This window comes from Adlercreutzia shanghongiae (assembly GCF_035830635.1).
In the GTDB taxonomy this organism is placed as follows: domain Bacteria; phylum Actinomycetota; class Coriobacteriia; order Coriobacteriales; family Eggerthellaceae; genus Adlercreutzia; species Adlercreutzia shanghongiae.
In genome coordinates this window covers 173,015-230,685 of record NZ_JAYMFI010000003.1, presented here as the reverse complement: position 1 = coordinate 230,685, position 57,671 = coordinate 173,015, and the positions used below count along the sequence as shown (strand labels likewise).

Here is a 57,671-nt window from a genome sequence, read left to right as displayed (position 1 = left end):
CGGCCACATCATCGTGGGCGGTCGCGACATCACGGGCATGTCCCGCCGGCAGCTGGCGAAGTTCCGCCGCGACGACTTGGGCTTCATCTTCCAAGACTCCAACCTGCTGGACACCCTCACCGGCTTCGAGAACATCTCGCTCGCGCTCACCATCAAGGGCGAGCCGGCCCGCTCCATCCCCGGCAAGGTGAACGCCATGGCCGCGCGCCTCGGCGTCGATCAAGTGCTGCAAAAGTACCCCTACCAGATGTCCGGCGGCCAGAAGCAGCGCGTGGCCGCAGCCCGCGCCATGGTCACCGGCCCGAAGCTCATCCTAGCCGACGAGCCCACCGGCGCTTTGGACTCGCGCGCCGCCACCGTGATGCTGGAGATCATGGAGATGATGAACACCCAGATGGGCGCCACCATCATGATGGTCACCCACGACGCCTTCGCCGCCAGCTACACCAACCGCGTGCTGTTCATCAAGGACGGCGCCGTGTTCAACGAGCTGCGCCGGGGCGACGAGAGCCGCGACGCCTTCTTCGCCCGCATCATGGAAGTGGTGTCCTTCCTGGGTGGGGAGGCCGGCCATGTATCTTAAGCTCGCCCTGCGCAACATCCGCCGGTCGATACGCGACTACGCCATCTACTTCATCACACTGCTGTTCGGCGTGGCGGTGTTCTACGCCTTCAACTCCATCGGCAGCCAGCAGATTCTCTTCGATATGGAATCGGCGGCCTCGTCCAGCATCTTCAATACCACCACCCAGATGCTGAAGATGTTCTCGGGCGTGGTGGCCTGCGTGCTGGGCTTCCTCATTCTGTACGCGAACCAGTTCCTCATCCGCCGCCGCAAGCGCGAGTTCGGCACCTACCTGGTGCTCGGCATGACGCCGGGCCATGTATCGCGCATCGTGCTGTACGAGACCGTGATGGTGGGTCTTCTGTCGCTGGCCGTAGGCCTGGTGTGCGGCGTGCTGCTGTCCCAGGCGCTGTCGTTCTTCACGGCGGCCCTGTTCGGCACTACCATGACCAACTACCAGTTCGTGTTCTCCTCCGACGCCTTCGTGGTCACCTTGGGCTGCTTTGCCGCCATTTACGTGGTGGTAGCGCTGTTCAACACCCTCACCGTGAGCCGCTGCAAGCTCATCGACCTCATTCGCGCCGGCGAGAAAAACGAGCGCGCCGGCGTGCGCAACCCCTGGGTGTGCCTGGTGGCGTTCCTCGTGTCGCTGGCGGTACTGGCCTACGCCTACGAGCAGCTGATCGAGAACGGCCTGGTGATGATGGACCAGCCCGAGTTCATGCGCGCCACGGTGGGCATGCTTGTGGGGTCGCTTTTGTTCTTCTGGTCGCTCGCCGGATTCGCCATCGCGGTGCTCACGCGCCTGCGCGGCGTGTATCTGCGCAAGCTGAACCTGTTCACCGTGCGCCAGATTGCCAGCAAGGTGAACACGGCGTTTTTGTCGCTGTGGGCCGTGTGCGTACTGCTGTTCTTCTCCATCACCGTGTTCTCCACCGGCATGGGGCTTGTGGAGGTGTTCGTGGGCGGCGCCGAGAAGGCGAACCCCTATTCCGCCAGCCTAGATGCCGGCGTGTGGTACGGCCCCGACGGCACGCCCGCCTCATCGGCCGGCGAGCTTGAGCGCCGCGCCGAGATGGAGGCCGACGCCCCCGACCGCCTGGCTGCGGCCGAGTCCTACGATTGGGACATCGCCGCCGCCCTTGAGGCCGGCGCGCCCGAACTGTGGAGCGAAACCGTCGGCTCGTATGCCCAGGCGAACTTCTACTCTCTGCCTAACATGACCTACGCGCCCCTGGTGGAGGCCGCCGAGGCGGTGGCCAACGGCGCCGACCTGCGCCTGGACGACCTGGGCAGCAGCATGAAGTCGTCGGTGGGCGTGCTGTCGCTCAGCGACTTCAACGCCGCCCGCGCTCTGCAGGGCCAAGACCCGGTGGAGTTGGAGCCGGGCACCTGCGGCTTGGCAAACAACATGGAAATCGTGCAGGCTCTGGCCGAGGCTGTGGCGAAGGCCGCGCCCACGATTGACGCCGGCGGGCAGGAGCTGACCCTGACCGGGCCCGTGCACGCCACGCAGCTGGAGGACAACGCCATGACGGCCACGGCGATGGTGGTCATCGTGCCCGATGAGGTAATCGATGCCCTGCGCGATGAGGGCTGCATCCCCTCCACGCAGACGCTGAACGTGATGTACGCCGACAACGGCAAGTCGGCAGCCCAAAACGACGCGGCCCTCATGGACATCGTGGCCGCCTCGCAGCCGCTGGAGATGGGCGGTTTCGAGAAGGGAACCGCCGGCAGCGGCGAGCCCTACGCGAGCCTGCTGTGGCCGGTGACGCGCATCCTCACCGCCTACGAGATGACCACCCAGTCGGCCGGGTTGCGGCTCATGATCACCTACCTGGCGCTGTACATCGGCTTCATCTTCCTGGTGTCCACCGCCGCTATCTTGGCCATCCAACAGCTGAGCCAGGCCTCCGATTCCACCCCGCGCTACCGCACGCTATACAAGCTCGGCTGCGATGCGCGCATGATCAACCGCTCGCTTCTGGCCCAGGTGCTCGTGTACTTCCTCGTGCCTCTGGGGCTGGCCGCCTGCCATGCCACCTGCGCCATCGGGGTGCTGTCCGATTCCATGCTGAGCGCCATCGGCGTAAGCCCGTTCGGGCCGGTCATGATGGCCGCGGGCCTCACGCTCGTCATCTACGGCGGCTATATGCTGGTGACCTACCTGGCCGCCCGCGGCATCGTGAAGGGAGCGCTCGCCGAGGGGTAGACGCAGACCAGAAGGAGTATGATGGGGGCAGCACATTTCCGCAAGCGAAAGGACTGCCCCCATGGAATACCAGCAGCTGCAAGACGAGATCAAGGCAGCCATGAAGGCGCGCGACAACCACCGCCGCGACATCCTACGCCAGGTGCACACCGAGCTCAAGGCCATCGAGGTGAACGAGCGCCGCGACGTGACCGAGGCCGACGTGGACGCCATGTTGAAGCGCGTGATCAAGCAGACGAAGGAGACGCTGGACGGCTCCATCAAGGCCGGCAACAACCAGGAGCGCACCGACACCCTCACCGAGCAGGTGGCCATTCTGGAGGGCTACCTGCCGAAGCAGGTGGAAGGCGACGAGCTGGCCGCGCTCATCAGCGAGGTGCTGGCCGATACCGGTGCCACCTCGAAGAAGGAGATGGGCCGCGTGATGGGCGAGCTCACGAAGCGCACCGGCGGCAACTTCGACAAAGCGGCGGCCGCCAAGGAACTCGGCGGGAAGCTGAGCTAGATCACCGCGGCCAGGGCCCAGCAGCACGTTTTCGGCATTTTCGAGAGCTGTGCCCGGCGCAGGAATAGAGGAGTCTTTCGATGAGCGTCCCCGGGAATCTCTCCGTAGACAGTGCGCAGGCAAGGGCCGGCAGCCCGTCGCTGCTCTGGGGCCTCAGCGTGTCACCGCTCGTGGCCGCGAGTCTCTCCATCCTCGTCTACACGCTCTCGTCCAATCAGGACCCGCAAGGCCCGGGGCCCTACGCCGCGTTCTTCCTCTCCATGATCGTCGGCTTTAGCACTGCTCCGCCTCTTGTCCGACGACGCACCTTCCTCCAGCGAGGATGGTGCGTCGTCAATGCGCTCATCCTCGAGGGAGCCTTCGCCTGCTTCCTCGTGGCCCCTTCCGCATCCAACGGCGAGCCCCTCTCGTGGGCGGGACTGGTGCTCTCAGGCTACTCACTCGCCTCGCTGTTCGCGCTCTGGCTTTTCTGCCTGCCGGCAGGCCATCCAAACAGCGACCTATTTTCCTACGCCTGCGCCGTGCTCGCGGGGTTTGCCATCTGTCTGTTGCGCACCGCCCTGCCGCCTTTCGCCTTAGGGCCCGCCTTTCCCCTGCTCACGGCTATTCCCCTGTTCATAACCCTCGGCCAAAAACGTCCTCGGTCAGAAAACCCCGATCAGAGCCTGCCTCGGCTTGACGTGCCGCCGCGCGCCCTGCTTCTATTTCTCCTTGCTGGATTCGGCGTGGGGCTTATGGGGCACGATGCCCTTAACCCCGATTATGGAGCCGGATTTGGCGGCCTCATTGCCTTGGGCGCCTACGCATTCCGGCCGCGCATCGCGTTGCCCCTTATCGCCGAGATAGCCGTTCCCTGCATGATGACGGGGCTTTGTCTCTGGCTTCTCGCAGAGCCAGGCGCGCCCTTCTCCATTTTCCTAACTGGCTGCATTCTCCTCGTCATGCACGAGCTCGGAAGCACACGCCGCGACCTGAAGTCTCAGTGCATCATGCTCTGCGTCGCAGCAGCCCTCGGCACAGCGGGAGTAGCCCTCTCCCGACTCTTCGAGGGAATAGATACCGATATCCTCGTCATTGCCCTGGTCATCGCCCTCATTATCGAAGAAGCCCTCCATCGCATACGCCAACTCACAGCGGCCGGCGGCTCAGCAGAGCCGTCGAGCGAAGATGCCGCGCAGCACGCCGATGCCCCCGCAGTAACGCTCGCGCAATCCGCGCCGACCGCGCAACCCGAGCAAACCGGCGAGGACAGGACCTCGCCGACCCCCGCTTCTTCCCTGCGCCCCCGCGACACCTCCCCGATCCTCCCCTTTCCCGAGATCTCCGGCCAGCTCTCTTCCCAGGCGCAGCAGCAACTCGCCCCCTACCGGCTCTCAAGCCGCGAGGAGGAGGTCGCCTCCTTCTTGCTGGAGAATCGCAGCGTGGGCTTCATCTGCGCCTCCTTAAGTCTCTCCCAGAGCACAGTGAAGACGCACATTCGCCACATCTACGAGAAAACCGGCGTGCACAGCAGAGACGAGCTCCAGCTCCTCGTCCATCGCGCCGCAAGCGAGATATCCGCGCCCTGAAGACGGTCCCTCGAAAACGGGAGTTCTGCACGCCCATTCCCCCTACCGTGGAGGCCGAAAGCGCCGAGCTCACTCTTCATGGCCGATGGCAAGCGCCAAAATCATCCCGTCTGGCCGATAGCCCAGTCGATGTTTTTCTCGATTTCCTTCCTCATTATGGCCCCATCGGCATCGCAACAAGCCTGCCGACGGCGATCAAGCGCTCCTGGAAGCGACGGTCGCGCAATACTGAACAGGAGGGAAAATCCGATGAGCACACACGAAACGGTAAGTCGCCGCACCTTCATCACGGCCGTCGGGGCAACGGGAGTCGCCCTGGGCTTGAGTTCCCTGGCAACGGGATGCGCCCCGCAGGGGTCCGACGAATCCCAAGCCCTCAGCAACACGAGCGCTGACGACGTCGCCTGGACCGACGAGGCGGAGGTCGTCGTGGTGGGTCTGGGAGCCGCAGGGGCCGCGGCCGCCGTGGCGGCCCTCGAGGAGGGAGCCACGGTTATTGCCCTGGAAGCCGCCGATCAGGCAGGAGGCACCACTGCGCTTTCGGGAGGCCTCATCTATATGGGAGGCGGCACATCCGTGCAGCAGCGCCTCGGCATTGAGGACACGCCCGAGAACTTCAAGGCCTACCTCACCAAGGCAGTCGGACCGAGCGCCGATACCGAGCTGCTGGATATCTTCTGCACCTCGTCGCCTGATCTCTGCGCGTGGTGCATCGATCACGGCATGACCTTCGATGGCGATGCCGACGAGACCAGCCACATCGTGGAAACACCCGAGGGCATCAGCCTCATGTACTCGGGCAACGAGCGGGCAGCAGATTACGCCAGCATCGCGACACCGGCTCCGCGCGGTCATGCGCCGTCGGGAGGAGCCGCTTCCATCATTGACTCCTTGCTGCAATCTGCCGGTGCCGGCCTCGACATCCGCTTCGGCACTGCGCTAAGCGAACTGGTCACCGACGACAGCGGCGCAGTGGTCGGCGTGAAAGCCGAGGGGCCGAACGGACCGGTAGCCGTGCGGGCCGGCAAGGGCGTCATACTCGCCACCGGAGCCTTTACCAACAACGACGAGATCGTCGAGAACTGCCGCCCGGAGGCCTTGAGCTGTCGCGGGCGCACCGCCGGACCGCTCGATAGGGGCGATGGCATGATCGCCGCCCAGAAAGTCGGCGCTGCCGTGCGCAGCACTTCTCGTATGACCGTGGGAGCCCACGTGTATATGTACGAGGGACTTCCCAAGGGGGCGCTTCTCAATCATCGCGGGCAGCGCATGCTGGCCGAAGACTGGTACGGAAGCTTCATCGGTCGTACTATTTTGGAGAATACGCTGAGCGGCTGCTTCGTCATCATCGACCAGACCATGTACGACGAGGCCATGGGCTGCCCCTATGCTGCGGGCCTCACCAACATCACCTCTGCCGACAGCATCGAGGCACTCGCGGAAAAGAGCGGGCTCAATGCTGACCGCACCGCGGAATCCATCGCCCGCTACAACGAATTCTGCCGCACCGGCGTCGACGAGGACTTCGGCAAGTCTCCCGAGTACCTTATCCCCATCGAGCAGGGACCGTTCTATGCCGTATCGGTGCTTCCCCAGGACTTCTCGGCATTCTTCACTCTCGGCGGCCTGAAGATCGACGGGTCGGCCCGCGTCATAAATCTGGACGGCGAGCCCATCAACGGGCTGTACGCCGCCGGACGCTGCTCGTGCGGCATCTTCGGAGAATATGCCGGCTCGGGCTCGTCCATCGCCGACGGTCTGACCTTCGGCCGTATCGCCGGACAGACAGCCGCCACGCGCTAGTGCACGAGCGGCAGCCTTAGCAAGATCGCGCCGGTGCCGCCCAAATCCTCAACGGGAAGCTGGACTGAGCAGCACGCCCGCCCAACATGAAGAAAGCCTCCCGCTATGGGAGGCTTTCTTTTGTTGAGGGATCCTAGAAGAACGGGTAGATGCTCACGCCGGTCATGTAGAACACGGTGCGCAGGGCAAGCGCGCTCACGAGCACGCAGGCCACGCAGATCGCGCCCCACATCTTGCCGTCGCCCTTTGCCTTGCCGGCGAAGGCCGCGGCCACGCCGCACGCCGCCGCCACGATGGCCGCGATAGAGAATCCGAGCGACGCACCAGTGAAGGGCTCGGTGGAGCCGTCGGGAGTCACGTCGAGCGTCGGGCTCGTCGGGTCGAACCAGAACTCCACCTGGGTGTAGGCACCAGCCGTGGCCTGCATGGCGATGAGGTAGGCCACCACCAGCACCACGTTCACCACCTGGCCGATAAGGTTCACCTTGGCGGCGTAGTCGGCCGACTCGTCCTTCAGGGCCGTCAGAATGGCCATGGTGGCCGGGCCGAAGCCGCAGGCCGCACCCAGAAGCGAGCCTATCTGCATGACGGAATCCCACGCAGGCAGCGAGGCCATCATGTAGGAGTGACCCATGACGCACACGAGCACTACGACCAGCACCAGGCCCACCACGGCGAGCCACGTCGGCACCTTCGCCTCATCGCCGCCGCGGCGCAGGTACACGAAGTACACCACCATCACCACGGCCAGCACCACGATGGCGATGAGCTCCTGGGTGATGCCCGAGCTCAAGTGGCCGAAGCCGTTGAAGATGCGCTCCCAGTGCTCCAGATGGAAGAACACTGCGATGCCGCCCACGACCAAAAGCACGGCCGAGGTGATGAGCGCCGGCATCTGGGCCTTTTTGCCCTCGCCGCGCAGCGCGTAGAGGCACTGGGCACCGAACACGCCTGCCGACCACGCTAGAAGCGTCGTAAACAGAATAAGGGGCCATTGAAGTTCCATAGCGCTACTCCTCTCCCTGCCACTTGCGATTACGCAGGATGTAGCAGTGCTTCGGGCCGTTGCCCGTGTCGGTCAGATGGTACACATCCGCCTCGGTGTAAGGCTCAACCCAATCCTTCAGAGTGGTGCGGTTCTGCATCATCTCCTCGTAGGGCGTCGCCAAATCGTGGGTCGGCGCCAGCGCCTGGAAGGTGTCGATGCCGGCATCCAAATCACCGAAGAAGCGGGCGCGGGAGCCGCACTGGGCCACGCACTGGGGCAGCTCGCCTTGGGCGGTACGCTGCTGGCACAGCGTGCACTTCTCCACGACGCGCTCTTCCTCGTTGAGATAACGCACGCCGTAGGGGCAGGCCATGGCGCAGAACTGGCAGCCGATGCACTTCGACTTGTCGATCTGCACGGTGCCATCCTCGGTCACATGGGACGCCTGGGTCGGGCACACCTTCACGCACTCGGGGTCCTCGCAGTGCTGGCACTGGATGGGGAGGAAGTACATCTCCACGTCGGGCCAGTCGCCGCAGCCGCCCTCCTTGGGGGTGGGGCCGATGCGCAGGGTCTTGATCCAGAAGTCGCCGGGCATAACGCCGTTGACGGTCTTGCAAGCCGCGGAGCAGGCCTGGCAGCCCACGCAGCGGTTCAGGTCGGTAACGATAGCGTAGCGGGTCATGTTACATCACGCTCCCATCCCACTCGGGTTCGCCTTCGAAGCGGGCACGCAGGCCCTTGCCCGTAGGCACCCACTCGCGCAGACGCGGGTCGGAGGCGTCATGGATGCATTCCACGCCGTTCGGGTCGCACGGGACCGGGTTGCCGAACGGAGAGTTCTCGGCCGTGGCCTTATAGATGACAGTCGGGGTGGAGCGCATGGTGGCGCAGCCGCCGACGGCGTCCTGGCCGTAGGGGTCGTTCACCACGTTGATGCCGACGAGCTCGAAGCCATGGGAGGCCGTGTCGAACTCGGGGAACCACCAAGCATGGTTGGCGTTCACAACGCCCTGGGAAATGCCGTAGTACAAATCGAGCACCTCGCGGACCTTGCCCCAGGGAGTCTCGATCCACACCCAGTCGCCCTGCTTGAGGCCCAGACGCTCGGCATCCTTCGGGTTCATCTCGATGCGCGGCGACGGCCAAACCTCGCGGCACCAGGGCAGCTGGCGATGCTCGGAGTGGAAGTAGGTAGGCTGGCGGGAGCCCGTGGTCATCAGGAAGATGTTGTCGGGCATAGCCTTCAGGGTGTCCTTGTAGCCGTGGTTCATGAAGTACGTGTCATCGGCCTGGTCGATCAGGGCCGGATCGTACAGCTCGGGCTTGGCCACCGGCGAGTCGGTGGGCTCGCGGTAGATCGGGAAGCGATCGTCGTCGCCCTGGAAGTGCGGCAGGTCGGAATGGGCCCACTTGTCGGAATCCTCCGGCACCTCGCCCATGTTGCAGATGTAAGCCTCGCACACCAGCGACCAGATCTCGATCAGACCAGAGGCGGTCATGAAGCCAGGATGGAAGTCGACGAGCGGGAACAGGTTGAAGCCGCCCTGCTGACGACGCCAGCCCATCTCGTGACGACGGAAGGTGCCCCAGCGCTCGGGATGCCACTCGCGGCAGTCCATCCAGCCGTGCTCGGTGAACCACTGCTTAGCCTCGGCCCAAGTCGGGCCATCCGGGAACTCAGCAGTCTTCCAGGCGTCGACGTTGTCCTTCAGCACGCGGTCATGGTCGGGCCACAGGTAGCTCGGCGCGCCGGAAGCGTCGTATTCGTCGCCCAGCTGCTCGGTCCACTTGTCGATGAAGGCCTGGCACTGCGGCTTGAAGTTGAGGTTCTCGGCCGGAGCGGCGTCCGGGTCCTTCGTGTTCCACGGCACGCCCATGGCCTTGTACATACCCACGTTCCAGTCGGGGTCGTAGATGGTCTCGCCGGGCGCCTCGATGGCCTGGCAGCAGCAACCGAACATGCCGCCGGAACCCTGGGAAACGCGGGTGGAGTCGATCTCCATCCAGTGCTGGCAGGGGAAGATGATGTCGGCGTTGCCGTTGTTCGGGCAGAACCACAGGTTGATGTCGACGAAGAAGTCGAGCTGCGTGGTGGCGTCCCAAGCACGGGCGATGTTGCCCATGTTCATGATATCGCCGGACTGGCACACGCCGCCGTGAAGGGCGTACAGGGTCTCCTTGACGTTGTAGCCCACTTCCTTGTTCTCGTTCTCCATGGCCAGCGACCAATCCGGATCCTGCAGGCAGGCGTCCCAGATGGCGTTAGAGTCAGCCCAGCGGGCCCAGAAGCGGTTCAGCGGGAAGCGGTCGGCGTCGACCTGGCCGGCCTGGCGCATGAAGATGGTAGTCGGGTTCGGCCAGCCCTGAGAGGGAAGCATGGCGCCGCCCATGCGCTTGGCGATGACGATGGCCTCCTCGTCGCTGGGCACCTTGTTGCCGTAGCGCTCGGCCAGAGGCGAGTTCTCGTCGAGCAGGTACTGCACGAAGTCCTGCATGTGCTTGGCGACTTCCTCGAGGGAGTAGTCGCGGCCCGGCCAAGTGATGGCCTGATCCCCCCAGGGAGCGGCCTTTTGCATATTGGAGCGGCCGGGGTTGCCGTCGAACTGGCTCTTGCAGGAGCCGCGGTTGCCGGCGGGCTCGTCGGAGTTGCCGGTCACGCAGGACAGCATCTGCAGCACGCGGTTGTTCTGGATGGAATTGCCGTTCTGATCGCAGGCGAGCTGGAAGTGGATGCCGCCGTTGCCATGACGCGGGTCAACGCGGGTCGTCCACACCTTCACGGCCTCTTCGGCTTTGTCGCCGGGCACACCGGTGATCTCCTCGACCTTGTCCCAGGTGTACTGGCTGGTCAGATCATGGAAGCCGTCCCAGACGGTACGGCACTTGTAGGTCTTGCCGTCCTTCAGCTGAACCTCGACCTCGCCGGGGAACAGCGCGGGCTTCTTGGGCAGGCCGGCCGGATTGGTGGTCTTGCCCTTCTCGTTGCCCTCGTCCCAGTAGCTGTCGAACTTGGCGTCCGCCGGATCGCACCACACGGAGGGGTCGGGCAGCCAGCCGGGAGCCACGAGGCCCTCGAGCGGATGCTCGATGAACGAGCCCGTGGTCGGGATCTTGTGCATCTCGCCTTCCCACTTGCCCTCTTCGGCATCCCAGTAGGTAAGACGGTTGTTGTTCTCGTCCCACACCATGAAGCGCTGGTACTTGCCGCCTTCTTTGATGTCGGCCTCGGTGATGAGCTTCGTGCGCATATTGATGCCGCCGTTGCCCTCAACGAGCCAGCCCTCGGTCTTCCAAGGCTTCTCGTCGCAGAACAAGAACGGAGCATTGGACCAGCGACGCACCATGGTGTCGTCGTAGGCCTCGTTCTCGATGATCCAGTTGAACCAGCCGAGAGCCAGCGCGCCGTCGGAACCGGGACGCAGGGGCAGCCAGATGTCGGCTTCCTTGGACAACGGCGTCACGCGCGGGTCGACGCAGATGTGCGCCGTGGCGTGCGGGGCCACGTCCGAAATGGTGCGGTTCGTGGTGTCGTAGTTAGAATACTCAACAGCGGTACCCCACTGCACGTACACCTTCGGCTCGGCCTCGACTTCCATCCAAGGGGAGCCCATCTCGTCGGTCATGATGCCGGCCCAGTGACGCGGGCCCTTGCAGACCTGGTAGGCCAAGTGAGCGTTCGGGGTGCCGAACAGCTGCTTCATGCCCTGGTAGGGGCCAAGGGACCACACGCGGGACGTGCCGCACATAACGAAGATGGACTGTCCGCCGTACTTGTCGACGCACTCGCCCAGGCCCTGGCCGGCCAGCTCAAAGGCCTCGTCCAGGGTGATGCGCACCCAACCGGGATCGTCGGAACCCTTGGGGTTCGTGCGCTTCACAGGGTAGCGCAGACGATCGGGGTGATACGCCGCATGCATGGAAGACTGCGACTTCGCGCAGCAATGGCCGCGGCTCTGGGGAGCAGACTCGTCGCCCTCAACCTTGATGGCCTTGCCGTCCTGAACCGTCACCCAGACGCCGCACTCCACCTTACCGCAGGCGCGGCAGCACGTACGAACGTGCTTCAGCTCGCCAGCGGTGGCGTTGGCATCTTCGGCGAGAGCTCGCATGGGCGCGACCGCCGAGGAACTTACTGCTGCAGCTGCACCGGTAATGGCCATCGTCTTCATAAAGTTGCGACGCGACATGGTTAGCTGTGCCATAAAATCCCCACCTCTCTCTTTCCTTTTCCTTTGCCATTCTTCTTGCGCATCGAAGCTGCGGGCGACTTGTCCCACGAACCGAACAGGACGGTTCGTCTTCCCCGGGACGCGAGCAGAGTCGGTGCCTTACGGGCGAAATTGTAAGGAGGGTGCGGGAAGGCCCCTTCATAGGAGGCTTATGATTTCACGCTATTATTCTGGGAAAATGAGGTCATATGATGCGGGAATGACCAGCCCAAACGCCACCGTTGCGCGACTTATTCCACTTTCATGGACTCGACGAGGTCGATAAGCTCATGCTGGGAATGAACGTCGAGCTTGCGATAGATATGGCGCATATGGGTGTTGGCCGTGCCAGCGGAAATATAGAGGCTCTCCTGAATGGCGGCAGAGTTGCGCCCCTTGGCTAAAAGGAACAGCACCTCGGTCTCCTTGCGCGACAACAGGAAGGTGTCGGCCACCGCGGCGCACTTGCGCTTGAAGCGGCCGGCCCGCTGCTCTGGGGACTCCTGGGGCGCGGCGATAGCGGGCCCGGGCTCGGGTACCGAAAGGGCAAAGCCGGTCTGAGGCTTCGCTTCGGCCTGAGGTTTCACTGCGTCCGGTGCGGGGACGGCCGCCTCGACGGCGCCCTGATCCTTCGGAACCTCGGGGGTCTCTGCCTCGGCACCTTCCGCAGACGGCGCCTCGCTGGCCATCTCGTAGCGCGCCTCACCGCTCATGAGCTCTTCCAAATCGGTGCGATCGTCGAAAAGGGGGCAGAAACGACCACGGATGAGCGTGCTGCGCATCTCGGCAGCATTGGGCAGCGTCGCCACACCGAAGGTCAACGTGACGAAACCGACCATCGCAAGCGCCACGGGGTCGCTCAGCACAGCGGCCAGCGGACCGCCGGGCTGCAACAGAAGATAGCCTGCCAGCGAGCCGGCCGACAGCAGGCCGTGACCGAAGCCAAAGGTGGTGAACGCGCTTACGCGGTAGCTTTGGGCGATGTCGGAGTACATGGTCCACAAGCTCGCCTCCAGCATGAAATAACAGCTGGCCATGGCAAACCCGCGGAAGAAGCCATCTTCGCCGAAGGGCGCGCACAGCATCACCAGCAAGGCGGCCATCAGAGGCGCGAACACGCGGAAGGAGAAATTGCGCGATTTGCGCAGCGTGAGCATGGCCAAAATGAGCGCCAGACACACGAACAGGCTCGCCGTGAAGATAGCCAGGGAATAGTCCTTGGCCGCCGATTGGCTGACTTGGACAACCGCCGAAAGCGGCCCGGCCAGCGAGCAGGTTCTCAGAACGCCCACCATAACGCCGAATATTAGGGAAGGCACGCCAACGCGGGCCGCAAAGGAGGCCGTGCGCACGGGCATGGTCAGGTAGGCGAACTCCAGCTTATCCACCAGATCGGCGGAGCATTTGTTAAGGCAGAGCAGCTCCAAGAAAGGCAGCGCCAGACAGAAGAGCGCCGAGGCGGGAACGAAAAGCGTGCCCACCGTGATGGCCGCCGCGAACAGAAGGGCGCTCACGGGAATGGAAAGAGCCGTGGAAAGAGCGATGGTGGGCAAGTCGCACACGCTGAAGGAAACACCGAAGCTCATGAGGAACATGGCCGACCCGATACCGCTCAGCACCCCGGCACCGACGAAGATCGCCGAGGCAGCGGGGCCCGCACCCACCAGGTTGCCCGCGAAGCACAGTATCGTGGCGCAGGCCACCAGGCAAGCGGCCAACAGGCGATTCCTGCGTATCTGCTGAGGCGTACCGAAAAGCTCGCGCGCCTTCTTCAAAAAGACCGCGTAGCCCAGCAAAACGGCGGCATGAACGACGCCCGACGTTCCCGACAACAGCGTCTGCATGGAAGCAGCTTCAGGAAACAGCAGGTACTGGCCGTTGAACATGAAGAGGAATATCCAGGCCCAATGCAGACCGAACCCGGCAATGAGCGTCGGCGACAGCCGGCCGGGCGCCCCTGTCTCTTCCTCGCGGTACTCGAGCTCCACCTTGATATACGGAAGTTTCATGGCTCCCCTTCTCCAGCGCATCGCGCGGCATCGGCACGCCCCTCGGGCGCCTTCGCCTTTCGTCTATGCAGCTGCTCCCCCGTATGTCCGCAGCAGAATTTCGTTCCGTGATGATAACACAGCGTCAACCCCTCGCGGCAAAAGTGACCTTTACGCTCGTCATTAGCACGTGAGCGCTTGCGAAACCCCTTCGCCCGACCCCTCAAGGCGGCCTCAGCGCGATTACCGCTCGTATACCTGGTCGGTATTCATCATGGTCTGCGCCATATGCCAGATGGTGTGCGGCGTGTCGTGCTTGACGGCCCGGGGACGCATGGTGTAGCGCTCCGTGGCGCCGTTCATCAAGTCGACGGCGAAGACCTCTTCGGAGATTTCAAGGGCATGGGCCGGGCAAATGACCTCGCAGCTGCGGCACTTCACGCAATCGCTCGGACGGTGATCGACGCCGAAAGTGCCGCCCTCTTCAGAGAACTTCTCCAACGCTCCCGTAGGGCAGAAGGTGGCGCACATCTGGCAAGAGACGCAGATGTCCGTGTCGATAATCACATGGCCCCACAGACGCGTATCTATCATCACGTCCTCCGGCTCGCCGAGCTCGGCCAAGAAATCCAGCAGGCGCTCGCGACGGTCGGGCACGAAATGAGGCAAGGTGCCGTCGTCCATGACCTTGGTGTAGCGCGGCGAGATTTCAGGCTCTTCCTCCTCGCTGAGCACCTCGGCCACCGCCTGCTCGGCTACCACGGCGCCGGCGCGCGCCGCCACCGACGAGGCTTCCGAGAACAGGGCGCGGCGGGCCGTATCGTGATCGGCGGCCTTCTTGGCCGAAGCCGGCAGTTTGTGGGCGAAGCGCACCTCCATGGGAGACTTCCACACCTGCAGCAGCTTCTCGGCCGTATCGGCCACCATTTCAGCGCAGGCGCGCCCGCTGTTATAGGAGCAGTGCTCGCAGTCGCCGTGGATGAGCACTACCTCGGCAGCTCCCTCGCAAGCGCAGAAGGCCAGCAGCGATTCGTCTACGCGCCCAAGGCATTCAGCACGCGCGATCTTCTCCTCGTCGTAGCGTCCGCGGGCGCGCTCGAGCAGCTCGCCGCATCCCAGATACACCGTGCCCTCGTTGGCCGCAAGCGACGTGCGGCAGGCCGCTGCCAGGGCAGCGTCCCCCGGATGATGGGCCTCCAGAGCGCAGGTGGGGCAGACCGTGGCGCAGGTGCCGCAGCCGATGCACTTTTCCGGAGACACCGAAAGCACCTCGCCATCGTAGTGGATGCAGCCCGAGGCGCAGGACTTAGCACAGCGCAGGCAGTCGGCGTGGCAATTGCGCACCAGCACGCAGCGCTCCTGATGAACGGTGATATAAGGGCTTTCCAACTTGTCGATGAGCCCCAACATGGTATCGATACTCGCCATAATTCCCCCTTGCGTCCTTGGCGTTTTCGTCATCATAAAGGCCATTTCATAGGGGAAATCATAGGGGCCATATTATTCCGTCTATGAAAGCCCTCCTAAACTGACTCGCCGTATTGGGGAATCGAGAGCAAAGGAGGGAACATGGCACTGCTGAGACCATCGCTGACGCTGGTGCTCGATTTGGACGAGCGCAGCGCCGCCAAGCAGACCATCCTCGAAATCAACCGCAGCTACGCCCATATCGGCACGCCGGTCATTCGCACCCACGCGCCCGAGAGCGAAGATGCTCCCGTGCGCAACACGGCGCGAGCCATCGTGAACATGGGCACCTACTCCTATTTGAATTCTGCCGACGAAGGCGCCGACGAGCGCTGGGACACCATTGTGGGTCCGTGGATCGGCAACCTGCTGCACAAGGTCGGCAACAACATGAAGGTGTTCAACGACCGCCAGCGCAAGATCGGCAACCCGGAGGTTCACTTCGAGACGCTGAACATCGAGCTGGGGGCCGGCGCCTTTATCGTGGCCGTGCATCCTCAAGGAGCCGGCGCCATTGATCCGGCCGTGGCGGAACTGGTCACCGCCGCGCGCACGCTGCGCAACGACGGCACCTTCGCCGAGGCGGTGCGCGTGGAGATGCCCACGGCCACCGCATGGACCGAGCAGCGCGACGCGGCTTGGGACGCCTGGATCGTCGAGCACCCCGAGGCCCTGGAAGAGCCCGAGGAGGAGGACGTCGAGGAGGTTATTGAGGAGACGCCGAAGACGCGCGAGGAACTGCTGGCCGAGGACATTATCGCCAAGAGCTACGAGAACACCGCCGTGCCGCCCACGGACTCCCCCACCCTGCCCAAACCGGAGCGCGAGGTGGAAGACGAGGAGGATCCCTTCGATTTCGCCGTGGACTACACGCTGTGGACAGTCGTCGACGCCAACGGCGCCGAGCGCACCTACGATTCTGCCGCGGCGGCCTTCGTCGACTAGCCGGAGCCTTCCATGACGTCCGGAAACATCGAAACCGCCACGTGCACGACCGGCACCAGCCCGACCGGCACTTGCCTGACCGCCACTTGCCCGACTGGCACCGTGCGCACCTTGGTGAAGTGGGATTCTCCCCTCGCCGAGGCCCAGGGCATCGCCTGTGGAGCGGCGGCTTTGCTGCGCGATAAGCGCACCATGGCGCGCCATATCGGGTTTGCCGTGCCGAATCGCACCTGGGCTGGCCAGCTTGCCCAAGCCTGCAAGGTCATGGGCGTGGCCGCCGAGATTTGCGAGGGCCGTCTTGATGCCGAGGGCAACCGCGCGGCCATCTTCGACTTCCGCCTTGGCAACGGCGCCTTTGACTGGCTGTTCGTCGTCGGCTGCACCGAGGGACTCATGCCCACGGCGGCGGCCATCGGCGAGGATCCAGCGAGCCGCGAGGCCCTTGCGATCCAGCGCGAGGCCTTCGCGCAGCTGACCAGCGGCGAGCACCAAAACCTGGTGCTTTCCTACTTCTGCCAGGCCGACAAGGCGCTGGCCGACCACATTCGCCTGCCCTATCGGCGCACTGCGACCCGCGGCGGCGTCGTTTCCGCCCTGTGCGCCCCCAGCCGCTTCATCGGCGAGATGGGAGCCCAGCGGCCGAGCACCATCGGCGGCCAGCGCTTCCTGCGCGACGCCGACCTGAACTAGAGAGGAGTTTTCATGAGCACACCGGATTTGTCCGCGTTCAATTTCAGCTTCGACCCGACCTTGGACACTTGGGCCGTGGACTCAGGCCCCAAGGAGCTGGATTCGTCGGAGATCTTCCTGCCCAACACCGAGGGGCGCAGCGAGTTTCTGCCCCCCGACCCCGACCGCGTGCCGGTCATTGAGAAGTCCGTGCGCACCGACGACCCGGCCTATGCCGCCCGCCCCACCGACGAGCGCACCCGCGAGCTGCTCTCCCAGATGCGTCCGCACCGCGCCACGCTTCTCGGCGTGCTGGCCGCTTGCGAGCAGCCGATGAGCACCGAGGAACTCAAGGGAGCCGTCGAGCGCATCAGCGGCCGCAAGTTCTCTGTGTACACCCCTTCCAACTTCTGCACCATGCTGGAAGTGGCCGGCGGACTTGAGCGCGTGACCGCCGACGGCGCACCTTACACTGCTGAGGTGGCCGCCCCCGAGATCGTGGAGGTGGACGGCCGCGAGTTCTGGCGTCCCACCACGCCCCCGACGGTGTACTGGCGCACCACCGAGGCCGGCACCACCGTGCTTGGCGAGGATGACCCCGCCGCGCGCATCGAGCGCCTCTTCGCCAAGGAGCCGGAGTTCCTGCCCGTGTACAAGCGCATTCTCCTCATGGCCGATACCGACGAGGGCTCCACCATGGGCCTCATGTCCGTAGCCGTGGACACTGATCCGGCCGTAGCCGACAACCGCCGCTTCTACGTTCAGCATTTCGTGGAAAGCCTCGAGCGAGCCGGCGCCTTCGTGTGGAGCGAGGGAGCCTGGCGTGCCACCGAGGCCGGTCGCGCGGCCTTAACCGGCGTGCTGGCCGAGGTTGTCGACGATTACGAGATTCCGGCCGTCGAGGACGTGACCGTTACCGACGTGCCCACGCTCACCGATGGCGTGAACTGGTAAGGAGGAGCCATGACTGAGGAAATTCTGGAAGAGACGAATCTGACGTCCGCCGAGCTCATCGAGCTGTTCAAGCAGCGCGCGGCCACCTACGGGCTGCTCTCGCGCCTTTACGCCAAGGAAGTCGACGCCGAGCTGCTCGATGAGCTGCACGGCACCCTGTGGCCCGTATCCACCGGCACCGAGGCCGGCGACGAGGGCAATCGCCTCATCGCCACCTACCTCTCCGGCATCTGGGAGAACACCCTGACGGAGCTGGCCGCCGACTACATGCGCACCTTCTTCGGCCACGGCTATTCCGGCCACGCCGCCGCCTATCCCTTCGAAAGCGTGTATTCCAGCGAGAAGCGCCTGCTCATGCAGAGCGCTCGCGACGAGGTGCTGGCGCTCTACCGCGCCGCCGGGCTTTCTAAACAGGAAAGTTGGAAGGAGGGCGAAGACCACATCGCGCTGGAGCTGGAGTACCTGCAGATTCTCTCCGACCGCACCGTGGCGGCGCTGTGCCGCGGCGACCAGGAGGAGGCACTGTCATGGGTGCGCGCCCAGTACAACTTCTTCGACATGCATCTGGATAGCTGGGCGCCGCTTTTGACGGCCGAGGTGAAAAAGTTCGCCAAAACCGATTTCTACCGGGGACTCGCCTTCCTCACGGAGGGCTTTCTAGAGACCGACCGCGAAGTTATGGAAGACCTGCTCGCGGAGGATTAGCGCAGGGCCGCTTTCGTCGGCCGCATAAGTAGAGGAGAAGACATGGGAGACGAGAAGAAACGAGACGGCGCGGGCATGTCCCGCCGCACCTTCGCCCTCGGCGTGGGCGGGGGCTGCGCACTTCTGGCCATGGGGGCCTTGAAGGTCGTACCGGCCGAGGCCCAGGTGCGCCCGCCGGGCGGCCAGGACGAGGAGCGGCTCATCGCGGGGTGCATTCGCTGCGAACGCTGCGTGGAGGCCTGCCCGCGCGGAGCGCTGCGGCCGGCGCACCTCGAGGACGGCATCGTTACCGTGCGCACGCCCACCGCGAACTTCAACGACGGCTGGTGCGACTTCTGCGACGAGGAGAACGGCGGCACGCCGCTGTGCGTGGAGGCCTGCCCCACCGAGGCGCTGTCCCTTCCCGCCGATGCCGAGGCCAAGACGACCATCATCGGCAAGGCCGTGCTCATCCGCGATTGGTGCCTAGCGTGGTACCGCGACAACGGCTGCCGCTTCTGCTTCGATGCGTGCCCCTACGAGGCCATCGAGCTTGACCAGTACAACCGCCCGGTCGTGAAGGCCGAGAACTGCAACGGTTGCGGGGCCTGCCAGAGCGTCTGCGTATCCCAGCAGGAGGGCTCCTACGCCGTGGGCGCCACCTCGCGCGCCATCATCGTTGTTCCCGAGAGCGAGGCCTAAGGAGTCGTCATGAGTCAGAAACTTCGCATCATCGTTCCCCTGGCCGTTCTCGCCGTCGCGGGCGTGGCCTATGCTGCCCATGCGAGCGTGGGCACCCTTTCCGCCATCGGCTGGGAATCTATCGCGCTCATCTGCCCCATCGGTGCTCTGGGCACTATGCTCGCCAGCAAGATGCTCGTGCCGCGGGCCGTCATCTCCCTGGTGCTGGCCGTGGCCGCTATCTTGGTTTTGGGGCGCGCTTTCTGCGGATGGCTGTGCCCTGTTCCCGTGTGGAGCAAGCTGCGCGGCATCTTCAAGAAGAGCGACGAGAAGGCATCCGTGGAGACGTCCGAGACTTCTTCTGCAACCGAGACGGTTTCTGCGTCGGCGGCTTCAAAGGCTGCTGCGAAGGCCGCGCCGCTTTCTGCCGCTGAGAAGCGCGCGCTGAAGGCCTCTTGCGGCGGCGGATGCGCCTCCTGCGGCGATCGCAAGCCGGCGGACTCGCGCCACTTTATCCTCGGCGGCACCCTGCTTTCGGCGGCTATCTTCGGCTTCCCGGTCTTTTGCCTTGTGTGCCCCGTGGGCCTGTCTTTCGCCATGGTGTTTTTGCTTATCGCCCTGTTTGGCAATGGCGACGTCACCTGGTCGGTGCTGGTCATCCCCGTGCTGCTTGCCGTCGAGGTCGTCTTCTTCCGTAAGTGGTGCTCTCATCTGTGCCCCATCTCGTCGTTCATGAGCCTGGTGGGTCGCGCCAACCGTACCTTCCAGCCGGCCATTGACGATGAGAAGTGCCTGGAAACCGCCCATGGCGCCACCTGCGGCCGCTGCGCCGATGTGTGCGAGGTGGCCATCAACCCGCGCCACCCGGAGCTGGGAACCACCTTCAACGAGTGCACCCGCTGCCGCGCCTGCGCCGACGTGTGCCCCGGCCATGCCATCAGCTTCCCGCTGCTGGCCCGCAAGAAGGCCGGCGCTCCGGCGCTTGAGCCCGACGAGGCACTCGGCGCGAGAGGCGCCGCGGCAGCCGAGCCGGAGCTGGAGCTGGACGAGCCGGCCGAAGCGCTTTCCTAAGCCTCCTCTTCTCGGGATAAGCTGGGCGACGCGCGCGCCTGCCACCCGCGCGGTGTGCACGCAAGCTGCCGCCCAGCCTCCCCCTGATCGGCCTTTCCCTCCTCGGCCCATGGCAATCTGAAGCCCTCCCCTCCCTCCTGCTTCCACCATGGCCGCCTGGGCGCTTCCCCCCTTCCAGCGCCCCGCTGCGAAAGGCCGCTCAGGGGGAGCCCGGCGGTCTCGATTCCCCAATGTCCTCGAACCGCTGGGCTTTCCTAACCCAAATATGAGCATCGCGGTTGAAGGCTCCTCCGGAACCTCCCGCGTTCCGCCCGCCAGGCCCGCGCCTTGCCTCTGCGGGCACTCTGGAAACGAAGGAGAAGAAGGCCATGACGCAGCCCTTCGCGATCACCGAAGCCATCTGCATCGTCGGCGGGGCGCGCTCGGGAAAGACAGCGGCGCTCATCGAGCGCACGGCGGCCTGGGCCGGCAGCGAGCCGGCATCTCCCGGCGCTCCCGAGCCCTACCTCTTTCTGGCCGCCAGCCCCGTTACCGCCGCCGATGCGACGGAGCGCTTGGCGCGTCACGGCCTTGCGGACACGGCGGCCACCCCGCTCGACTACGCCTGCCGCATTCTGGCCGACCCGCGCGCCCGGGCCATCACAGGACGCAGCCCCCGCATCTTGAGCCGGGCCGAGGAGGCCGTGTTCTACGAGGATCTGAAGACCTGCGGCCTGAAATGCGGGCGCCTGCGCGAGCTGTGGGCCTTTCTCCAATGCGGTCTGGCCAACCTGGATGACGGCGACTCTACCTGGATCAAGACCACCGAAGAGCGCGCCGTGCTCGATCTGGCCGAGAGCATCCTCGCCTTCCAGGACGCCATGCTCGCCGGGGAGGCCGTGAACCGGGCCGTGCGCGTGCTGGAGGCCGATCCCGAGCTGCGGCGGCGCTACGGCTCGCCGGTGGTGCTCGCCGACGACTACCCGCTCATGAGCCGCGCCTCCCAGCGGCTGGCGAGCTTGCTCGCCCAGGATAAGGTCGCCGTGGCCGGCAGCGACGAAGCCGGGCTGCCGGCCTTCGAGCCCTACCCCAACGCTGCGGGCATGGCAGAGTTCGAGGCAGCCCACGAACTCGTGCAGCGCGTCGTGCTGGACGGGCCGTGCCATCTGGTGGAGCGCGCATGGCAGTCGGCCCCCGACCTGCCGGGCGAGATGGGCGTTATCGCGCGGGCCGTGGCCGACGAGCTTGCCGCGGGCACCGACCCCGCGCGCATCGCCGTGGTGGGCGCGAACCGCACCTGGCGCACCAACATGCAGCGCGCCCTCGCCTCAGTGGGCATTCCCGTTACCCCCCTGGGCCGCGTGACGCGACCTGTCCCGAGCCGCGGCATAACCGCTCCGGAAACCGAGGCCGACCGCGCCCGCGTGCTGGCCCAGCTGGCCGCCGACCAGGCCGATTCCGTGGCCTGGCGCCGGTGGCTCAGCTTCGGAGACGCCCTCGGCCGCAGCGCGTCGGTTAGCGAGCTGCGCCGCGCCGGTGTCCGCCGGAACCTGAACCTTGTCGAGGCCCTGACGGCGTTGAACGCCGACGACCTGCCCGGGCTGCCCGCCGCAAGCCCCTTCGCCCAAAGCCTGCTGGCCTCCTACCGCGAAGCCTTAGCGCTTTTGGAAGAGGGCACACCCGCCGACCCGGAGATGCGCGCAACGTGCACCGACGCCCCGCATGCCGCCCATGACGAGGACGCGCCTGACTCAGCCAGCGGCGGCCCCATGATGGCACCCTCCGCCGTGGTCATCGCCGCCCCCGAGGATCTGTTCGGCCGCACCTTCGACGTGGTCGTCTTCGGCGGCTTCGTGAACGGCTTCATCCCCTCGCGCGACATGTGCGACCCCGGCGTCATCGTCGGAAGCGCCCGCACCCGCCAAGAGGCAGCCGCCCGAGCCGCCATCGCGCTTGTCATGAGTCGCGCCAGCCGCCGCGTGCTTTTCACCGGCTTCGAGAGCTGCGACTTGGAAACCGCCGAGCGCCTGAAGCTGCATATCGCCCGCATCCGCCTGCGCTCCGGCGTCCGCACCTGCGACATCCACCCCAGCGACTACCTCGCCGAATTGGACCCCCGCTGGGCGGTACATTCGCGCAGGCTATCCTACCGGTAAACACCCCTTCGATGGCCGACCTCAAGGGCGAGAACAACGAGCTCGTCATCTTTGATGTCGCAGAGGATCCGGTAGTCCCCCACCCGGTACCGCCATATGCCCGTCTTGTCGCCGATCAGCCCCTTGCCGAAGGCACGGGGATCCTCGCACCCGTCAAGATGCTTCAAAAGCCACGAGACCAGCACACGCCGCACCCCGGGGTCGAGTTTTGAAAGCTGCTTGTCGGCCTTTTTGGAAAAGAGGAGCCGCCACATCAGAGGTACTTCTTCGCAATCTCGTCAGCCGTGAGCACCGTGGGGTCGGCATCGAACTCGGCCTTCGCTGCATACCAGTCGCGCAAATCGAGCTCGTCTTCGATGCGCTCAAGCACGGCGGTGCGCACGAACTCCGATGCCGTCATGCCAAAAGTCTTTGCATAGTCGTTGATGAGGGACTTCTCATCGGCTCCCATGCGGATGGTCATGGTGGAAGTTGCGGCCATGGCTTGCTCCTTTCAAAGTGTGTTACATTGTGTCACATTCGATTGCCGCACGTCAAGCCTTCAGCCTCGCATCAATTCGCCTTCGCTAAAAGTTTTAAAGCGACCTAAAAAAGTTAAAGGAACCTAAAACTTTTAAAGCAGCCTAAAAGAGTTAAAGCAAAGAGCGGCCGTTGCCGAACAGCGCGGATGGATCAGCGTAAACGTCGCCTGTCTCCCCGGACTGCTCGAAGACATTCTCCAGCAAACGGCCCGCAACGGCGCCGCTTTTCTCGAGAAGAAGGACGGAGTGCGCTTCAAGAGCATCAACATCGCCTCTGTCTTCGGCATCGAATGGGAGTACGCTCGAGGCATCGAGCCCAACTGGCGAAGCCGTATGACCGACGTTCTCGATGCTCTCAGCGAACACGACCTCGGCTTGCTCATTACCGTGGACGAGGTCGACCCCTCTCTCGATGAAATGATACAACTGGCATCCGTCTACCAGCTGCTCGCCGGCGACGGGAGGAAGGTTGCACTGCTCATGGCAGGCCTTCCCCATCAGGTGTCGTCTCTTCTTGCCAACAAATCCGTTTCCTTCCTTCGGCGCGCCGCGCAATGCCATCTGGAGCGCATTTCCGATGCAGATGTTGAGGCCGCCTTCCTCGCCACCGTGAAAGCTTCCGGAAAGAGCATCGACGCTTCGGCTCTCCAAGAAGCCGTGGCGGCCATCGACGGTTTCCCCTACATGCTCCAACTTGTAGGGTACCGGTCATGGCAGGCAACGGGAGAAGCCCTGAAAATTGCAGATCACGCGGTTGAGGAAGGGGCCTCCTTGGCCGAAACGGATATGCGCACCCGTGTGCTCAAGGCGACGCTCGACGAGTTGTCCGATGCCGACCTGCTCTTTCTTCAGGCCATGCTTCGGCATGAAGGAGCGTCCGATGCCTCGCAGATCGCACAGGCTCTCGGCAAGAGCAGCGCCCACGTCTCAACCTACCGACGGCGACTGCTGGAGCAGGGCGTCATCGCGGAGACGGGCCGCAGCCGCTTCGACTTCGCCCTCCCCATGCTGCGCTCCTACCTCCCCGAATATATAGCAAGCTACCTATAGCACTCTTGGAGCATCATACGCAAATATCCGGCCGTGCTCTTTACTCAAGCAGCTCGCGCAAGGCCTCCTCGAAACTTGAATGGGAGGCAGCCGAAAGCAGGGCATCCTTCTCGTTGCGAGAGAGCTGCTTGAAGACGTATTCCGCGTGCATGGCGTCGTGCTTAGTGGCGAATTCGGCGTAGGCGAGCAGACTCACGGGCAGCCGAGCGCGCGTGTACTTCGCGCCCTTGCCGGCATTGTGCACCGCCAAGCGCGCCTGCACATCCACGGCATACCCCGTATACAGCGACCCATCGGCGCATTCCAGCACATACATGTAGTGAGAATCACTCACGGCCACGACCATCAACCCGTTTAGTCCCCGGCACGTTAACGAATCTTAGCACTGAGAACAACCGCCCTGTTGGCATTCCTTTTATTCCTCTCCGGCATAGGCTTATCCAAAATTGTTGTTTCCGCTATGCCCATTCAGCCATCTAGCATACAGCACGTTCCTCCACTATCGAGGAGAAACAGAAGGATACCTTTGAAAGGGGATAGATCATGGAGATGACACGTAGAGGATTCGTTGGAGGAGCAGCGCTGGCCAGCATCGGCGCGCTGAGCGCCACCATGCTTGCAGGATGCTCCCAAGAGTCTGATGCCAGCGAACCGTTGGCAGAAAGCGGTGCCGATGCCGCAGCTTGGGATCGCGAGGCCGACTTCATCGTAGTCGGCGGAGGCGGTGCGGGTATCGCCGCGGCCATCGGCGCCGCTAATGCGGGAGCCTCCGTTCTTGTGCTCGAAAAGGCGCCAGAGAAGCACGCTGGCGGTGCAACTTCTGTAGTTGCCGGCATCGTCAATATGTGGAGCGAGGACAAAAACCCTGCTAGCAACTGGGTGCAATACCGCACCATGGGCTACAAAAGCGCCGAGCGCGGTCAGAAGTGGGGCGAAAACCTCCCTGACTTGCTGGACATCCTTGAAGACCATGGCATGGGCTGGGAAACCGGTTCTCGCCCCGAGTCGGGCCCTGGCAACATTGCCGACCATGGTCCGGCACTTTACGCAGCTTTGATGGATGCCATGAACGAGGCCGGCGCTGAGATCGTCTACGAATCGCCTGTAACCAAGATCGTCACCAATTCCGAAACTGGCGAGGCAATCGGCGTCTATGCCGACCAAAACGGTAGTCAAGTAGCCATCAAGGCGAATAAGGGTGTGCTCGTCTCCACGGGCAGCTACGCGAGTAACCCGGAGCTGATCAACTCTATTCACCTGCCCGGCTTCGAGTACTTCTCTGAGGACTCTCCGTACAATACCGGAGACGCTTTTCAGCTTCTAGCCGGAGATCTCGGCGCGGCCACCATGGGCTTCCGCGACATCGAATACGACACACCCGCCATCAAGCTCGCAAGCAAAGAGGTGGGCACGTCCGTCGGTCTCGCCAAAGCCTTCGCCGTTCCCTCGTATTTGTATGTGAATGGCGCCGGCTCCCGCTTCATGCCCGAGGATCTTGCCATCATGCACAACAAGGACGTAGCCTTCCCTTGGCTTGCCCATTCCCGCCGCAACCCCGATGCCAATGAGGACGGTTTCGAGGTGGCAATGGAAAACTACGTTAACAAAACCTCCTTTATTGTGCTCGACCAAGCATGCTTCGATGCAGGCTCCTTGGGAAACACTAATTGGACTTGGTCCTGGTCGCACTTCAAGGATGAGGGCGACAGCGGATATCTTTGGAGCGAAGACAACCAAGCCGAGCTTGCCAAAGGCTGGATTCTCCAGGGCAACACCATCGAGGAGCTTGCCCAGCAAATGGGAGTCGATCCGACCGCGCTGAGCGCCACGGTAGCAAACTACAACCAGATGGCCTCAGCCGGCGAGGACACCGAACTCGGACGCGCGGCCGAAGCCATGCAGCCTCTCGGCGATGGCCCCTATTACGCCATCGAGCTTGGCGTATCGGTGCTCTTCACGACGGCGGGCATTCGCTCGGACGATCAGGATCGCGTAGTGAAATGGGATCTCACGCCTATCGAGCGGCTCTATGTTACAGGCAATGCAGGCATGAATATGTTCGTGTCGCCCGGTGTGCTCACTGTTCTCGCTGCCGGCTATACCATCGGCCAAGACGTGGCGTCTCTGGATGCCATCCAAGCCTAGGTGCATGTTCTGCTCAACTCGCGACCCTCATCGCGAGTTGAGTCCTTTCGTTCACAGATAAGGCGATTGAACTATGAAAACGAAGAAAACCATCGTCACCTTCATGGCCATGAGCGTCCTTGCGACAATTCTGGCCATGAACATTGGCTGCTCTCCGCAACAAACGACCATTAGCTCAAACGAGGACGAGGCGCTCGCTTCAACTGCCGCCTCTGTCGACTTCTCGTGGACCGCCGATTCCGATTGCAACATGTGCCACGCTGATCAAGTCAGCGGCTTTACTGATTTGCGTTGCGCTGAAGGCGCTCCGTTCGATGCCGCCCAATGCGCCACTTGCCACAATGACGAAGCGAACTTGGTTAAAGCTCACGAGGGAGCAACTGCCGACGGAAAAATGCCCACCAAACTAAAGAAAACCAGCATATCTGCCGAAACTTGCTTAACATGCCACGAAAATCTTACCGTCGTTGCAGAACGAACTGCCGACAGCACCGTCCTAACCGACGTCAAAGGAACCGTTGTGAATCCGCACGCATTGCCATCCTCGGAAAACCATGATGCCATTGCCTGTGCCGATTGTCACAATATGCATGACACAACCGCAACGCCGGAAAAAGCCCAGGGAGTCTGTTTGGGCTGCCACCACGCCGGCGAGTACACGTGCGGCACTTGCCACGCAGAGTAGCAATCTTTCGCCCCTCCCTTCCCCCATGTGCGCGATAATGAGGCGATCGCCTTTCTGGGCACTTCATTAGCGTACATGGGGGCTTGCTATTATGCGATAGGGAAAATTTACCGTTAGGGGGGATACCATGGATCTCAATATATCCGTTTTGCGGGAGTTCATCGTCCTAGCTCAATACCTCAATTTCACCAAGGCTGCCTCATACCTCAACATGAGGCAATCCACCATTAGCAAACACATTGCAGCTCTGGAACGAGAGCTGGGATTCGCGCTCCTCGAGCGAAGCACAAACCACGCGACACTGACTGACGGCGGCAAAGCGTTCCTGGAGATGGCACACCGCCTTGTCAGTCTTAACGACGAGACGGTAGCCCATACGGCAGAAGTCGCCAAGCGGGCCAAGCGCTTCGTAAGTGTTGCCGGCGCCTACCATCAGGGAGTCATTCAACTATTTACCTCGATGCTCGCACGTTACCACAACGACAATGCGTGGCTCGACATTGACTTCAGCTCCAAGCTCTATCCTTCCGTTGACGATATGCTGAAAATGGACGAGGACGATGTTTTCGCGGTATGTCGGTCGTCGGCCATAGACGAAAGCGACTTTGTGGTTCGACCGCTCTTTAGGGACACTTTCTCGGCTATTTTGCCCAGCGAGCATCCACTCTCCTCGAAAAAGTGTCTTACATTGAATGATTTCAAAGAAGAGACTTTCATGATTACCACCGGTTCGGCTCAATTTGAAAATTGGCCTCGTATCTCAGAGCTATGCGAAGCACGAGGATTCGCCCCACGCACTGAAATACGTCGCATCGCAAATTCCTATCAATTTCTTTCCATGTATCTTTTTGATTCGATTTACTTTATCCCCACCTATGCAATTCCGTTCTATCCCATGCTGAAGGAACCGTGCTTTAGCTGCAAAGTAGTCAGCGATCCGGACTGCTACTTCGAATACGCCTTGATGTATCGTGAAAGGAACGCCAATCCCTTCGCACCTCAATTCGTAGAAGAAGCCCTCCAGCAGCCCCTGCCCGTCGGTCTGACCCCGTGTATCTAACTCTCTTATCGAGCGATGTACCAAGCGCAAGCAAACTGGATAAGTGAGAGCACAGCGAGAATCACGAAGCACGGGAGATATGAATGCCCCACAGTTGCTATAGCCGCCAATAACAAGGGGGCGAACGTACCTCCCATATTGGCAATAGCTGTGAGCAGAGCGCTCGCTCGTGGAGCAGTTGCCGGAGCTACAATTTCGGTACTGAGCGACCAGTATACTCCCGTCCCCAGCGCTGTCGAAGCGTATCCCAGTATGTAGAGCACCAAAAGCAAAGGGAGCGTATGGGCAAATCCCACGCACGCCAGGGTCACTGCCGATATCATTGCTCCAAAGCACATAACCGGATAGCGTAAGCCCTTGAAAAGGATGCGAGAAAGCAAGCCGCCAAGGGGAGCCGCCGCAGCCGTCGTAACAAAAGCCAGACCTGAAGTTAGCGCACCCCACGATAAGGAAGCCGTTGTTTCAAACGCAAGGAATTGGGGGAGGACCAATGCAAGGCCGCAAGTAAGGGAACTCTTTATAAAGCCAAATCCCGCCATTGCCCAAAACATGCTCGTACGCAGAAAACCAGCGATCCCTACGGGAACGACATAGTCTTCTGCATGTCTTGCGCGCCGCACGTCGGCCGTCTTTTGACCCGAAATATCTCTGGCAATGATTTGATTAATCTTAGAAAACCCAGGGTACCGGCTCTCAAAATCGCGCACGGTGATCCCATAGACCGTCGCAACAGCGAGCGCTAATACAGAGGTCGTATAAGCCGTCAAGGTGTACCACGGTAGGTTTGCTCCAGCGAACGCTACCGCAATAGCCTGAGCCAATCCAAACCCAAGACCCATCGAACCCATCGTGAATCCCGTCGCGATCCCCGCTTCCCCATAGGGAAACCAGGCATTTACCGAGCCAACTATGGAGGCAACCATCATTCCTCCGCAAATTCCCTGGCATACTCGAATGAAGAGCAAGGCGGGGAAGCTTTCGTGGCAGGGAATGAAAAGCAGAGACACTACGGCTAGGATAATCAGCCAAAGAGGAACATTGCATCGGGGCCCAAGAAGAGCATTAATGCGACCGCTTCCCAGGGGGCCTATGACAAAGCCCAGCATGCATGCCGTGGCCAGCAGGGCCGTATCGTAGGACTCCGAAGTAAAATCCAGATCGACAAAAGAACCAAGAGCCGTCGTAAGTTGATAGGCAACCGCAAACGCCATATAGGCCAGCGAATTTGCCAAAAGCACCCAGAAGCGAAAAGGCGAGACATTATTTTCAATCGGCTGCAGCACACACGAGCTTTCTGAACTTCAAATTACTATTCTCGTCTAGTATAGTGCAGCAAGCTTCAAAACCGCTGTACGCTTCTTCCGGCATCCGGAACTGCGCATCTCAAGGCCCAATCCCGCCTTAATCAAATCATTCATCACACTTAGTAATAGCGATAGTAAGCGGCGCAGCTACCTTCGCTGGAGACCATGCAGGGGCCGACGGGATTCTCCGGCGTACACACCTTCCGGAACAGCGGGCAATCGCTCGGGGCCATGATGCCGCGCAACACATCGCCGCAGCGGCAACCTTTGTGCTCGCGCACCTCTTCCACGTCCGGCTGGAAGCGGCGCATGGCATCGAAGTCGGCGAACTCCTCGCGGATGCGATAGCCGCTGCCGGGAATCTCGCCCAAGCCGCGCCACGTGGCGGAGCAGGTCTCGAACACCTCGTCAATGGCAGCCAGGGCCACGGGATTGCCCTCGGGCATGACGCCGCGCGCGTAGGCTATCTCGATGTCGGCGCGGCCCTCGTGCAGCTGCCGTAAGATCATGGCGATGCCCTGCAGCACGTCCACCGGCTCAAACCCGGTGATAACACCCGGAATGCCGTACTTCTCAGCCAGGAATCGGTACGGCTCGGCGCCGATGATGGTAGACACGTGCCCCGGCAGAATGAGCGCATCCAGCTTCAGGGCCGGGTCGTTGATGATGACCTCCAACGCGCCCGGCATGTTCTTGTGGGCGCCGTACACGGTGAAGTTCTTAAGGCCCATGGCCTTCGCGCGCTTCACAGCCATCGCCACCAGCGGGGTGGTGGTCTCGAAGCCCACACCCACGAACACGATTTGGCGGTCGGGGTTCTCCTGCGCCAGGCGCAGGGCATCCAACGGCGAATAGACGATCTCCACCGCGCGTCCCGCCGCCTGCTCGGCCAGTAGGCTGGAGGTGGAGCCGGGCACGCGGGTCATGTCGCCGAAGGTGGCGATGGTCACTTCTGGCACACGGGCAAGCGTTATTACCTTGTCGATGTCGTGGTTGCTCGTCACACACACAGGACAGCCCGGACCCGATGCCAAGCGCACTCCCTCAGGCATAAGGCCGCGAATGCCGTTGCGCGCGATGGCCACGGTATGGGTACCGCAGACTTCCATGAGCGTAGCAGACTCGGGCGCCAGCGCCTGAATGGACTCGATTAGCCCCCGCGCCAGCGTGGGATCTTTGAACGCCTTCAACTCTTGCTGCATGGCATCCATGGCTACGCCGCCGGCTGGGTGTCAAGGTCGGCCAGTTCGGGGAATTGCTTCACCAGCTCGATGGTCTCCAGCGCGAACTGCTCGTCCACCACCTCAATGGCGAAGCCGGCGTGCACAAGCACGTAGTCGCCCACCTGCGCCTGGGGCGTCAGGTCAACGGAAATCTCGCGGGTCACGCCCAAAATATCGACCGTGGCCAGGTTCCCCTCTTCCAGGGCCGCCACCTTCGCCGGAATTGCCAAGCACATGTGCATACCTCCTGCTTTTGCGTTTCGCCCATGGTACCATTGGCAATCTCTCTCGTTTGTGGGCCTCACCCGTTCGTACCGATTCGCACTGCGAGAATCCACAGATCCGGCTTTCCTCGCGAACGGCCGCCCAATTTGGAAATCGTGATATTTTGGCCAATTTCCAATTCGCCGGCAATTCCGCTGAACGTAAAAGCACATTTTCCAAATCCGGCGAGCCAAAAAAGCACTTATTCCATCTCATTACACTGCGAATCTCTTTGAGATTTTCCCGCTCACCCTTCTGAACAGGACTTTTTCATGAAAGGAGACGACGCTCCTCTCAAGGATGCCCGTTAGAATTTGGAAAATGTGCTTTTACGAATTGGAGCAAAAGCGTACTTCCCGCGCCAGCACGGGAAGAAGCACCCTCTACTCGCCAGCGCGGATGGAGGCCGCAACGGCTTGGCCGAAAGAGATACAGCCATCGTTGGGCGGCAGGTCGCGGTTGATGGCGGCAGTGAAGCCGGCTTCGGACAAGGCGGGCAGGACGTGCTCCACGATATAGCGATTCATGAAGACACCGCCGGAGAGAGCCACCGTGCTGATGCCGTACAAAGCCCGCACCAGTTCGGCCGCTATCACAATGGCGCTCACCATGGCGTCGTGGAAGCGACGCGCGATAATGGATACGGGCACGCCCGCCTCCACATCGTCGAGCAAGGCGCGGAACGTGGCCTCGGCGTCTAGCAGAACGACCGAGGTGTCCTCGGCGGTGCTCGCCTCGGTAGCCGTGTTCTTCTGGGCCGTGATGGCATAGCGCTCGCGGGCGGCCAGCTCGTCTTCGCCCGCCACGCCGGCCGCTTCTTCCGCCGCTGCGGCCCCGGGCGCATCGGCGCCGGCCGCTTCCATAGCGGCTTCCAGCAGGATAGCGCCTTCGCCCTCGTAGCTGGGCTCGGTGCAAATGCCGAGCAGCGCGCTGGCTGCATCGAACAGACGCCCGACCGAGGATGTCATCGGCGTGTTCAAGCCACGCTCAATCATGGTGTCGCACACCTCGGCCTCGTCGCCCAAAGGCGCCAGCGCCGTCTCGGCGGCCGGGTGGTCGAGCAAATCGTAGGCCCACAGCACGCCGTAGGCCATGCGCAGCGGATGCTTGATGGCCGCCGCGCCGCCCGGCATGGGCACGTAGGCGAAGTTCGCGAAGCGTTCGAAGGCCTGGCGATTCGAAAGCAGCACCTCGCCACCCCAGATAGCGCCATCGACCCCGTAGCCCGTGCCGTCGAAGGCGATGCCGCAAACCGCATCCACCAGACCATGCTCGGCCATAACCGACACGATATGCGCGTGATGGTGCTGCACCTCGGTCACCGGCAGCGCCTGATGATGCGCCCACTTGCTCGTCAAATACTCGGGATGCAAATCGCAGGCCACGGCCGCGGGCTCCATCTCGAACAAGCTCTCGAAACGGTCCTTGGTGGCCAGCCACGCATCGTAGGTGTCGGCATTCTCTACGTCGCCAATGTGCTGCGACACAAAGCCATCGGTGCCACGCAGCAACGTGAAGGTATTTTTCTGCTCAGGACCGGCCGCGAAGATAACGCCGGCCTTCGGCTGCGCCTCGCTTTCTGCAGCCGCCTCGGCCACCGTACCCGCCGCCGATTCCGCGTCTTCCGCCGCCGCGTTCTCGGCTGCGGCCACGGCAGTGGCGGCCACGGAAAGGGGCACCGGCGCATAGCCGCGAGCGCGACGCAGGAACTGCACTGCCAGCTCAGGTGCGCCATCGGGCGTCTCCCCCACGCGCACAAGCCGTACCACCGAGTCGTCGAAGCGGGTGAGGATGGGGCGGTTGTTCCCCAGGAAGGCGTCGGCAATGTCGGACAGCTTCTCGCGAGCCTCCTCATCGGCGATGCAAATGGGCTCGTCATGCACATTGCCCGAGGTCATCACCAGAAGCGGCACCGAGCGCCCGGGTTCATTACCCGCCTCGGCTATCTGCGGGTTAGCCGCATACCAAGCCTCGGCAAAATCGTGCATCAGCAAATGCTGCACCGGCGTGTAGGGCAGCATCACGCCTAGCTCCGACAGGCCATCGGCCACGCCTTCCCCGATAGCGCCATCAGCCCGTTTGCGCAGCAGAACGATGGGCCGCACCGAGCCAGTCAGCACCGCCTCCTCTTCCTCGCTCGCATGGCAGAGCGCCCTCACATCGCCCATAGCCTGGGCCATCACCGCAAGCGCCTTCCCGTCGCGGCGTTTGCGACGGCGCAGCTCGGCCACCGCCGCGGCATTGTTCGCGTCGCACACCAAGTGGAAGCCGCCCAATCCCTTCACAGCCAGGATCTTTCCCGCCATGAGCATCTCCACCGCCGCCGCGAAAATGGCATCGGATTCCTCGCGCGTCTTGCCCAGAAGCTCTTCGCCCTCAGCGCCAACACGCCAGGTCACCGAGGGCCCGCACTCGAAGCAGGCATCGGGCTGGGCGTGGAAGCGCCGGTCCAGCGGGTCAGCGTACTCGGCGGCGCAGCGCTCGCACATGGGGAAGGCCGCCATGGAGGTTGCCGCACGGTCGTAGGGCAAATGATCGATGATGGTGAAGCGCGGGCCGCAGTTCGTGCAGTTGATGAACGGGTAGCGGTAACGGCGGTCGTTCGGGTTGAACAACTCCGTCACGCAATCCTGGCACGTGGCCAGGTCGGGCGAGACGAGGGTGGTCTCCTCAACCGCATCGTCGTCGGAGAAGCGAATCTCGAAGCTGTCGAAGTCCTCCAGGGGCACTTCCTTGATGTCAATCTCCTCCACCTTCGAGGCGGCCGGCGCGTTATCCGACAGCTCCATGATGAACTCGTCGACAAGCTTGCTCTCGCCCTCGGCGTGGATGTACACCCCGTCGGCTGCGTTCAGCACCCAGCCGTTGATGAGGTACTTCTTCGCCATTCGATAAACAAAGGGGCGAAATCCCACCCCTTGCACGATTCCCTTCACATGAATATCGACCGCATCGATCATGAGCAGCTCCCTTGCTTTGCGCCTCATTGCGCGATATACTACGGACAAGCGGAAAGCCCGCTGCAACCGGGCACGACTGCTTCACATTACCCTATTTAATGTGTTGAAGAGCCGTCCTCTATGCTAGGGGGCGGCTTTTCGCTTCTCGCCCCATGCGGCTACTGCCGCGTGCGGGACGTCAGCTCAATCACCGCCACGATCACCAAACAAAACGTGAGGAGTTCCATCCAGCTTACGTACATAGCTGCTCCCTTCGACGAAAGAAGCAGTCCGCTCGTCCGTGCGCGCAAGTGTAGTGTAATACAACGCGGCTTTCAACTGGGATGGTGCGACCGAATCGTCACGCCGAGGGGCGTCGCTGAAGCTCCCCACACCTCGGCAACGGAGACCTCCTTGCCTTCTCGCCTTGCTCCCTACGCCTCGGCCGGCTCAGCGTCAGCGGTCTCGCCTTCGACAACGGCCGCTTCCACGGCTTCCGCCTCGGCATTCTGGGCCGTGTCGGCAAACTCCGCTTCCACGGCGGTTTCGCTGGCGTCGGCGGCTTCCACGACCACAGTTGCCTCGGCCAGCTCCTCGTCCTCGGCAATGGCGGCAGCTTCGGCCAAGGCGCGATCGGTCACGATATCGGCAATCACGTCGTCGACCACCTGGGCCAGCTGGCGCAGCGTCACGCCGGAGTTGTCCGGCAGGTGCAGGTGCACGCAGCGGCGCCCCCGTTTGGCAAGCGTCACCAAATCGCCGGCGGCCTGGGCCTTCGCCAGCTCGCCGAGGCTGGGTGCGGCGGCGCCCTCGGGCAGGGGGATGTCCTTCAGCTCGTCGGCCGACAGGATGAGGAAGACGCCCATGTTCGGACCGCCCTTCTGCAGCTGGCCCGTGGAATGCAGGTAGCGCGGCCCCACTTCCAGGCAGGAGACGCAGCCGAAGGACTCGGCCACGCCGTGGCGAATCTGCTCGATGGCCTCGCGGCGCCCCTCGCCCGTGAACGGCAGAAACGCGTTCAGCGCGAAGAAGTCGCCGGGCTGAATGGAGGACAGAAGCGCGTACAGCGTCTCGTGCAGGTCCTCACAGCCCTCGAACATGGGGGCGAAGGACACCTCCACGCGGCCCATGTCCACCTCATGGGTGAACACCTCGGTGAATCCGGGCTCGGGCTGGCCGTTCTCCAGGATACCGAGCACCTCGGCCTTCGCGGAGGCGACATCGGGCTGGTCGAAGGGACTCACCTGCATGAGATAGCCGCACATGGCGATGGCGTATTCCCACATGACGAAGTGCTCGGCCAGTTCTTCCACGGTGTCGATGCGGTAATTCAGGCGCGGAATGGCGGGGTCGATGTAGGCGAGGCTCATCTCGAAGTTGCGGCGCTCGTCCCACAGGTCGGTCTGAGTCTGGTACATGATGATGGACCGGTCGCCCGGGTCTTCGGTAAGCAGCAGCGAGTCAATTTCGATGTTCGGCAGAATGCCCTCGCCGTTTTTGCCCAGGGACTCGGCCACCAGCTGCTCAATCCACAGGCCCAGCACGCGACCGCGCTTGGGCGTGAGGAACGAGAACTTGTTGCGCCCCTTCAGGTAGTTGTCGTAAAGGAACGCCGCCAGATTGATGGCGGGGTTGTCGATGGCGTCCTCGGAGCAGGCCTCTTCAGCCTCACGGGCATGGGCCATGAAGGCTTCCATATCGATGCCCGCCAGCGCGGCCGGCACCAGGCCGAACACCGAAAGCGCCGAGAAGCGCCCGCCCACCGTGGGCTCGCCGGAGAACACCGCGCGCCAGCCCTCTTCGCGGGCCTGCGTGTCCAAATCGCTGCCCGGGTCGGTGATGGCCACGAGATGCTTCACCACATGGTCGCCCAGCTCCTTCTCGAAAGCCGCGCGCACGGCCTCGAGCAGCATGCGCGGCTCAATGGTGCCGCCGCTCTTCGAGGAAATAATCACCAGCGTGCGATGGGGGTCGCAGATGGTGAGCATCTCGCGCACGCGCACAGGCGAGTCGGAATCAAGCGTACGGAACTTCACGCGGATGGAGTCGTGCTTGTTGTACTTGGTAATGGTCATGGGCGCCTGGGTGGAACCGCCCTGGCCGATAAGCAGGATGGTGTCGATTCCGGCTTCCACCACCTCGTCGGAAAACGCCTGGATGGCCGCAAGATCGCACTGCGGAGCGCTCGCCAAATCGGCCCAGCCCATGAACTGCTCGGCACAGGCCTGGGCCTCCTCGGAGAAGTCATAGAGAGTAGCGTCTTTGGCGTGAATGCGGCTGGCGGCGCGGGCCTTCACCAGCGTCTTCGCCGCAGGGTAGAGCTTTTCGATGTCAACGGAAAGCATAGGCTTCCTTTTCTCGGTGGATACTGCCAGCCTAAAACGGGAACGCCCCGTAAAAGGGCGTCCGTAACTTGTTCGAAACATTTTACCAAAGCCGCCTCCTGTGAACAGGGAACCCGGTAACCCTATGGCGGTTCTGTGAACGAAGAGGAGCTTGCCGCTACCGCCAAGCCGCAAATCTGCGAGAAACTGGGCAAAAAGCGGTGTTTTGGACTTTTTTCTCTGCTGAATCAAGTCGTCATTTTTTCTAAACAATCGTTTAACATTAGTTATATTATATTTTATTTAAACTGTCGCGCTCGTTCTCGAATTACAAAAGTCCAAAACGCGGTTTTTTGGCCAGTTTTCGACTCCCTTTGCCCGAAAGTAAGAAAGGCACCGCACGGTGCCTTTCCTCAAGCATGCTTAGCTGGCAAGCTTCCGCTATAGGTTCAGCGCCTTCTTCAGCGAAGACACGCGGCGGCGGGACACGGGAATCTTCTCCTCCACGCCGTTCAGCGTGAGCAGCAGGGTGCCACCCGAGACCGATTCGATCTCTTCCACCATAGACAGGTTCACCAGATAACCGCGATGGACGCGGAAGAATCCGTGACCGTCGAGACGCTTCTCCAGCTGAGCCAGGCTCACCGTAGAGAAGTAGCGGTCAGTGTCGGTCTGCAGGTAGGCGTAGTCGTCGCGGGCCATGACGAAGCGGATCTTATCGATACCGATGAGAATCTTCTTGCCGCCCTTTTCCACGGGAATGCGCTCGGACTTGTGGGCCTGCAGGTGCAGGGCCACCTGCTCGCGCACGCGGGCAATGGCCTGGGCCAAACGCTCGGTCTCCACGGGCTTAACCAGGTAATCGATGGCGTTAACCTTGAAGGCGTCCAGGGCGTGCTCGCTGTAGGCGGTCACAAACACCACCGCCGGCGGGAACTTCAGATGCTGCAGGGCTTCGGCCAACTGCAGGCCGGTGGCCTCGGGCATGTTCACATCCATGAACATGACGTCGCAGGGGTATTCCTTCAGTTTCTCGATAGCCTCGCGCACGTTGGCCGCTTCGGCCGTCACTTCAACTCCGCCAACTTCGTCCAGAAGGAAGCGCAGTTCGGAACGAGCGGGAGCCTCGTCGTCAACGATGATTGCGTTAAGCACGTCGTCCTCCAAATTATGAACCTCGGATTACTTTCAACGTATTCTATAGCACAGCTGACGGCCCGTCATGCCCGACCATGAGGAAACCACGGGTTAATTTCAGATGACGGCATCGAGTTTCAGCAAGCAGACAACGTATCTCGTAGATTCTTCTACGCTCTTCTCTTGTCAGTTCTTTTCAGCTGTCCATTTTTTGACAGCTCTTCGGAAGTGTCAATTGAACGCCCTGTTCCTTTTTGCGAGGGTAGCAGCATGGTCGTTCCACAGAAGGAGGAAAAGGATGGAACTGAGTCGTAGGAATTTCCTGAAAGGGGCCGCTGTATTTGGCGGCGCTGCCGCTGCTGTCAGCTTGGCCGGTTGCGCACCGGGCGAGAAGGAGCCGCTGGGCAAGACGGGCGAGACGACTGCCGCAGATTGGCTGGGAACGCCTCCCGATTACACCGTCGACGACTGCTCTTCAACAGTTGAGACAGAGGTGCTTGTCGTCGGCTCCGCCCTCGCGGGCTGCATGACCGCCTATGGCGCCATGCGCAATGGCGCTCAGGTAACGGTACTTGAGCGCAACAACGCTTGCCACGTCGGCGGGCAACTTGCGGCATTCTTGAACTCCAAGTATCAGCGCGAGTGCGGCATCCCCGAGTACAACAAAGTCTCAATCTGCAATGATGTTCTCCGCGATACTCAGATGCGTGCAGACATGGGACTTTGGGCCATCTGGGCCGAGCGCTCCGGAGAGATTTTTGATGACCTGAGGGAGCACGTGCTTGACCCCTATGGTCAGTTCTACGAGGCCGAGTCCATGGAGAACTTCTACCCCGATCCCTCGGTGGAAATCACTCAGTACAACAGCTCGGGCATTCGTCTTGAGAACCAGAGCGACAAGCTCACTCGCTTTTTGGAAAACATGCACAAATGGATTCCGGACAACGGCGGCGTCATCGATTATAACGTCCGCGCCGAAAAGCTCGTTCAGGACGAAACCGGACGTGTGACTGGCGTCATCGCCAGCAAGGGCAACGAGAAGGTGTACTACCATGCCAGTAAAGGCGTTGTGATGTGCACAGGCTCGTTCGGAGCCAACGAGGCCATGATGCGGGAGTTCTATCCCAGCGATTTCGCCGAGTTCGCCATCAACAACAATGCCTATGCCTCCTATATGGACGAGGCTCCCACCGAAATCCTCGACGACGGTCTCGGTCATCGAATGCTCTGCTGGGTCGGTGCTAAGATGGAAGAGGTCTGCAGCTATCAGGCGTGGCAAAACCGCGGGTACATCATGTTCCCGTATCTGCAGGTAAACGCCAACGGTCAACGCTTCATGAACGAATGCATTCCGGGCCTTGTCGCCACGCATTCGGTCACCTGCCAGCCGCATTTCAGCAACTACACCTGGCAGATTCTTCCCAGCAACGACTTCGACATGCCCAACGTGTTTGGCATGACCATCGAAAACGTCGACATGCAGGGCGGCTTTGATACCGAGCATGTCGAGGCCAACACCATTGAGGAACTCGCGGAGAAGATTGGAGTAGATCCCAAGAATCTCGCGGACACCGTTGCGCACTACAACGAGCTCTGCACTTCTGGCAGCGACAGTGAGTACCTGAAGGCGCCGCGCTATCTTGACCCCATCGACGATCCTCCCTACCAGGCCTGGAAGGCTCAGTACAACTTCTTCTGCACTACGTCGGGAGTTCGTTGCAGCAACCAGCTTGAGGTTCTTGATGCCGACTTTAATCCCATTCCGGGACTGTATGCCGCTGGCAATACGGTAGGCTATCGTTTCGGCAGCTGTTATCAGAACACGCTTCACGGCGCGACCAATTCGCTCGCAATCGCCCACGGCTATGTAGCCGGAGAAATTCTCGCTCGCGCTTAGCCCCCCTCCTTCGATGGGCCGAAGTCCCTCCCTCTTCGGCCCATCGCTCATAGCTTAAGTTTACCTGTCGCGAGCTATATCTTGAGCGGTCGTCGAATCTGTATCTTCGAGATACGGTGCGAGAATAAATGGCCGGCACAAGTCAAAACGCCGAACAAGCTCCTCAGGAGGCTCGGGACACCCACGATTTATCCACGCATAGGTTAACTCATTTATGGTTCCCACCACGGCTCTCAGAGCATAGTCCATCTCTTCGTTGTCAAACACTGCTCCGCGCCGCTCGCATTTGTACTTGAACTCATCACGCATGCGCTTCGTCAAATGGCTTCGCAAGCCCGCGGGATCGAACGACGAAAGCACATTGCGGTAGTAATCAGGGTCACGCGCATAGATGTTCAAATGCTCGATTCCCGATTCATTCCAGGTCATCACGCCATCACGATGCTTTTGGGCAATGGGGGCAAACTCAACCTCGTAGATTCTTATCGACAAATCGAATTTGTCGATAAAATACGAGTAGAACACCTGCCGGCTCAGCCCCGCCTCCCGGGAGATAGCCGCAACGGAGATCTTATCTATCGGCGTTGACCTTGCAAGCTCCCTGAAGGCATCGGCAATTATTTTCTTAGAGTCCACCCGACAATCCACTCCCCCTGTCAACGTGACGGCTATGCGGCTTTAACCTGCTTCTCGGTCTTCTTGGCCTTGCGGGCAGCGGCGCGCTTCTGCATGGCATCGACGCAGGTAGCCACGGCGGCGTCGCCGGTAACGTTCACGGTGGTGCGCATCATGTCCAGAATGCGGTCCACGCCGGCTACGAGAGCCACGCCCTCCACAGGCAAGCCCACGGACTGCAGCACCATGGCAAGCATAATCATGCCGCTTCCCGGCACACCGGCAGTGCCGATAGAGGCGAGCACCGCGGTCATGACGATGGTCAGCTGTTGGCCGACCGACAAATCGATGCCGAACACCTGGGCGATGAAGATAGCGCACACGCCCTGGTAGATGGCCGTGCCGTCCATGTTGATGGTGGCACCGAGCGGCAGCACGAAGGACGTGACCTCCTTCGACACGCCCATTTTCTCAGTGCATTCCATATTGATGGGCAGGGTGCCCACTGAAGAGGCCGACGCGAAGGCGAAGCCCATAACCGGCATCTCGCCCTTGAGGAACTTCAACGGGTTCATGCGGGCGAAAATTTTGATGATGCCCGAGTACACCACGATAATCTGCACGATCATGGCCACGTAAGCCACCACGATAAGCCACAGAAGCGGGCGCAGCACATCGATGCCGTTGTTGGCGATAACCGGGCAAATGAGGCCGAACACGCCAAAGGGGGCCACCAAAATGATGCCGCGCATGATGGCGATGCACACATCGGACAGGGCGTTACAGATATCAATGACCGGCTTGGCCTTCTTGCCCGCAGCAATCATGCCGAAGCCGAAGACCACGGCGATAACGATGACCTGCAGCATCGTGGCATCGGCCATGGGCTGGAAGAAGTTCGACGGGAACATGTTCACAATGGTGTCGATGAGCGAGGGGGGCTCGGTGGCCTCGTAGGAAAGTTCGTCGGAGGGCATGGTGTAGCCCGCGCCCACGTTCATCACATTCGCGAAAATGAGGCCGAGCGTGACGGCGCAGGCCGTGGTGGCCAAGTAGAACAGCACCGTCTTGCCGCCGATGGCGCCCACCTTCTTCACGTCGTCCAGCGAAACCACGCCGGCGATGATGGAGAACAGCACCAGAGGCACGACGATCATCTTGATGAGATTCAAGAAAATGGTACCGAAGGGCTTGATGTAGGTGTCGGCAATGTCCGGCGCGCCCTGCAGCGCCACACCGGCCAGCACGCCCAAAATGAGCGCGATGAAAATCCAGGTGGTCAGCGAGAGGCGCTTGAACCAGGGTTTGGGTTTTTGAGGCTCTTCGGCAGGCGTGATATCCGTCGATGCAGTTGTGGAGGCATCGCTCATGGCGGCTCGTCCTTTCCCTGAAAAATTACGTGGAGCCATTATAAGCGGGAAGGTAAGAAAATGGGAAGGGCCGCCATCGCTTACAGCCGCGCAACAAAGCACTTGATGAAGAGCCGATTTTCTCGTATTGTCCCCATAATGAGTCTTGCTGGAAAGAGGAGAGATTTCCTGTGCTCTGCAGGAGCCTTTGTCGAAAGGACACACCATGAATCGCGAAGACATCATCGCGGCGGCGGACGCCTACCTTGACGAGCATTGGGACGATGTCGTGGCCGACATTGCCAAGCTTGTAGAAATTCCCAGCATCGAGGATTTGGCAGCTGCTGGTCTGGGCGAGCCTTACGGCCCCGGCCCTGCCAAGGCGCTGGCCAAGGCGCTGGAAATTGCCGAGAGCCACGGCTTTGCCGCCACGAACTGCGACGGCCATGTCGGATTCGCCGACCTTGCGGGCGAGACCGACACCCAGCTCGGCATCATCGGACACGTGGACGTGGTGCCCGCTGGCCCCGGCTGGTCCTTCGAGCCCTTCGCCGTCACGCGCAAAGACGGCTTTCTCATGGGCCGCGGCTGCCTCGATGACAAGGGGCCTTCCGTGACCGCACTGCATGCCGCAAAGTGCCTGGCCGGCATGGATGTGCCGCGCCCCTACACCATCCGCTTCATCTTCGGGGCCAACGAGGAAACCTCCATGGCCGATGTGGTGTACTATCGCGAGCACTACGCCGACCCGGCCTTCATCTTCACCCCCGACGCCGACTTCCCTGTCTGCTACGGCGAGAAGGGCGGCTACGACGGGTGCATTACCAGCCCGGCCATCATCGACCCGGTCATTCTTGAGTTCGACGGCGGCGGAGCCACCAACGCGGTGCCCGGCAGGGCCACGGCCCTCGTGCGCGGTGATGCCTCCAAGCTGCCGCCGGCCGAACGTTTGACCATCGCCGATGCGGGCGACGGCCTGATCCGCATCACGGCCGAGGGCGTGAACGCCCATGCGGCCTGGCCCGAGCGAGGCATCTCCGCCATCAAGCTCATCGTGGACTATCTGCTTGAGAACGGCCTGTGCAACGAGCAGGAGCGCGAGTTCCTCGAGTTGGACCAGAAGCTCGTCAGCTACACTGACGGCTCGGGCGTGGGCATCGCCAGCGCCGACGAGTACTTCGGGCCGCTGACCGTGGTGGGCGGCACCATCCACATCGTGGAGGGGCGCCTGGTACAGACCATGGACAGCCGCTGGCCTACCTCTATCACGGCCGACGAGATCACCGCGGCCATGACCAAGCTCACCGACGCCATTGGCGGCACCTTCGAGAACACCCTGCTCATGGTGCCTTTCCTGGTGAAGCCCGACGACAAGGAAATTCAAGTGCTACAGGATGCCTTCCAGTACGTTACCGGCGACACCGAGCACAAGCCCTTCACTATCGGCGGCGGCACCTATGCCCGCGAGTTCTCCAAGGGAGCGTCGTTCGGCGTGAACATGCCCTGGATCGAGAACCCCGACTGGGTCGGCGGCGAGCACGGTCCCGACGAGGGCGTTTCCGAGGAGCTGCTGAAGACCTCGTTCCGCATTTACGTGCTGGCTCTGTACGAGCTCATGCAGCTGGACCTGTAGAAGAGACGCGGCGGCCGCACGGCCGCCGGGCGGCTCGGCAGACATCTTCCTGAACACGAAGCGGCCACCCTTCAGGGTGGCCGCTTCGGCAATGCCGCTTAAATGTCCGTGCGAACCTAGTCGCGCTCGCCGGGTTGGCGCACGCGAATTTCCTGCTCCTTCACGGAGACGCGCGAGTGGGGCGGCACCGAGAACGTGACGAAGGTGGAGCCCGCGATAACCGAACCCTCGCCGATGACCGTCTCGCCGCCGAGTACCGAGGCGTTCGAGTAGATGGTGACGTTGTCCTCGATGGTGGGGTGGCGCTTCACGCCGGCCAGGCGCTGGCCGCCGCGGGTGGAAAGCGCGCCTAAGGTAACACCCTGGTACAGCTTCACGTGCTCGCCGATGATGGTGGTCTCGCCGATTACCACGCCCGTGCCGTGGTCGATGAAGAAGTAGTCGCCGATGGTCGCGCCGGCGCCGATGTCGATGCCGGTGGACGAATGGGCGATTTCGGTCATCACGCGCGGGATGATGGGCACGCCCAGCTCGTAGAGCACGTGCGCGATGCGGTACACGTAGATGGCGTACAGGCCCGGGTAGGTGAAGATGACCTCCTCCTTGGAGCCGGCGGCCGGGTCGCCATCGTAGAGCGCCTGCACGTCGGTGAGCAGCGTGCGCTGGATGCCCGGCAGGGCGTCGAAGAACTTGGTGCAAATGTCGGCCGTCTGCTGGCAGATGCTGTCGGAGGTGCAGCCGCCGCACAGGTGGTTGCCGCTGCCGATGAGGTCGTCGCGCTCGTCGGAGGTGTAAGTGAGCGCCAAGATGAGCTGCTGGCGCAGCACCGATTCGATATCGATGAGGGTCTGCCCGATGAAATAGCTGGGGCTCGTGGATGCCGACAGCATCTCCGGGCCGAAATAGCCGGGGAACATGACGCGGCGCAGCTCGGTGATGATTCCCTTAATGGCCGTGCGGCTGGGGAAGCGCCGGCCCGGCTTCGTGAAGAAGATCTCGTCGGCCTCGTAGTTCTTCTCGATAGCCGCGACGATGCGTTCCAGATTGTCTCCGAACATGGCGCCTCCCTTTCCGAAGCCCTTCCGTGTTTTGCATAGTGTAGCAGTTCGGCCACACCTCGCCCGCGCCGAGGCTTTCGAAGGGAGCAACGGCTACTATTAAGGACAGCAAGCAGCCCGGATGCCTCGTTCGCCAGGGCTGCTTACTTTTTCAGGTCGGCGCCTCGCTGACTTCCCTAGGCGCTTCTCTGGCTTTTTAGAATTATTTTGGACTGCTTTCTTCTATGCATTCCTCTTGTCCAGCGGGGCCGGGGCCGCAGTAGACGGCGCGGTCGGGATGGTCGGACAAGTACGCGGCCATAGAGTACTGCGTGATGTCGCTGCGGTTGATGACGCCCACGATGTGGCCGTCCTCCAGCACCGGCACCTTCTTCAGATGGTTCTCGGCCAGCACACGGCACACGTTGGTTAGATCGGCGTGCACGCTCACGCAGATGGGGCTGGGCGCGCCAATTTCGCTGGCGCGCATCTGCATGACCTTCGCCAGCTTCTCGGCATAATCCTCGTCGTCCATGACCGTGCGGTTGATGAGCACCACCGGGTCGGTGAACGAGTTGCTGCGGGGGCTTAGCCGCTTCAGGATGTCGCCATCGGAAATGAAGCCCACCGGCTCGCCCGCCTCGTCCACGATGGGCGCCGCCGAGATGTTCTTCTCCACGAACAGGCGCATGGCCTCTTCCACGGTGGCGTCCTGGCCAAGCGAGTACACGTCGGTCTTCATGATGGACGTCAGCAGCGACTTGCGGGTGTTCCCCTCGTCCACCGCGGCCTCCTCGCCGGGCTTGTCCTTCACGAGCGCGATGGTCATGACCAGGCCGATCAGGCACAGCGCCGTGCACACGAGGAAGGCGGCGTTGATGCCGAGCATGGTGCCCTCGGTGACGCCCAGGCCCGGCGAGGCGATGCTCTGCACCTGGGTGCTCACGGCGATGATGATAGCGGTGCCCAGCGAGCCCGCCACCTGACGCAGGGTGTTGTTCACCGAGGTGCCGTGGTTCATCACCTTGTTGTCCAGCGCGTTCATGCCCCAGGTGGTGATGGGCATGTTCACCAGCGTCATGGAGAACATGCGGACGGTGTACACCACGGTGATGTACACGATGCTCGTCGCGGTGTTCAGCAGCGCGAAGGCGAAGGTGGTCAGCGTCAGCAGGGCCATGCCCACGATGGCCATGCGGCGCGGGCCGTGGCGGTCGAACCACTTACCGGCGATGGGGTTCATCACGCCCATGAGGATGGCGCCGGGCATGAGCACCAGGCCCGACACCGTGGCCGACAGCCCGTGCAGCGACTGGATGTAGATGGGCATGAGGATGCCGGCGGCCAGCAGGGCGCCCTGCACGAGCATGCCGATGATGGTGCCCACGAGGAAGCGGCGGTTCTTCAGCACGTCGACCCGCAGCATGGGGTGCGGCAGGCGCGTCTGACGAACGAAGAACCACACCACGCCCACGATGCCCACGGCGGTGGTGAGCAGCGGCACCAGGGTGAAGCCCGCCGAGCCCAAGGCCGAGAAGCCGTAGAGCATGAGACCGAAGCCCAGGGTGGACAGCACCAGGGACAGCGGATCGAGCACCGAGTCGCCCTTGTTCGCGGGCGCCTTGTCGTCCACGAGGAACAGCGACGCCGCGATGATGACGAGCGTCAGTCCGAAGATGATATAGAACAGGATGTGCCAGTCGGCCTGGTCGATGACGAAGCCCGCCACCGTGGGGCCAATGGCCGGCGCGAAGGCGATAACGAGGCCGAAGATGCCCATGGCCGAGCCGCGACGGTCGACGGGGAACACCAGCATGAGCACCGTCATGGTCACCGGCATGAGGATGCCGGCGCCCGCCGCCTGCACGAGACGGCCGCCCAGCAGCACGGGGAAGTTCAGGCCCACGGCCGCGAGCAGCGTGCCCAAGGCGAACATGCCCATGGAGAACACGAACAAACGCCGCGTGGAGAACCGGTCCTGCAGAAACGCCGTGATGGGAATCATGATGGCGTTCACCAGCGTGAAGCCCGTGGTAAGCCACTGGGCCGTGGACTGGTCGACCGACATCTCCTCCATGATGGACGGCAACGCCGGGGTCACCAGCGTCTGGTTCAGCACCGTCACGAACGCGCCGAACACCAGCACGGTCAGCATCATCCATTGCTTGCGGGTCAATTTCATGCGCAACACCTCATTCGCCTGGCCGGCTCTTCTCCCTTCGAGCCGGCTCGCTCGTTGTATGCTTGATGGAAACTGGCTTACTCTACCACCATCGCTTGAAAGAAGGCCCGTATATCGGCCAAACCGTCGGCAACACGTAGGAACGGCGGCGGCTTGCCGCCATGAACGACCAACGCGGCGGCGGGCCACCACAACACCGCCGCTCCTCGTAATAATATGATGGCAGTTTCGCTACCTGTAGGGGCGCGGGCTGAAAATCCCCTAGGATATGACTCACATATTTTCAACGAGACGAAGCAACCTTGATTGCTTCGCGAAGGGGTGTTTACCGCTATGCAAACCGCCGTTTGCCTGCTGTTGGTCGTGTTCTTCCTGCTGATGAACGCGTTCTTCGTTATCGCCGAGTTCGCTCTGGTGCGCGTGCGCAAGAGCCAGATTGATATGGCCGTGGCCGAGAAGCGCCGCGGCGCCGAGGCCGCCCGCGACGTGACCACGCACATCAACGCCTACCTTTCCGCCTGTCAGCTGGGTATCACCCTGGCCTCGCTGGCCATCGGCTGGCTGGGCGAGCCGGCCGTGTCGGCCATTTTGGAAGCGCCGCTTCTAGCCTGGGGCTTCCCCGAATCCGCCGTGTACCCCATCTGCGTGGCCGTGGGCTTCTTCATCGTTACCACCCTGCACGTGGTGGTCGGCGAGCTTATCCCAAAGTCCTTCGCCATCTTCGCCACCGAGAAGTACGCCCTGCATACCGCTGGGCCCCTGCGCGTGTTCTACCGCATCACCTACCCGGTCATGGTCATCTTCAACGGCATTACCAACGGCGTTATGCGCCTGTTCGGCCATGACCCGGCCGATGAGCACGAGGTGTACACCGGCGAAGAAATCAAACTGCTTATTGACGAGTCTACGGAAAGCGGCCTCATCGACCCGGAGCAGAACGAGTTCGTGGACAACATCTTCGATCTGGGCGACAAGGACGCCGAGGGCATCATGACCCCGCGCACCGACGTCATCTGCCTCGATTTGGAAGACACGCTGGAGGAGAATTGGGAAGTGGTGCGCCAGTACAAGTACACGCGCTACCCGGTGTGCAACGGCTCGAAAGACCGCATCGTCGGCTTCGTGCACACCAAGGATTTGGTGGATGTGCCCCAAGACGCCCCTATGAGCGATTGGAAGATTCGCGAGCTGCCGCCGGTTCCCGAAGGGGCGCCCATCGCGAAGCTTCTGCAGGCCATGCAGGAGGGCCGCACCGAAATGTGCGTCGTCGTGGACGAGCACGGCGGCACAGCGGGCATCGTCACCATGAGTGACATCATGGAGCAGATTGTCGGCCGCATCGATGACGAGTACGTTCACGACACCGACGACGACATTGAAGAGCTGCCCGACGGCACCTACCAGATTAACGGCACCCTGGCCATCGACGACCTCACCGAGCTGCTCGACTTCGAGCCCGAAGAGGCCGATGACGTGGAAACCGCCGGCGGCCTGTTGCTGTCGCTGTTCGACCGTATTCCCAAGGAAGGCGACGTGGCGGTGCTCGAGAACCGCGGCACCAAGGTGACCTTCACCGTGCTGGCCATGGACCGCTTGCGCATCGACCGCATCTGCATGGCCATCGACCGCCCCGACGAGGAGTAGCGGGCGGCCCCGAGAGCTTCGTATCCGGGCGGTCTTCGGGCCGCCCTTCGACCGAGCGACGGCCCCATGTATAATGTCTCCGTATGATCGAGGGCCACAACAAGAAAGGACATACCGTTGCAGCGCCATCACGGGCGGTGGCTCGGCAGAAATCTCCTGATAGCTGTGGCGGGCATCTCCGCCCTTCTGGCGGCCCAGTCATTTGAGGCGCCCTGCGAGATTTCCTTGTATCTTCCCCTGGGACAAGGCAGCGTGCCGGCGACCATTGTAGACGTAGCCGTCGCCTCCCTCGTTTCTTGTGCTTTGATCATCGCGGGCAGCCGAGGGAGACGCGCGCTTGCGAGTGTTCCCCTCGCCATAGCAAGCGCCTCGTGCTGCCTAATGGGCTTGGCCGTGCAAGGCACAGGAGAGCCCCTCTCCATTTTCGGACTCATCCTCATGTCTGCCGGGGGAACCGTTCTTCTCTTCTGCTGGCTGGCGGCAGTCTGCGCCCAGCGCGATATCGGCATTGTCGAACTGATGATAGAGGTCGAGGTGCTCGCATCGGCGGCGACGATTCTTCCCTCGCTTCTGCCTGCGTCATGGTGCCAAGCCCTCGCCGGCATGAGCGTGGCAGCCTCTGCGGTGGCACTTTGCCTCATCCAGCGCCCCGCGCCTTCCTCATCGGAGGCCGAGCGGTCTTTTACCCTCGAGCCATCTTCGTTGGCGAAAATCCTCTGCAGCTTTTTTGTTATCGGACTGGTGGTAGGATCCTTGCAGTACTCGGTCTTCCTGCAGCAGGCAGAAGGCGAGATGTTCCCCTTCATCATTACCGCCATATCGCTCGCACTCGTGCTCTGGCTCTTTAACCGCGGGCGAGACTTCAATCTGTCGGTATGGACGAAAGTAGTTGCGACCCTTTCGCTGGCCGCTCTTATCTTAGTGCTGTTCTCATCGACTCTCACCTACCTTGCCTACGTGTTGGCCGGCATCGCATACTCTCTTTTGGAATGCGGCGCCCTCTACATGGGATTGCTCCTGGGGCGGCTGTATCCTGGTACTCGTGTGAGAATCTTAGCCACTGCCTGGTGTGTGGGGACTTTAGGGTCCCTCCCCCTGCTGGCTTCCGCTTTTTTCGGACCCCACATCGCAAGCAGGGTCGCCATGCTCTTCATGGCCCTTCTTCTCGTCGTGGCATCCATTTGGATTCTGGAGGATCGAACCATGTCGCTGCTGTTGTCCGCAAGCGGCGGCGCGAAGCTCACCTCGCTCTCGGGTCGTCCCCTTGAATCATTCAGCGACAGCATGGGCCTGACTGCTCGCGAACGCGATGTGTTCAATCTCTATATCGTCGGACGAAGCGCCCCCTACATTGCAGAGAAGCTCGTAATCAGCGAGAGCACGGTGAAATCTCACCTGCAGCACATCTACACCAAATGCGGCGTCCATTCGCGCCAAGAGCTTATCTCACTCGTTGAAACGACCTCGAAGGAATAAACCACCTGGTCAGATGATTGTCGTACTTTTCGTATAGGGTGCTTTTTCTTGTATTTCATACGTTTCTCCTGTTTTGCGCGACTTCCGAATGCGGTGATATAGGTGCCGTCCTGATATACGACAAAAGGAGGGTACCGTGACGATGAAGGAGTTTGGGAAGAAGGGATCAATCAGCCGTCGAAGCTTTTTAGCAGCACTCGGCCTGGCAGGCGCCTCGGCCGCCGGCACCGGCCTCGTCGGTTGCGCCCCGAAGCAGCCGTCGGATAATCTCGATGACGAGAATACCGCCCTCGCTGACACTGGCACCCTGGTGGAAACCGACATCCCCGAGGACAAGATTATCGAGACGGTTGATTGCGACGTGTGCGTGGTTGGCCTGGGCGTGGCGGGGGTAGGAGCCCTGCGTTCTGCCGCTGAAGGAGGACTCAAGGTAGTCGGCGTCGAGAAGGGCAGCAAGCCCAGTGCTCGCTCGAACATGTTCGCCGCCTTCGGCACCGAGAAGACGCGCTCCATCGGAATCGAGGACATCAGCCCCACCGAGGTGGCTAACGAGCTCATGACGCAAATGTCGCATCGCGCAGACTATCGCATAACCACGAAGTGGCTGAAGAACTGCGGAGAGGCTTTCGAGTGGTACACCTCCGCATACGACGGACTCCTGTGGCTCGGCATGGAAGACGAGCTTCCCGAAGATCCTAGTCAGTTGTTCGTCTGCGCCGATACGCTCACGAGCGGCATCTATCGCTTCGGCATCGACCACGAGCGCCTCTTTGCCGGATGCTGCTGCATCAGCGGAGGAGACGAGACCCATACGCCCGTTCTGCAGGCCAATGTCGATGCAGCCGTGGCCACCGGCAACGCGCAGGTGCAATTCTATTCGCCAGCCGTGAAGCTCGAGGCTGCTGACGGCCAGATAACCGCCGTGATCTGCCGCAATGATGAGGGCGAGGGCTACACGCGCTATCGTGTCTCCAAGGGCGTGGTGCTCGCCACGGGCGGCTATTCCCACAACGAGAAAATGCTGGGGCAGTATGCTCCGTGGATTCTGAAGAACCAGGACAAATTCCTGTTCTCATACGAGGTGACGGATCACGACGGCAACCCCGCCGATACCGGCGACGGCCAGCAGATGGGCATGAACGTCGGCGGCCACCTGGACGTGGGACCCCATGCGGTAATGGCTCATATTCTCCAGTTCGGCCAGGAGTTCTTCCTGCAGGTCAACGAGCACGGCGAGCGCTTCACCAACGAAGACCTCAGCATGACCAATATCGCTAAGGTCATGCAGAACCAACCAGGCAGCAAGGTTTTCCAAATCATAGACAGCCACTGGCCCGAGCAGTACCCGATGCTCGAGATGGTCATGGAAAATATCCGCAGCTATGGCGACGGCGAGGGTTTTTCAGCTCAAGCCGATTCACTCGAAGAGCTCGCCTCTCAGCTGGAACTCAGCGCAGATGCCACCCAGAATTTAACCGCAGCGGTCGCGCGCTACAACGAGCTGTGCGAAAAAGGAGTCGATGAGGATTTCGGCAAGGCAGCAGAGAAGATGTTCCCCGTGGTCGATCCTCCCTTCTACGCGATCACCTACGATATGCTCAAGCACACGTCGGTGGAAGATGTGAGCTGCATGCGATTGCTCGTTACCATGGGCGGCCTCGTAACCGACGACAACGCTCGCGTGCTCAACGACGATTCGGAGCCCATTCCCGGCCTGTTTGCCGTTGGCAACGTGCAAGGCGGACGCTTCGTGGAGGACTATCCCTTCACCTTATCCGGCGCCAGCCATGCTGCTGCTCTCACTTACGGCTATCTGACCGGTAAGTATTTGTCCGAGCAAGCCTAGGTGATACATACTCCATTGCGATAGCTCGAGTCCCGACGCGCAACTCCCTCCCCCGTAGCGCGCGTCGGGACCCTTGCGTTGTTCTAAGTTGAGTAGCAACTACTTGATCTCTTGGCCAATGAATCGTTCGACATTGTGCCAGGTGATGGCTTCGAATTCGTCTTCAGTGAAAGGCATGGCGGAAAGCATGTTGTATTCGTTGACGGGGCTCCACATGGGGAAGTCGCTGCCGAACATGATGCGCTCGATGCCGTAGGCGCGGGCAAGTTCTACGGTGCGGCGCGGACCTAAGAATTCCAGGGCGCTTGAGGTGTCCACGTAGCAGTTCTCGTCTTCCAAATACTCGAGGGCATAATCGAACAACGACCAACCGCCGAAGTGGGCGGCATCTACCACCAGATTCGGGAACGTGCGCAGGATGCGCTTCAGGCGACGCGGATGCGAGTAATCGTAACGGTAATCGCCCGTGTGAATGACGATGGGAAGCCGACCTGCAATGATCTCATAAAGGCCCATGAGCCGTGGGTCGTCGAGGTTTACCTTCTGCGTGTCTGGGTGAATCTTCACTCCCTTGAGTCCCAGCGCCATGACGCGATCGATCTCGCCTTCCATATCTTCGAAATCGTGATGCATGGTGGCAAAGCCGATGAAGTTCGGGTGAAGGCGACATTGCTCGGCGATGAAGTCGTTGATGGTCGCCACCTGGTCGAGGCGCGTGGCCACGGAATGCACGAGATGGTGGGTGATGGGCGAGCCCTCGCACGCCGCCAGCAGCGCGCTTGCCGAGGCATTCTTGGCGTTCATGTCAACCCCGTAGAACTCCCCCACGGCCGAAGAGGCCTTGCAGGCGATTTTGTCGGGATAGATATGAGAATGGGCGTCAATGACGGGCATAGCAGTTCCTTCTGACGTGCGTGTTTTTGCCTATTGTACGTGAGCGAGCGCTGGCGGAAAACGGATAAACGCCGTCGAGCGGGTAGCTGGCGTCGGAATCCGTTAGAATCTCCGTTAGAATCTTCGGCAAGCAATCGCTGCCACACGAAAAAACCTCTTGAGGCCGCGGCGGGGCTGCGCTATACTTCTAAAACGCTTCACTTCGGTGAAGCAGACGCTATGCGGAGAGATGTCCGAGCTGGCCGAAGGAGCACGATTGGAAATCGTGTATGCCCCAAAAGGGTATCTGGGGTTCGAATCCCCATCTCTCCGCCAGACTAACCCCGCGAGCCGTTAAGGCTCGCTTTGATATGGCGCCCGTTCGTGGTGTCGCACGCCGGCTCTTTGCCGGTAAATGAGCGCCCGTGCGGCGCATCGCCCCTGCGGAGGGGTGGCAGAGTGGTTGAATGCGGCGGTCTCGAAAACCGTTTCACCGGTGCTCCCGGTGACGAGGGTTCGAATCCCTCCTCCTCCGCCAGTTTTACCTGGTCAAATAGCATACAGCTAACTACGTGGTCGATAAGTGGTCGGAGCTTTCATCCTTGGCCTCGAGTAACCTCAGATAAATTCAAAAAGGAAAGGCCCTGGGCGCGGTCGTCGTGACCGAGAATCTCGCGAGTGCCGGGGCTTTGGCTTAAGAATCAGACGCAGGTGACCAGGGTCGGTGCCAGAACAGCAACGCAGGTGACCAGGATTGGCGACAAAGCGGCAACGCAGGCGCCAAGATTGGCGACAAAACAGCAACGAGGGTGCCCATTTCGGCACTATCTGTCAAATCGTTCAAAAACTTGCCAAATAAACGGGATATGGACGGTTGTCTTCGAGTAATCCCTTGTCCGGGTTATACGATCAAGGCGCTGAACTGGTGGTTTGCAAACGAGCTTACGATTCAGGGGAATTTTGGCCGCTCTTTGGCGTCCATATCCCGCTTTTTTGGCCTGAATTGTTCGGCTTGCCGGATTGCCGCTGCCGCGGACGCGCCCGTTGCAGCGGCTTCATGAAAATACGAGAACTCGCGTTGCAGACCTGGCCACGGACACGATGCGGGAGCGCGCGACGGAGTCAGGCCGCAGAAATGCGGAAGCGCGCGACAGGGTCAAACCCCAGAAAGGCAGAAGCGCGCAGCGAGGCCCGGCCGCAGGAATGCGGGAAAACGCAACGGGCTCAAGCTGCAGAAATGCGAGAACTCGCGACAGGATCTGGCCGCAAAAATGCGGAAGCGCCCGCAGGAAAGTGCGGGCGCTTCTTCTCTCTTCACTCGCAAGGGGTCCCTCGCGGCTTAGTACTTTACTCGGCGGCGCCTTCGGCAGGCTGCGTGCTCTCATCGCTGGCGCCCTCGGCACCCTCGCCTTCCACGGCATCCTCGGCTTCGCCGGCCGCGTCGGCAGCTTCGCCCTCGGCACCTTCGGCACCTTCATCGACGCCCTCGGCCACCGGTTCGGCATCGACACCCTCGACACTCTCGCCCTCGGCACCGTCGCCCGCAGACGGGGTGACCTCGCCGATGGGGTTGCCCTCGGCGTCGTAGATCACGTTGTCGCCCTCAGCGGTAACCTCGCCCTCAGCATCGTCCTTGGCGAAGTTCGCCATATCGACGTAGTAGGGCAGACCCTCGGGCATGTCGTTAATCTGGATGTCAGCGGCCTCGCGCTGCTCCTCCAGCCAGCTGTAGTAAGCGTTGGACTGATTGGAAGATACCAGCGTTGCGCGGATAGAATCCTGGAACTCAGCCGGCAGCTGGTCGAGGCTCGTCAGCTCTTCGGGAGCCTCGAACACATCGGTGCACTGGATGATATGGATACCGTAAGTGCTGGTCACCAGGCCACTCACATCACCCTTGTTCAGCTCGCCGAGAGCCGTGGTGTACTCGGTCACGAGATTCGACAGACGGTCCCAGCCCACGTTGCCGCCATCGGCAGCAGAGCCAGTGTCCTTGGAGTAGGACTCGGCGGCGGTGGCGAAATCGAGCTCGCCAGCGTTGATCTTATCGAGCACTTCCTGAGCCTGAGCCTCGTCGGAAGCTTCGAACAGAATATGGGAGGACTTCTTCGCGCCGTCGTAAGAGCTCACGTAGGTTTGAGCGGCCTCGAGCACCTCTTCGTCGGTGGGCTCGGCGGCATCGGCGCCAACCTGCTCCTGCAGCTGCTGGGACACAAGCGACAACTCGATATTCTCGCGGTACTCGTCCTCAGTTAGACCCACGGCCTCCAGGGCCTCGGCCCAAGCGGCATCGGAATCGTAATGGCCGCGCATGGTCTCGACGTACTGGTCGACCTCAGCCGCATCGGCCGTGATGCCGGCAGCCTCGGTGCCCTGCTTTACAAGCTCCTGGTCTACATAGGAGTTGAGAATCTCCTCGCGAACGGTCTCGGGGGTGTAGTCGTTCTCGGCAAGCCACTCGCCCCAGGACTGCTCGTCAGTGAGGCCCATCTGCGCACGGATGTCCTCGATGGCCTGGGTGACTTTGTCCTCGGGAATTTCCACACCGTTAACCGTGGCCGCAACCCCACCCGTGTAGGTAGGGGCGTCGCTTTCGGAGCTTCCCTCGGAGCAGCCGACAACGCCCAAAGCGCAAACGGCAGCCAAGCTGAAGGAAGCGAGCGATTTCGCAAGAGACAGCTTCTTCATAAGTACCTTTCTCATGAGTGACGGGGTGTCGAGCTTCGGTTCAGATCTGCGTTTCGAGACAGTCCCCGATGATTTCGGAATGCATTGTCCCACGCATGACGGCACGGTAACAACCGCCGCACAATTTGACCACTTTTGATTCACGGTACGTTGATGAGCGTTTGAGAGAAACACCACGTCAAAGCTAAGGAAGCTGCTCAACTTATGAATAATTCCCTCGCTCGTTTCCATGAACCAAAAAAGGGGCGACCGAAGTCGCCCCCTGTGGATGAAGATGAACCCCTTGCGGGTTGGGTGATGGCTGAAGCGCCGCGGCTAGTTCTTCTTGGCCTTCTTGCGGTCGACCGCCGAAAGGAGGCGCTTGCGCAGGCGCACAGACTGGGGGGTGACTTCAACCAGCTCGTCGTCTTCGATGTACTCCAGGGCCTCTTCCAGCGTGAAGGTGATGGGCGGCGTCAGCTGGATGGCCTTATCGGCGGAGCTGGAGCGCTGGTTGCCCAGGTTCTTCGTCTTCTCGACGTTCACCACCATGTCGCCTTCCTTGGCGGACTCGCCGACGATCATGCCCTCGTAGCAGTCATCGCCCGGCGCCACGAACAGACGGCCGCGCTCCTGCAGGGTGTCCAGCGCGTAGGCCACGGCCTTGCCCGTGGACATGGCGATCATGCCGCCGTTCTTACGGCCGGCCATCTCGCCGGTGTAGGGGCCGTACTCCTTGAAGTGGTGGAACAGCATGGCCTCTCCGTGGGTGGCATTCAGGATGCGCGTCTTCAGGCCCATGGTGCCGCGGGACGGGATGCTGAAGGTGAGGTGCGTCATGGTCTCGTCGGAGGCCATGTCCTCCATGATGCCGCCGGCGGTGCCCATGACCTCGATGGCCTTGCCCGCATACTCGTTGGGCACGTCCACCGTGGCTTCCTCGATGGGCTCCAGCTTGCTGCCATCCTCGGCGGTCTTGTACACCACCTGGGGGCGGCCCACCTGGAACTCGAAGCCCTCGCGGCGCATGGTTTCCATAAGCACGGACAGATGCAGCACGCCGCGGCCAGCCACCTCGATGCCGGACTTGTCTTCCAGCTCGTTGATGCGCATGGAGATGTTGCTCTCCTTCTCGCGCAGCAGGCGCTCTTTCAGCTGGCGGCCGCCGACGATGTCGCCCTCGCGACCCACAAGCGGGCTGGTGGACGCCTCGAACACAACGGCCATGGTGGGCTCTTCTACGGCGATGGGGGCCATCTCGCGGATGGGGTTCTCCGGGTCGGTGATGATGTCGCCGATGTCGGCGTCTTCGATGCCGATGACGGCCACAATGTCGCCGGCGTCGGCGGCGGTTACTTCCTGCTTGCCCAGGTTCTCAAAGGTGTACACCTTGCGAATCTGCGCGCGGCGCTCGGCCCCGTCAGGCTTCACCACGAGCACCTGCTCCTTCTCGTGCAGCGTGCCGGAGGACAGGCGACCCACGCCGATGCGACCTTCGTAGCTGGAGTGGTCAACGGTGCAAATCTGCAGAGCCACCGGGCCGTCGATGTCCACTTCGGGAGCGGGAATCTCAGAGATGATGGTGTCCAGCAGAGGCACCATGTCCATGTTGTCGTCATCGGGGCTCATGCGGGCGTAGCCGTTTACAGCCGAGGCGTACACCACGGGGAAATCGAGCTGCTCATCAGTGGCGCCGAGCTCAACCATGAGGTCGAACACCTTGTCCACCGCCCCTTCCGGATCGGCGTTCGGGCGGTCGATCTTGTTCACGACCACCACGATGCGCAGGCCGCGCTCGAGAGCATGGGACAGCACGAAGCGGGTCTGGGGCTTGGGGCCCTCGTAGGCGTCCACAATGAGCAGGGCGCCGTCGGCCATGTTCAGCACGCGCTCCACCTCGCCGCCGAAGTCGGCATGGCCAGGGGTGTCGATGACGTTGATCTTCACGTCCTTGTAGGTAATGGAGATGTTCTTGGAAAGGATGGTGATGCCGCGCTCTCGCTCCTGATCGTTGGAGTCGAGCACGCGCTCTTCCACCTGCTGGTTCTCGCGGAACACGTGAGAGGCCCACAGCAGACGGTCGACGAGCGTGGTCTTACCGTGGTCGACGTGGGCGATAATCGCAACGTTACGGATGTTCTCTTGCTTCATGAATCTTCTTTCAAATCGTTTTTGGGCGCAGAGATTATAACGCTTGCCTGGTTGTTGGCAGGTTCGAGTAAGCGAGCGCGTTGGTTTTTCGTTGGGGACGGGCGGCAGGGCTGCCTGAGCGGGTATAAAGCAAAGGCTTCGCTCCCTTGATGCGCTCCGCCGTTACTCGTCGAGCAACGCCTCGTACTCGCGACGCTCTTCGGTAAGCTTCGCCAGGTGGTCGTTCAGGGTGTTCAGGTTGCGCTGGGCGCCCAAGAACTGGATGATGCCCCACACCGTGGCGGTTCCGGCCACGGCGGCAATCATGCCGAGGATGCCGAAGGGACGACGGATGGTGAGCAGCGTGGCGATGGCGCCGATAGCTGCCATGGCCAAGCCGTTGCGCCGCTCGTCGGACACGGTATCGCGCTGGGCCACGAGCTGGGCGCGGGCGGCGGCGATGCCGGCGAGACGCGCCTTGATCTCGGCCTCGGTGAGGTACTCCACTTCCACGTCGTCTTCCACTTCGGTCCAAGAGCGGGCCGCGCGGTCGCCGGCGCTGCCCGAGGCCGAGGCCGAACCGGAACCCGAGCCGCGCCGCGCACTGCGGCCGCCCCTGCCGCCGGTGCTTGCGGACAGCAAGTCGTAAGCCTCTTGCAGGCGCTTGAACTGCTCGGTGGCGCGGCTCTGCAGCTTCTCGTTGCCCGCGAACTTATCGGGGTGCAAAATCTGCACTGTTTCGCGGTAGGCGATTTTGATGTCGTCGGCCGTGGCGCCGTCGTCCAGACCGAGTATATGTAAGGCTTCTGTTCTGTTCATGCGAGAATCCTAGCATGATTTGCAGGAAAACGCGGTTTGTTTGCAGTTGCCCAAATCACAAAAGCACTTTTTCAGCCTTCGGAGCAAGCTACCTCGCATCGAGGTAAGCCCCATATGAAAGTTTTCCCTGATCAGCGAAATGCTTATTAATTAACTCAACTTTCAAGGAGCAGACTCGCTGTTTCTCCCCCATTTCAAAAGTGCAAACAATGGCCTTTTTCAAGACGAAAAACCGGACAAAACTTTGCTGGACGGAACAAGTCTTCTCCCTGCCAGCAGAGCCGCCAATCCGAGCAGCGTCGTCACCGCGACAAGGGGAATGAGCTCGGCGGCATCTCCTGTCAGATAGGTTGAAGGGAGAGCGCTGCCCGACAGCATAAGCGGTCCCCAATACAGCAAATC

Annotated in this window: 45 protein-coding genes and 2 tRNA genes (2 of these 47 running past the window's edge); 24 read left to right on the top strand and 23 right to left on the bottom strand. The window is 61.8% G+C overall.

What is annotated here, in order from left to right:
* From VJ923_RS03000 to VJ923_RS02980, 5 genes are all read left to right on the top strand, one after another.
* Positions 1 to 583, top strand: the 3' portion of a protein-coding gene (locus VJ923_RS03000) for an ABC transporter ATP-binding protein (protein WP_326438693.1). Its footprint begins 176 nt before the window's first position; the window shows 583 of its 759 coding nt (coding positions 177-759); the start codon falls outside the window, past its left edge; its stop codon occupies positions 581 to 583.
* Entirely contained in the window at positions 573 to 2,780 is a 2,208-nt protein-coding gene (locus VJ923_RS02995) for an ABC transporter permease (RefSeq protein ID WP_326438383.1), read from the top strand. Before VJ923_RS03000 ends, VJ923_RS02995 begins: the two co-directional genes overlap by 11 nt.
* 61 nt (positions 2,781 to 2,841) lie before the next feature.
* On the top strand, positions 2,842 to 3,285 hold the full coding sequence (locus tag VJ923_RS02990) for a GatB/YqeY domain-containing protein (protein WP_326438380.1): 444 nt from the start codon (positions 2,842 to 2,844) through the stop codon (positions 3,283 to 3,285).
* Positions 3,286 to 3,365: 80 nt separating this feature from the next.
* Positions 3,366 to 4,853: a helix-turn-helix transcriptional regulator gene (locus tag VJ923_RS02985; protein ID WP_326438378.1), complete on the top strand. Its 1,488-nt coding sequence runs from the start codon at positions 3,366 to 3,368 to the stop codon at positions 4,851 to 4,853.
* Between the two features lie 249 nt (positions 4,854 to 5,102).
* Positions 5,103 to 6,656, top strand: a complete 1,554-nt coding sequence (locus tag VJ923_RS02980) for an FAD-dependent oxidoreductase (protein ID WP_326438376.1) — start codon at positions 5,103 to 5,105, stop codon at positions 6,654 to 6,656.
* 133 nt (positions 6,657 to 6,789) lie between these two features.
* On the opposite strand, the gene VJ923_RS02975 is transcribed toward VJ923_RS02980, so the two are convergent.
* From VJ923_RS02975 to VJ923_RS02955, 5 genes are all read right to left on the bottom strand, one after another.
* Positions 6,790 to 7,662, bottom strand: a complete 873-nt coding sequence (locus tag VJ923_RS02975; protein WP_326438374.1) for a DmsC/YnfH family molybdoenzyme membrane anchor subunit — start codon at positions 7,660 to 7,662, stop codon at positions 6,790 to 6,792.
* 4 nt (positions 7,663 to 7,666) lie between these two features.
* Positions 7,667 to 8,329: a 4Fe-4S dicluster domain-containing protein gene (locus VJ923_RS02970; protein ID WP_326438372.1), complete on the bottom strand. Its 663-nt coding sequence runs from the start codon at positions 8,327 to 8,329 to the stop codon at positions 7,667 to 7,669.
* Position 8,330: 1 nt separating this feature from the next.
* Complete coding sequence (locus VJ923_RS02965; RefSeq protein ID WP_326438370.1) at positions 8,331 to 11,849, bottom strand: molybdopterin dinucleotide binding domain-containing protein; 3,519 nt, start codon at positions 11,847 to 11,849, stop codon at positions 8,331 to 8,333.
* 257 nt (positions 11,850 to 12,106) lie between these two features.
* A complete protein-coding gene (locus VJ923_RS02960) occupies positions 12,107 to 13,864 on the bottom strand; it encodes a response regulator transcription factor (RefSeq protein WP_326438368.1) in 1,758 nt (585 codons plus the stop codon).
* A 222-nt stretch (positions 13,865 to 14,086) separates the two neighbouring features.
* On the bottom strand, positions 14,087 to 15,271 hold the full coding sequence (locus VJ923_RS02955) for a 4Fe-4S binding protein (protein WP_326438366.1): 1,185 nt from the start codon (positions 15,269 to 15,271) through the stop codon (positions 14,087 to 14,089).
* Between the two features lie 141 nt (positions 15,272 to 15,412).
* Between VJ923_RS02955 and VJ923_RS02950 the strand changes: the two genes are divergently transcribed.
* From VJ923_RS02950 to VJ923_RS02920, 7 genes are all read left to right on the top strand, one after another.
* Complete coding sequence (locus VJ923_RS02950; RefSeq protein WP_326438365.1) at positions 15,413 to 16,255, top strand: hypothetical protein; 843 nt, start codon at positions 15,413 to 15,415, stop codon at positions 16,253 to 16,255.
* A gap of 12 nt (positions 16,256 to 16,267) precedes the next feature.
* Positions 16,268 to 16,945 (top strand): hypothetical protein, encoded by a 678-nt coding sequence (locus tag VJ923_RS02945; protein WP_326438363.1) that lies wholly within the window; start codon positions 16,268 to 16,270, stop codon positions 16,943 to 16,945.
* Between the two features lie 12 nt (positions 16,946 to 16,957).
* A complete protein-coding gene (locus tag VJ923_RS02940; protein ID WP_326438361.1) occupies positions 16,958 to 17,878 on the top strand; it encodes a hypothetical protein in 921 nt (306 codons plus the stop codon).
* Between the two features lie 9 nt (positions 17,879 to 17,887).
* Positions 17,888 to 18,583, top strand: coding sequence for a TorD/DmsD family molecular chaperone (locus VJ923_RS02935; RefSeq protein WP_326438359.1), 696 nt, complete (start codon positions 17,888 to 17,890; stop codon positions 18,581 to 18,583).
* A 42-nt stretch (positions 18,584 to 18,625) separates the two neighbouring features.
* Complete coding sequence (locus tag VJ923_RS02930; protein WP_326438357.1) at positions 18,626 to 19,264, top strand: 4Fe-4S dicluster domain-containing protein; 639 nt, start codon at positions 18,626 to 18,628, stop codon at positions 19,262 to 19,264.
* A gap of 9 nt (positions 19,265 to 19,273) precedes the next feature.
* Positions 19,274 to 20,314, top strand: coding sequence for a 4Fe-4S binding protein (locus tag VJ923_RS02925; RefSeq protein WP_326438355.1), 1,041 nt, complete (start codon positions 19,274 to 19,276; stop codon positions 20,312 to 20,314).
* Positions 20,315 to 20,682: 368 nt separating this feature from the next.
* Positions 20,683 to 22,449, top strand: coding sequence for a DEAD/DEAH box helicase (locus VJ923_RS02920; protein WP_326438353.1), 1,767 nt, complete (start codon positions 20,683 to 20,685; stop codon positions 22,447 to 22,449).
* Here VJ923_RS02920 and VJ923_RS02915 read toward each other — a convergent pair.
* A complete protein-coding gene (locus VJ923_RS02915) occupies positions 22,440 to 22,703 on the bottom strand; it encodes a type II toxin-antitoxin system RelE family toxin (RefSeq protein ID WP_326438351.1) in 264 nt (87 codons plus the stop codon). The two genes, VJ923_RS02920 and VJ923_RS02915, sit on opposite strands and share 10 nt — an antisense overlap.
* Positions 22,703 to 22,930, bottom strand: a complete 228-nt coding sequence (relB, locus tag VJ923_RS02910; protein ID WP_326438349.1) for a type II toxin-antitoxin system RelB family antitoxin — start codon at positions 22,928 to 22,930, stop codon at positions 22,703 to 22,705. The genes VJ923_RS02915 and relB overlap by 1 nt, the downstream gene beginning before the upstream one ends.
* A 286-nt stretch (positions 22,931 to 23,216) precedes the next feature.
* Between relB and VJ923_RS02905 the strand changes: the two genes are divergently transcribed.
* The gene (locus VJ923_RS02905) at positions 23,217 to 24,020 is read left to right on the top strand and encodes an ATP-binding protein (protein WP_326438347.1); all 804 of its coding nucleotides are present in this window, start codon (positions 23,217 to 23,219) and stop codon (positions 24,018 to 24,020) included.
* A gap of 40 nt (positions 24,021 to 24,060) precedes the next feature.
* On the opposite strand, the gene VJ923_RS02900 is transcribed toward VJ923_RS02905, so the two are convergent.
* Positions 24,061 to 24,360, bottom strand: coding sequence for a GIY-YIG nuclease family protein (locus tag VJ923_RS02900; protein ID WP_407651363.1), 300 nt, complete (start codon positions 24,358 to 24,360; stop codon positions 24,061 to 24,063).
* Between the two features lie 203 nt (positions 24,361 to 24,563).
* Between VJ923_RS02900 and VJ923_RS02895 the strand changes: the two genes are divergently transcribed.
* From VJ923_RS02895 to VJ923_RS02885, 3 genes are all read left to right on the top strand, one after another.
* The gene (locus tag VJ923_RS02895) at positions 24,564 to 26,165 is read left to right on the top strand and encodes an FAD-dependent oxidoreductase (RefSeq protein ID WP_326438344.1); all 1,602 of its coding nucleotides are present in this window, start codon (positions 24,564 to 24,566) and stop codon (positions 26,163 to 26,165) included.
* A gap of 73 nt (positions 26,166 to 26,238) precedes the next feature.
* On the top strand, positions 26,239 to 26,850 hold the full coding sequence (locus VJ923_RS02890) for a cytochrome c3 family protein (RefSeq protein WP_326438342.1): 612 nt from the start codon (positions 26,239 to 26,241) through the stop codon (positions 26,848 to 26,850).
* 127 nt (positions 26,851 to 26,977) lie between these two features.
* Complete coding sequence (locus tag VJ923_RS02885) at positions 26,978 to 27,910, top strand: LysR family transcriptional regulator (RefSeq protein WP_326438340.1); 933 nt, start codon at positions 26,978 to 26,980, stop codon at positions 27,908 to 27,910.
* 5 nt (positions 27,911 to 27,915) lie between these two features.
* Here the strand turns inward: VJ923_RS02885 and VJ923_RS02880 are convergent, their stop codons facing one another.
* The 5 genes from VJ923_RS02880 to VJ923_RS02860 all read right to left on the bottom strand — a co-directional run bounded on the left by VJ923_RS02880 (position 27,916) and on the right by VJ923_RS02860 (position 35,985).
* A complete protein-coding gene (locus tag VJ923_RS02880; protein WP_326438338.1) occupies positions 27,916 to 29,193 on the bottom strand; it encodes an MFS transporter in 1,278 nt (425 codons plus the stop codon).
* Between the two features lie 140 nt (positions 29,194 to 29,333).
* Positions 29,334 to 30,416: a hydrogenase formation protein HypD gene (hypD, locus tag VJ923_RS02875; RefSeq protein WP_326438336.1), complete on the bottom strand. Its 1,083-nt coding sequence runs from the start codon at positions 30,414 to 30,416 to the stop codon at positions 29,334 to 29,336.
* A gap of 11 nt (positions 30,417 to 30,427) precedes the next feature.
* Positions 30,428 to 30,673: a HypC/HybG/HupF family hydrogenase formation chaperone gene (locus VJ923_RS02870; protein ID WP_326438334.1), complete on the bottom strand. Its 246-nt coding sequence runs from the start codon at positions 30,671 to 30,673 to the stop codon at positions 30,428 to 30,430.
* Between the two features lie 411 nt (positions 30,674 to 31,084).
* Positions 31,085 to 33,661 (bottom strand): carbamoyltransferase HypF, encoded by a 2,577-nt coding sequence (locus tag VJ923_RS02865; protein ID WP_326438332.1) that lies wholly within the window; start codon positions 33,659 to 33,661, stop codon positions 31,085 to 31,087.
* 413 nt (positions 33,662 to 34,074) lie between these two features.
* A complete protein-coding gene (locus VJ923_RS02860; protein WP_326438330.1) occupies positions 34,075 to 35,985 on the bottom strand; it encodes a glucose-6-phosphate isomerase in 1,911 nt (636 codons plus the stop codon).
* A 135-nt stretch (positions 35,986 to 36,120) separates the two neighbouring features.
* On the opposite strand from VJ923_RS02860, the gene VJ923_RS02855 reads away from it, so the two are divergent.
* Entirely contained in the window at positions 36,121 to 36,411 is a 291-nt protein-coding gene (locus VJ923_RS02855; protein WP_326438328.1) for a hypothetical protein, read from the top strand.
* Here the strand turns inward: VJ923_RS02855 and VJ923_RS02850 are convergent.
* Complete coding sequence (locus VJ923_RS02850) at positions 36,406 to 37,119, bottom strand: LytR/AlgR family response regulator transcription factor (RefSeq protein WP_326438326.1); 714 nt, start codon at positions 37,117 to 37,119, stop codon at positions 36,406 to 36,408. The genes VJ923_RS02855 and VJ923_RS02850 overlap by 6 nt on opposite strands.
* A gap of 280 nt (positions 37,120 to 37,399) precedes the next feature.
* Between VJ923_RS02850 and VJ923_RS02845 the strand changes: the two genes are divergently transcribed.
* Positions 37,400 to 38,998: an FAD-dependent oxidoreductase gene (locus VJ923_RS02845; protein WP_326438324.1), complete on the top strand. Its 1,599-nt coding sequence runs from the start codon at positions 37,400 to 37,402 to the stop codon at positions 38,996 to 38,998.
* Between the two features lie 60 nt (positions 38,999 to 39,058).
* Here the strand turns inward: VJ923_RS02845 and VJ923_RS02840 are convergent, their stop codons facing one another.
* The gene (locus VJ923_RS02840) at positions 39,059 to 39,634 is read right to left on the bottom strand and encodes a TetR/AcrR family transcriptional regulator (protein ID WP_326438322.1); all 576 of its coding nucleotides are present in this window, start codon (positions 39,632 to 39,634) and stop codon (positions 39,059 to 39,061) included.
* Positions 39,635 to 39,666: 32 nt separating this feature from the next.
* On the bottom strand, positions 39,667 to 40,983 hold the full coding sequence (locus tag VJ923_RS02835) for a dicarboxylate/amino acid:cation symporter (RefSeq protein WP_326438320.1): 1,317 nt from the start codon (positions 40,981 to 40,983) through the stop codon (positions 39,667 to 39,669).
* 205 nt (positions 40,984 to 41,188) lie between these two features.
* Here VJ923_RS02835 and VJ923_RS02830 point away from each other — a divergent pair, with 205 nt between their 5' ends.
* Positions 41,189 to 42,595, top strand: coding sequence for a Sapep family Mn(2+)-dependent dipeptidase (locus VJ923_RS02830; RefSeq protein WP_326438318.1), 1,407 nt, complete (start codon positions 41,189 to 41,191; stop codon positions 42,593 to 42,595).
* 116 nt (positions 42,596 to 42,711) lie between these two features.
* Here the strand turns inward: VJ923_RS02830 and VJ923_RS02825 are convergent, their stop codons facing one another.
* Positions 42,712 to 43,653, bottom strand: a complete 942-nt coding sequence (locus tag VJ923_RS02825; protein WP_326438316.1) for a serine O-acetyltransferase — start codon at positions 43,651 to 43,653, stop codon at positions 42,712 to 42,714.
* Positions 43,654 to 43,855: 202 nt separating this feature from the next.
* Positions 43,856 to 45,814 carry an MDR family MFS transporter gene (locus VJ923_RS02820; RefSeq protein ID WP_326438314.1) on the bottom strand — a complete coding sequence of 653 codons (1,959 nt, stop codon included), beginning with the start codon at positions 45,812 to 45,814 and terminating at the stop codon, positions 43,856 to 43,858.
* 333 nt (positions 45,815 to 46,147) lie between these two features.
* Between VJ923_RS02820 and VJ923_RS02815 the strand changes: the two genes are divergently transcribed.
* From VJ923_RS02815 to VJ923_RS02805, 3 genes are all read left to right on the top strand, one after another.
* Positions 46,148 to 47,458 carry a hemolysin family protein gene (locus tag VJ923_RS02815; RefSeq protein ID WP_326438312.1) on the top strand — a complete coding sequence of 437 codons (1,311 nt, stop codon included), beginning with the start codon at positions 46,148 to 46,150 and terminating at the stop codon, positions 47,456 to 47,458.
* 393 nt (positions 47,459 to 47,851) lie between these two features.
* The gene (locus VJ923_RS02810) at positions 47,852 to 48,934 is read left to right on the top strand and encodes a helix-turn-helix transcriptional regulator (protein ID WP_326438310.1); all 1,083 of its coding nucleotides are present in this window, start codon (positions 47,852 to 47,854) and stop codon (positions 48,932 to 48,934) included.
* Between the two features lie 142 nt (positions 48,935 to 49,076).
* Positions 49,077 to 50,780, top strand: coding sequence for an FAD-dependent oxidoreductase (locus tag VJ923_RS02805; protein WP_326438690.1), 1,704 nt, complete (start codon positions 49,077 to 49,079; stop codon positions 50,778 to 50,780).
* A 99-nt stretch (positions 50,781 to 50,879) separates the two neighbouring features.
* Here VJ923_RS02805 and VJ923_RS02800 read toward each other — a convergent pair whose 3' ends face one another.
* A complete protein-coding gene (locus VJ923_RS02800; protein ID WP_326438308.1) occupies positions 50,880 to 51,674 on the bottom strand; it encodes an amidohydrolase family protein in 795 nt (264 codons plus the stop codon).
* A 223-nt stretch (positions 51,675 to 51,897) separates the two neighbouring features.
* On the opposite strand from VJ923_RS02800, the gene VJ923_RS02795 reads away from it, so the two are divergent.
* A tRNA-Ser gene (locus tag VJ923_RS02795) sits at positions 51,898 to 51,989 on the top strand.
* A gap of 109 nt (positions 51,990 to 52,098) precedes the next feature.
* Positions 52,099 to 52,191, top strand: a tRNA-Ser gene (locus VJ923_RS02790).
* Positions 52,192 to 53,000: 809 nt separating this feature from the next.
* Here VJ923_RS02790 and VJ923_RS02785 read toward each other — a convergent pair.
* From VJ923_RS02785 to VJ923_RS02770, 4 genes are all read right to left on the bottom strand, one after another.
* A complete protein-coding gene (locus VJ923_RS02785; protein WP_326438306.1) occupies positions 53,001 to 54,341 on the bottom strand; it encodes a peptidylprolyl isomerase in 1,341 nt (446 codons plus the stop codon).
* Between the two features lie 315 nt (positions 54,342 to 54,656).
* Positions 54,657 to 56,471, bottom strand: a complete 1,815-nt coding sequence (gene typA / locus VJ923_RS02780) for a translational GTPase TypA (protein ID WP_326438304.1) — start codon at positions 56,469 to 56,471, stop codon at positions 54,657 to 54,659.
* 162 nt (positions 56,472 to 56,633) lie between these two features.
* Positions 56,634 to 57,269 carry a J domain-containing protein gene (locus VJ923_RS02775; protein WP_326438302.1) on the bottom strand — a complete coding sequence of 212 codons (636 nt, stop codon included), beginning with the start codon at positions 57,267 to 57,269 and terminating at the stop codon, positions 56,634 to 56,636.
* Positions 57,270 to 57,488: 219 nt separating this feature from the next.
* On the bottom strand, positions 57,489 to 57,671 hold the final stretch of the coding sequence (locus VJ923_RS02770; RefSeq protein ID WP_326438300.1) for a CPBP family intramembrane glutamic endopeptidase. 516 nt of this gene lie beyond the right edge of the window; only the last 183 of its 699 coding nucleotides appear in the window; its start codon lies off the right edge, out of view — the gene reads right to left on this strand; its stop codon occupies positions 57,489 to 57,491.

Coding starts and splice junctions, on each gene's coding strand:
- VJ923_RS02995 (WP_326438383.1), top strand. CDS start 573: ATGTATCTTAAGCTCGCCCTGCGCAACATCCGCCGGTCGATACGCGAC.
- VJ923_RS02990 (WP_326438380.1), top strand. CDS start 2,842: ATGGAATACCAGCAGCTGCAAGACGAGATCAAGGCAGCCATGAAGGCG.
- VJ923_RS02985 (WP_326438378.1), top strand. CDS start 3,366: ATGAGCGTCCCCGGGAATCTCTCCGTAGACAGTGCGCAGGCAAGGGCC.
- VJ923_RS02980 (WP_326438376.1), top strand. CDS start 5,103: ATGAGCACACACGAAACGGTAAGTCGCCGCACCTTCATCACGGCCGTC.
- VJ923_RS02975 (WP_326438374.1), bottom strand. CDS start 7,662: ATGGAACTTCAATGGCCCCTTATTCTGTTTACGACGCTTCTAGCGTGG.
- VJ923_RS02970 (WP_326438372.1), bottom strand. CDS start 8,329: ATGACCCGCTACGCTATCGTTACCGACCTGAACCGCTGCGTGGGCTGC.
- VJ923_RS02965 (WP_326438370.1), bottom strand. CDS start 11,849: ATGGCACAGCTAACCATGTCGCGTCGCAACTTTATGAAGACGATGGCC.
- VJ923_RS02960 (WP_326438368.1), bottom strand. CDS start 13,864: ATGAAACTTCCGTATATCAAGGTGGAGCTCGAGTACCGCGAGGAAGAG.
- VJ923_RS02955 (WP_326438366.1), bottom strand. CDS start 15,271: ATGGCGAGTATCGATACCATGTTGGGGCTCATCGACAAGTTGGAAAGC.
- VJ923_RS02950 (WP_326438365.1), top strand. CDS start 15,413: ATGGCACTGCTGAGACCATCGCTGACGCTGGTGCTCGATTTGGACGAG.
- VJ923_RS02945 (WP_326438363.1), top strand. CDS start 16,268: ATGACGTCCGGAAACATCGAAACCGCCACGTGCACGACCGGCACCAGC.
- VJ923_RS02940 (WP_326438361.1), top strand. CDS start 16,958: ATGAGCACACCGGATTTGTCCGCGTTCAATTTCAGCTTCGACCCGACC.
- VJ923_RS02935 (WP_326438359.1), top strand. CDS start 17,888: ATGACTGAGGAAATTCTGGAAGAGACGAATCTGACGTCCGCCGAGCTC.
- VJ923_RS02930 (WP_326438357.1), top strand. CDS start 18,626: ATGGGAGACGAGAAGAAACGAGACGGCGCGGGCATGTCCCGCCGCACC.
- VJ923_RS02925 (WP_326438355.1), top strand. CDS start 19,274: ATGAGTCAGAAACTTCGCATCATCGTTCCCCTGGCCGTTCTCGCCGTC.
- VJ923_RS02920 (WP_326438353.1), top strand. CDS start 20,683: ATGACGCAGCCCTTCGCGATCACCGAAGCCATCTGCATCGTCGGCGGG.
- VJ923_RS02915 (WP_326438351.1), bottom strand. CDS start 22,703: ATGTGGCGGCTCCTCTTTTCCAAAAAGGCCGACAAGCAGCTTTCAAAA.
- relB (WP_326438349.1), bottom strand. CDS start 22,930: ATGGCCGCAACTTCCACCATGACCATCCGCATGGGAGCCGATGAGAAG.
- VJ923_RS02895 (WP_326438344.1), top strand. CDS start 24,564: ATGGAGATGACACGTAGAGGATTCGTTGGAGGAGCAGCGCTGGCCAGC.
- VJ923_RS02890 (WP_326438342.1), top strand. CDS start 26,239: ATGAAAACGAAGAAAACCATCGTCACCTTCATGGCCATGAGCGTCCTT.
- VJ923_RS02885 (WP_326438340.1), top strand. CDS start 26,978: ATGGATCTCAATATATCCGTTTTGCGGGAGTTCATCGTCCTAGCTCAA.
- hypD (WP_326438336.1), bottom strand. CDS start 30,416: ATGCAGCAAGAGTTGAAGGCGTTCAAAGATCCCACGCTGGCGCGGGGG.
- VJ923_RS02870 (WP_326438334.1), bottom strand. CDS start 30,673: ATGTGCTTGGCAATTCCGGCGAAGGTGGCGGCCCTGGAAGAGGGGAAC.
- VJ923_RS02865 (WP_326438332.1), bottom strand. CDS start 33,661: ATGATCGATGCGGTCGATATTCATGTGAAGGGAATCGTGCAAGGGGTG.
- VJ923_RS02860 (WP_326438330.1), bottom strand. CDS start 35,985: ATGCTTTCCGTTGACATCGAAAAGCTCTACCCTGCGGCGAAGACGCTG.
- VJ923_RS02845 (WP_326438324.1), top strand. CDS start 37,400: ATGGAACTGAGTCGTAGGAATTTCCTGAAAGGGGCCGCTGTATTTGGC.
- VJ923_RS02835 (WP_326438320.1), bottom strand. CDS start 40,983: ATGAGCGATGCCTCCACAACTGCATCGACGGATATCACGCCTGCCGAA.
- VJ923_RS02830 (WP_326438318.1), top strand. CDS start 41,189: ATGAATCGCGAAGACATCATCGCGGCGGCGGACGCCTACCTTGACGAG.
- VJ923_RS02825 (WP_326438316.1), bottom strand. CDS start 43,653: ATGTTCGGAGACAATCTGGAACGCATCGTCGCGGCTATCGAGAAGAAC.
- VJ923_RS02820 (WP_326438314.1), bottom strand. CDS start 45,814: ATGAAATTGACCCGCAAGCAATGGATGATGCTGACCGTGCTGGTGTTC.
- VJ923_RS02815 (WP_326438312.1), top strand. CDS start 46,148: ATGCAAACCGCCGTTTGCCTGCTGTTGGTCGTGTTCTTCCTGCTGATG.
- VJ923_RS02805 (WP_326438690.1), top strand. CDS start 49,077: ATGAAGGAGTTTGGGAAGAAGGGATCAATCAGCCGTCGAAGCTTTTTA.
- VJ923_RS02800 (WP_326438308.1), bottom strand. CDS start 51,674: ATGCCCGTCATTGACGCCCATTCTCATATCTATCCCGACAAAATCGCC.
- VJ923_RS02785 (WP_326438306.1), bottom strand. CDS start 54,341: ATGAAGAAGCTGTCTCTTGCGAAATCGCTCGCTTCCTTCAGCTTGGCT.
- typA (WP_326438304.1), bottom strand. CDS start 56,471: ATGAAGCAAGAGAACATCCGTAACGTTGCGATTATCGCCCACGTCGAC.
- VJ923_RS02775 (WP_326438302.1), bottom strand. CDS start 57,269: ATGAACAGAACAGAAGCCTTACATATACTCGGTCTGGACGACGGCGCC.